Raw genomic sequence first — 57,671 nt, 5'->3', positions numbered from 1 at the left:
ACTCCAGCCCCGACAAGTCCGCGCCCGCCAGGCACTCCCCCTCCACCGTCACGTCCTCCACGTCCCGCTCTTCCCGCCGCGCCCGGCGCACTTCCTCCTCCAGCATGGGTCAGCACTCCTTTCTCCCCCTACTCTACTACAACATGCCGGCTTTGTATACATACGATTGCAAAAACGCCCCCGCCGTCGGCGGGGACGCCAGTATGTCGAAAAAGCCTCGCAGAGTTCGCGCCCGCAGGCGCGAAGCAAATAAAAGCCGTTTTCTCCGGCGGCATGTACGCCGGAGAAAACACTTCTCAGCCCGCAAGTGTGGGCTTTGTCCGCAGAAAACGGACAAAGCCTGCGCGCGGTGGGCTGCATCCGGATCGAAAAAGCGGCGAAACCGCTTTTTCGACGGTCAAAGAGAGCGGAAGCCGTCCGGCTTCCGCTCTCTTTGGTTGGATTCACTTACTTGTGGTCCACGGAATACATATGGGTGATGAGGTCCAGCACCTTGTTGGAGTAGCCGATCTCGTTGTCGTACCAGGACACGACCTTCACGAAGGTGTCGGTCAGGGCGATGCCGGCGGTGGCGTCGAAGATGGAGGTGCGGGTGTCGCCCAGGAAGTCGGAGGACACCACGGCGTCCTCGGTGTAGCCCAGGATGCCCTTCAGCTCACCCTCGCTGGCCTTCTTCATGGCGGCGCAGATCTCGTCGTACTTGGCGGGCTTGGCCAGGTTGACGGTCAGGTCCACCACGGACACATCCAGGGTGGGCACACGCATAGACATGCCGGTCAGCTTCCCGTTCAGGGAGGGGATGACCTTGCCCACGGCCTTGGCCGCGCCGGTGGAGGAGGGGATGATGTTGTAGGTGGCCGCGCGGCCGCCGCGCCAATCCTTCTTGGAGGGGCCGTCCACGGTCTTCTGGGTGGCGGTGACGGAGTGGACGGTGGTCATCAGGCCGTCGGTGATGCCGAACTTGTCGTGCAGGACCTTGGCGATGGGGGCCAGGCAGTTGGTGGTGCAGGAGGCATTGGACACAAAGTTCATGCTGGAATCATAGGTTGTATTGTTGACGCCCATGACAAACATGGGGGTGTCGTCCTTGGAGGGGGCGCTCATGATGACCTTTTTGGCGCCGGCATCCAGGTGACCCTGGGCCTTCTCCTTGGTCAGGAACAGGCCGGTGGACTCCACCACATACTCGGCCCCGATCTCGCCCCAGGGAATCTCGGCGGGGCTCATCTTGGCGTAGACCATGACCTTGTGGCCGTTGACGGTGATGCTGCTGTCGTCATAGCTGATCTCGCCGTTGAATCTGCCGTGGATGGTATCATACCGCAGCATATAGGCCATGTAGTCAGGGGTCATGCCGGGGTCGTTGATGCCCACAAATTCTACGTCGGGCCGCTCCAGGCCGGCGCGGAATACCAGACGACCGATTCTGCCGAAGCCGTTGATGCCGATTTTAATGCTCATAGCTGCAATCTCTCCTTTTCGAAGTCAAAAATAGTTTCATCTCTGACGGGAGCCATTATACATCATATTTTCGATTTTGCCAAGAGGGTTTTTCAATGAAATTTAGTTTACTTTCGATTGTAAGGTGCGCCCGGTGCAGATATTTCGACCAAATTCGACTTTTTCTCTTGTAGCGCCCCCCAAGATTTGGTACACTGAAGATAATTGGTTTTTTCCGTTTCCTGCGCATGCTACTTCCATGACCCTTTAAGGAGGTCTTGTCTTGTCGCCCGTTGCCTTCGAAGTGGCGCAGTTGTTTGACGGCTTTCCCGAGCCGGTGCTGATCCTTCGGGATCGTGAGGTCCGCTACCGGAACCCGGCGGCGGAGCGGCTGTTTCCTGCTCTCCGGGACCGCGCCACGCTCCCGGAGGACCTCTCCGCCCTCCTCCCCGAGTGTGAAGCTCCCGCTGTGGTGACGGCCCGCATCGGCGGCGGCAACTACCGGCTGAGTGTCCAGAACACGTCTCTGGGCGCACTGGTCATCCTGCGCTCCGCCCCGGCGGCGGCCGCCGCCTCGTCCGAGCGGCTGTCCCGCTACCTGCGGCAGCAGACCGCCGGCCTGGCCGCCGCCCTCCAGCGGCTGGGCGCCGACCCGGAGGGGCTGGACCCCGCCCGGCAGGTCCGCTATCTCTCCATCGCCAACCAGGGGCTCTATCGCCTTCTGCGGCTGGCCGACCACCTGGACTTTCTGGAGCGGGACGACGCCTCCCTTTACCGCCCCGCCCCCATGGACCTGGCCGGGCTGTGCCGGGAACTGGGGCGCGAGATCTCCAGCGTGGCGGCGGCCGCCGGGTACGGCTTTGCGTATGAATCCGAGCTGGCCAGTCTGCTGACGCTGGGGGACCCCTCGCTGCTGCGCCAGATGCTGCTGGCCCTACTCTCCAACGCCATGAAGGCCGCGGGCCCCGGCGGGAAGCTGGGCCTCCGGCTGGCCAGGTCCGGTCAGCGGGCCGTCCTCACCGTGTGGGACGGAGGAAACGGCCTTGCCGAGGGAGACCTGTCCCTGCTGTTCGGCGGGGAGCCCGACGGCGGCCGGGCCGGGACCGGGCTGGGCACGGGTCTGGAATCGGTACGGCGTATCGCCGCGCTCCACGGCGGCAGCGTCATGGTAGCGAGCCGGGAGGGCGACGGCCTGCGGGTCGTGGTCTCCCTGCCCATTCGTGACACCGCCGGGATGTTCCTGCGCGCGCCGGCGGCCTCTTACGACCCCTCCGGAGGCTTTTCACCCCTGTTGCTGGAGCTCTCGGATGTGCTTCCCGCCGAGCTCTACCGTCCGGAGGACGTGGAGTAGCCCCCCTACAACCGCCAAAGAGGCGGGCAGCAAATGCTGCCCGCCTCTTTTTCATCGAATCAGGTTGAGATATACCCGCTTCTCCCGGGGCTCCACGGGGATCTGCGCCCGGCCAAGAGCCACCGCCTGGAGCAGCCAGGCCATGTTCTTGCCCAGGGCCCGGAGGTAAACCTGTCCCTCGGTATCTCGCTCCACATCGCCGGGCTTGAGGCCGTAGACCAGCGGCCAGTTGGTGGTGGAGGGAAGAAACATCTCGGCGCAGTTGAGGTACCGCTGGAGGCAGTCCAGCGTGGTGCGCCCGCCGGGCCGCCGGGCCACGGCCACCGCCGCGCCCACCTTGTACCGGAAGGCGCCGCCGCAGTTGTAGTCTCCAGCGAAGAACACCCGGTCCAAAAAGGACTTCATGGGGCCGGGCACGTCGCCGTAGTAGGTGGGGGCCCCCAGCAGGACTCCGTCCGCCGCCCGAATCTTCTCAATGGCGGTGTTGACGCCGTCTTCCGGCAGCACGCACCGGCTATCCTTGTTTCTGGCGCACTGGTTGCAGGCCGCGCAGCCGCGGATGGGCAGATGGCCCACCTGAACGATCTCAGCCGTGATCCCGGCGGCTTCCAGTTGCTCGGTGACGGCCCGCAGGGCGGCATAGGTGTTTCCCTTTTCGTGGGGGCTTCCGTTGAATGCGATGACATGCATGGCGGAGGTCTCCTTTCTGTCCGGGGCGCCGTTCATTCGATGACGCCGAAATCCTGGAAGGGCAGCAGCACGAACCGCGCCCGGCCCAGCACATACCGCACATCCACCGTACCTAAGCGGGGGTCCCGGCTGTCGGAGGACTTGTTGCGGTTGTCGCCCATGACAAAGATGGACCCCTCCGGCACCTCCACATGGGTGGCGTAATCCGGGGGCAGCTCGTACATGGCCTCGTTGATATAGTCCTCCTCCAGCGCCACCCCATCCACGGCGACGGTGCCGGCGGCATAGTCGATGTCCACGGTCTGCCCCCCCACGGCGATGACCCGCTTGACAATGGGCTGGGCCATAAAGGATTCTTTGGTCAGCACCACGATGTCCCCTGGCTTGGGCTCGTAACCGATGGATTGGAGCAGCAGCATATCCTTGTCGTGGAGGGTGGGCACCATGGAGGAGCCCTGCACCCCGATGACCCGGCCCACAAAGGTAAAGAGGAGGATGAGGCTGACCAAGGCCATGACCAGGGCCTGGAGCCAGAAGTACAGGTCCACCTTGAAGGCGTCGCCGCCGCTCAGGTTCTCCTCCCGGCCCTCAGGTGGCCGTTTTTGTTCTTCAGACATGGGTATCAACTCCCCGCGGAACACATTCATAATTGGAATACATTATACGGCATCCCGCGCCGGAATGCAAGGGAAGGCGCCCGTGGTCCGCGTGGTCCGCGGTATTTCCACCTCAGCCCCGCCCCTCCCGCCACGCCGCCTCCCGGCCGTGGCAGGTAAACAGCAGCACCTGCCGCCCCCGGGCGTATTCCTCCAGGGTCTCCAGGGCCAGGGCCATGCGGCCGTCGTCAAAGTCGGCCAGGGCGTCGTCCAGCACCAGAGGAGCCGGATCGGCGGCCGGCAGGGCCAGGTCGCACACCGCCAGGCGCACCGCCAGGTAGAGCTGGTCCACGGTGCCCCGGGACAGGCTGAGGGCCCGGCGGGGCAGCACGTCCCCGGCGGGGCGGACGCTGGCCTCAAACTCCCGGTTGAGGGCGATGGAGGCATAGCGGCCCCCAGTGAGGGCGGCGAAGAGCTCCCCCGCCCGGCGGTTGAGCTCCGGGGAAAACCGGGCCTGGAGCTGGGCGTTGGCCTCGTCCAGGACCTCCAGGGCCAGGCTCAGGGCCCGGTATTCCCCCTGGCGGCGTTCCAGCTCCCGCTCCAGCCCGTCCCGGCCGGCCTCCAGCTCGTCCGGGTCCCCCAGGGCGGTCCGGCGGCCCTGGAGGGCGGCCAGCTCCCGCTCCAGGCGGGAGAGCTCTCCGCTCACCGCCGCCAGGGCGGCGGCGGTTTCGGCGGGGCTGTGGGCGGCGGGCGGAGGAGGAGGCGTCCCCTCCGCCGGGGCGGGGCCCTCGGGCATGGGAATGGAGGCCACCAGCTTCCGGGCCCCCTCCGCCTTCACCCGTGCGGTGGCGACGCGCTCGTCCAGGGACAGGGCACGGGACAGGGCGGCGGAGACGCCGAAAGGGTCGGTCACGGCGGGGGCAAAGCCGTGGACAAAAGCCAGCAGGCCCAGCCACAACCGTTCCCTCTGGGTGTCCAGATCCCGGATGGACTGTTCCACCGCCTCGGAACGCCGGCGGGCCTCCTCCACGTCCACCCACCTTTCCCGGTAGGCATTGGCCCGAGCAAGGATGTCGTCGGGGAATTGGCTCTCAGAGCGGGCGAGGATGGCCCTCCGTTCCCGGTCCCACTCCCGCCGACTCTTCCGGGCGGCCAGCAGGAATCCCACGCCTGCCGCCAGTTCCAGCCCGGCGGCCGCAAAAAACAGGTAATTCCCCTGGGAGAGCGCGCCGGCGCCCCCGAAGGCCGCGGCGGCCAGCAAAAACAGCACGCCTACCGCCATTTGAGGCGTCGCCCTCTTTTGTTCCAGCTCCCGGACCCGCGCGGCGTCCTCATTGGCCCGCTTCCACGCCTGGTCCGGGTCCATACCGTCAAATACCGGGTCCGCCGCCGCCTGCTCGGCACGGTCCACCGCCCGCCGGGCGGGCTCCCGCTGGTTCTGAGCCTCCTTTTGACTGGCCTCCAGGGTCTTGAGGTAGGCCAGCTCCCCCTGGGCCTGCCGCAGCTTCTCTTTGTCGGGCAGGGGCCCGGCCTCGGCCTCCAGGTCCGCCAGCTCCCTTCGGGCGGCCTCCAGCTCGGCCACGGCAGCCTTGTACTGCTCCCGCCGGGCCCATTCCTGCCGGGCCTTCTGGGCGGCGGCTTCCGCCTCCAGCGCCCCTTTTCGTGCCGTCAGCTCGTCCCGCTGGCTCTCCGCCTCGCCGGCCTGCCGGGTGAGCTGCCGCATCTGGGCCAGCTCCCCCTCTATCCCGGTCCGCTCCTCCTCCAGCCGGGGGATGAGCCCGGTCTTGTTGTGCCTGCGGCGGTTGAGCCACCCCCGCAGGGTCTTTTCCGTCTGGGAGTAGGACACGTCCTCCTCCCCGGAGGACACCAGGGCGGCGATGCGCTTTTCCAGGTCCGGGTCGGCGTCGATGGGCACCCCGGACTGACCCACAAAGGCGGTGCGCTGGAACGTCTCCCGGCCCACCCCCAGCAGGACCTCCCCGCAGTTTTCCGCCGTCAGGCCGGATACGGCCTCCCCCGTTCCGGTATAGACCGCCTCGAAACCGCCTAAGGGGCTGGCCCCCTTGGCAAACCGGCGCAGGGTGATGTCCTGCCCCCTCCAGGTCAGCTCGATCTCCCCGGCCATGGGGGCGCCGGACCAGGGGGCGTAGCGGTTCTTCTCCGCCAGGGCGGTCCTGGTGTCCCGCTCCCGGGTGGGAATGCCGTAGAGCATGGCCCGCAGGAAGGCGCACCAGGTGGACTTGCCCGCCTCGTTGGGGGCGGTGAGAATGTTCAGGCCCTCCCTCAGCTCCAGGACGGCCCCGTCCAGCTTGCCGAAGGTTGCGGTCATTTTTTTGATCTTCATGCCATGGGCTCCTCCCTATGCTCCAGCGCCGCCAGCCCAAAGCGGACGGCCCGCTCCAGGTCGGCGCGCGCCCCGTCGTCAGCCGCGGCGGCCAGGCGCTCCTGCATCCGGCGCAGGAACAGCCCCGTGAGGGTGTCCTCCCCGGCCCGGTCCCACAGGTCCCGGGGGACCGCCGTCTCGTCCCGGAGCTCGGCGCGGTAGAACCGGGCGGCGGCCACCGCCTCCAAGGGCGCCAGGTCCAGCCCCTCCACTCCGCTCTCCCCGGTGAGCCGGATGCGCACGATGTCCTCCGCCCCGTCGTCGGGCAGGGCGGCGGCCAGGGCGGAGGCGGGGTCGGGGCCGGACACGTCGGCCTCCAGGACGCGGTAGCGGCGGCGGGCCAGAGGCACGAATTCCTCCTCCACTCCGCCGTCGTCCCGGACCGTGATCCACAGGCAGCCCTTGTCCCCCAGCTCGTCGAAGCCCCGCCCCTCGGGGCAGCCGGGGTAGGCCCAGAAGGTCTCTCCCGCCCGCCGGAGGCCCGACCGGGCGTGGATGTGCCCGAGGGCCAGATAGGTCAGGCCCGAGGCGGCGATCTCCTCCGGCCCGATGGGGCCGTAGCGCCCCCGGCCCTCCACGTCCCCGTGGAGGACCCCCAGGTGGAGCCGTCCGTCCGCCGGGGCGGCAAAGCCCGCCAGGGGTGAATCCTCCCGGGCGGGGGCGGTGAAGGCCGCCCCCCAGACGGTGCAGGCCTTTCCCTCCAGCTCCACCGGCGTCAGCCCGGCCCGGCGAAAGAGATGCATGTTGTCCGGCCAGGCCAGCCGGGCGTAAGGGGACCGGGCGCTGTAAAAGTCATGGTTGCCCGGGGCGATGAACACCGGGCAGCCGGTCTGCCCCAGGGTCCGGACCAGGGCCTGTCCGGTCTCGGCATAGAGCTCGCCGCCGTCGAACAGGTCGCCGGAGAGCAGCACCAGGTCGGCTCCGCGGCTCCGGGCCAGCTCGGCCAGGCGGGCGAGCAGCTCCCGCTGCTCCCCCCGGCGCTCGGCGGCCTGCTCGGCGTTCAACGAGGCGAAGGGCGCATCCAAATGGAAGTCTGCCGCGTGTAAGATCTGTATGGGCATACTTGCTCCTTTCCAGGCGTCATTCTGCGATGTCCACCCGCTCCACATGCACGCACCTTCTCGTCTCCGTGTCAAGGGAGAAGAGGACGGCCTCCAGCTTGCAGGGGCCGGGGGCGGGCTCAAAGCGCATGGGCAGCCCCCCCAGGAAGCGGTTGACGGCCTGCTCGTGCTTCATGCCCAGCACCGACCGGGCCGGGCCGGTCATGCCCAGGTCGGTGACGAAGCCCAGTCCCCGGTCCAGCACCTGGCAGTCGGCGGTGGGCACATGGGTGTGGGTCCCCCAAAGGGCCTGCACCCTGCCGTCCAAATAGTAGGCCATGGCCCCCTTTTCGCTGGTGGCCTCTGCGTGGAAGTCCACCAGGCACAGGTCGGCGTCCAGGTGGCGCAGAAGCCGGTCCGCCACGGTGAAGGGGTTGTCGAAGTTGGAGTCCATCTCGCACCGGCCGATGAGGTTCATCACAGCCACGCGCAGGCCACGCGGCCCTTCGTAGATTCCCAGTCCCCGGCCGGGGACCCGGCTGGTGTAGTTGGCGGGCCGCAGGAGCCAGGACACATCGTCCAGCAGGTCCTTGATCTGGATGCGGTTCCAGGTGTGGTTGCCCAGGGTGACCACGTCGGCCCCGGCCGCATAGATGGCCCTGGCCTGCCGGGGCAGGATCCCCACGCCGGAGGCGTTCTCCCCGTTGACCACCGTGAAGTGGACGCCGTGGAGCTTCTGCACGGAGCGCAGGTGCTGCTCCAAAAAGGCCAGGCCCTGCTCGCCCACCACGTCGCCCACCGCCAAAACGTTCATGATCATGCTCGTTCCTCCAAAGATAAAATCGCCAGCTCGTCGTAGCCGGTCTCCCCGTCCCGCTCCGCCCCGAAGCGGACTCCGTCCAGCTCCAGAAGCACCACCTCGGCGGTGGTGTTGACGATGCAGCCCTCCATCAGGTGGCCGCCCAGGACGGTCAGGTCCTCCCGGGCCAGGGAGATGTGCAGATGGGTCCGCGCCGCCGAGAGGGTCCCCATGAGGGAGACGATCTCCAGCGGCTCGTTCAGCTCCCGCACCGTGACGCCGGAGGCGTCCCGCACCCGGGCCCGGGTGACGCAGCCCACCCCCGAGACCACCGTCCCGGCGGCGATGCGGCGAGTCCGGGCATACTCCTGCAGGGCCTTCAGCAAATCACTCCCCCGGCGCAGCCGGAACACATGGGTCTTCATACGCTCCCCCCGTTCTCAGGGTTTTTATTATATGTCATTTTCGTGCAAAGGGCAAACAGAAAACGCCCCGCCGCGAAAGCGGCGGAGCGTTCCAGGGCTCGTTCTTCCCATTCCCCGCTCCGGCGGACCGGCGTTTACCGCACCGCCCCCAGCCGGGTGAGCGGGAAAACCACCCACTCCGCCCGGCCCAGCACATACCGGGCGTCCACCGCCCCCAGCGCCGGGTTCCGGCTGTCGTTGGAGACGTTTCGGTTGTCTCCCAGGACAAAGATGCAGCCCTCCGGCACGGTGAGGGAGGTGACGGTCTGCCAGTGCCTCTGGGTCATTGGCTCCAGGATATAGTCCTCCTCCAGGGCCCGGCCGTCCACGGACACGGCACCGGCGGCGTAGTCGATGTCCACCCTCTGGCCGCTCACGGCGACGATGCGCTTGACAATGGGCCCCTCCACGTCATCGAACTCCTTGGAGAGCACCACCACGTCTCCCTGCCGGGGCGTGTAGCCGATGCTCCGCACCACCATCCAGTCCCAGTCCCGGAGGGTGGGCTCCATGGAGGTCCCATCCACCGGCGTCAGGCGGCCCAGGAACAGGAATACCAGAACCAGGGCCACCGCTACGGACGCCAGAGCCTGGAGCCAGAAATAGAGGCTGACCGCCAGAGGCTCCCGGTCTGTCATGCCTCCTCCCGCTCTGCGTAGCGGTCCTGATGGACCCGCTCCTCCAGATAGCGGTCGTGGGGCTCTTTTACCTTTTCGGTCTTTCCGGCGGCCAGGATGCCCACGGGCCGGATATAGTCCGGCAGGGCGCACAGCTCGGTGATCTTGTCGATGCGCACCGGGTCGGGGTGGACCCCCACCCACAGGCTGCCATAGCCCAGCTCGGTGGCCTCGATGAGCATATTCTCCAAAGCGGCGGAGCCGTCCATGATCCACCAGTCCCCCTGAATCTTGCACTTGCGCAGGTCGGCGCACACCAGGATGTTCAGGGGGGCGGTGCGCATGGCGAAGGCGTTGGGGTGGACGGAGATAAACTGCTCGATGGCGGCCTTGTCCGTCATACGGATAAAGACCCACTCCCGGTTGTCCTTGGCGGACGGGGCGGCCATGCCGGCCATGAGGATCTTCTTCACGTCCTCGGCGGGGACAGGCGTATCCAGGAATTTACGGATGCTGCGGCGGCGGAAAATGGCGTTCATGTGATCGTTCCTTTCTTAAAAAAAGCGGGACCCCTTCGGGCCCCGCTTCCTTATTTGGCGTACTCGATGACCTTGGTCTCCCGCAGGACATGCACCTTGATCTGGCCGGGATACTCCAGCTCTTCCTCGATCTTCTTGGCGATGTCCCGGGCCAGCAGGACCATCTGGTCCTCGGAGACCTGCTCGGGCTTGACCATGATGCGGACCTCGCGGCCGGCCTGGATGGCGTAGGATTTTTCCACTCCGGGGAAGGAAGAGGTGACCTCCTCCAGCTTTTCCAGGCGCTTGATATAGTTCTCCAAATTCTCCCGCCGGGCGCCGGGGCGAGCGGCGGAGATGGCGTCGGCCGCCTGCACCAGGCAGGCCACCACCGTCTTGGGCTCCACGTCGTTGTGGTGGGCCTCGATGGCGTGGACGATGGCCTCAGACTCCTTGTACTTCCGGGCCAGCTCCACACCGATGGCCACGTGTGAGCCCTCCACCTCGTGGTCGATGGCCTTGCCCAGATCGTGGAGCAGACCCGCCCGCTTGGCCTCGGCCACGTTGGCGCCGATCTCGGCGGCCAGCAGGCCCGCCACGTGGGAGACCTCGATGGAGTGGTTGAGCACGTTTTGGCCGTAGCTGGTGCGGTACTTCATGCGGCCCAGCAGCTTGACCAGCTCGGGGTGCAGGCCGTGGACATTGGTCTCGAACACGGCCCGCTCGCCCTCGGCCTTGATGGTGGCGTCCACCTCCCGCTTGGCCTTCTCCACCATCTCCTCGATGCGGGCGGGGTGGATGCGGCCGTCCAGAATGAGCTTTTCCAGGGCGATCCGGGCGATCTCCCGGCGGACGGGGTCGAAGCAGGAGACTGTGATGGCCTCCGGCGTGTCGTCGATGATCAGATCCACCCCGGTGAGGGTCTCCAGAGTGCGGATGTTGCGGCCTTCGCGGCCGATGATGCGGCCCTTCATCTCGTCGTTGGGCAGGGGTACCACCGAAACGGTGGCCTCGGCCACGTGGTCGGCGGCGCAGCGCTGGATGGCCAGAGAGATCATCTCCCGGGCCATGGTGTCGGCCTCTTCCTTAAAGCGGGCCTCGATCTCCTTGATCTTCATGGCCGACTCATGGGTGACCTCGGTCTCCAACTGGGAGATGAGATAGTTCTTGGCCTCCTCGGCGGTGAAGCCGGAGATGCGCTCCAGCACTTCCATCTGGGTCTTTTTGACGGTGGCGACCTCCTCCCGGGCCTCTTCCAGCTCGCTGAGCCTCCGGGCGAGGGTCTCCTCTTTCTTCTCGATGTTGTCGGTCTTGCGGTCCAGGGTCTCTTCCTTCTGCTGGAGCCGCCGCTCCTGCTTTTGCAGGTCGCTGCGGCGCTCCTTGACTTCCTTCTCATACTCGTTACGGGCCTTCAGGATCTCTTCCTTCGCCTCCACCAACGCTTCCCGCTTTTTGCTCTCGGCGCTCTTGATGGACTCGTTGATGATGCGCTTGGCCTCTTCCTCCGCGCTGGAGATCTCCTTCTCGGAAATATTCTTGCGGATTTGGATGCCGGCGAAGATGCCTATGACCAGCCCGACTATGATGCCAATCAGGGCGTATAACCACGGCATAAGTTAGGGACACACCTCCTGTTTCATTTTTGTTGGCTCGGAATGGAATTGCATAAAATGAGTCGTGTAGGATAATCCCACACGATTTGTGAAAAACCTCCCCCGGAGTTCTTCAGTTTTAGCCATTTATATTGTAAAACGATGATGCTTTTCTGTCAAGAACTTTCGCACCCTAAAGAAGGACCTCATAGCCAGGAGCGCTGCTTCCCAGCCATGCCGGCATTCCTGGGTTTCCCGGCATTTTGCTTGACAGGAAGAACATGCCAAGCTAGAATGTATGTAATTTAATAGCAAGAAAGGAAGTGTACCGTGGCAAAGGAAGTAAGTCAAACCGTTGTCAATGCCCTGCGGTTGCTGGAATGCTTTGGACAGGAGGAGGAACTGGGCATTACCGAGCTGGCGGCTGACATCGGTGTGGGGAAGGCTGTGGCGGCCCGGTTGGTGAGTAGCCTGGTGGAATTCGGCTATCTGCGCCAGAACCCCCAGACCCGGAAGTACCGTCTGGGCCTAAAACTGGTATACTGGGGCAGTTTGGCTCAGGAGCGCAACGAGATTGTGCAGTTGGTAGAGCCCTACCTCTGGACCCTTAGCCAAGAATTCCAGGTTAGTGCCCATATGGCGGTCCTAGATCATTTCGCCGCTCTCATCACCTGCAAGGTAACGAGGGGCCCCATAGTCTATATGAATTCCCGTGTGGGAACCTCCCTGCCCATCCACGCCTGTGCCACAGGTAAATGCCTGTTGGCCTATAGCAGCGAGCAGTTTCTCCAGGAGTTTTTGGGCACACAGCCTCTGGTCCGTTTTACGGAACAGACCATCACTGATCCCGATGTCTTTCTGGAGGAGGCACAGCGCATCCGCCAACAGGGCTATGCGCTGGACAATGAGGAGTCCAACTTGGGGTTGTCCTGTATGGCCGTTCCGCTTCTGAATGCAGGCGGGCAAATCACTGCTGCCATCTCCCTCAGCGGACAGACCAAGTTCATGAAGAAGAACCATGTTGCCATTCTCCGACGACTCCGGGAAGTGCAGCATGAGCTTTCTTCCTACCTGTAAAGCCGCAAGCCCATTGCCTCCCAATGGTTTTGCGGTTTTACTGTTTCGTCTCGTCCCTCTTTTTTCGTCAAAATATATATTTTGCAGAAATAAAACAGGAATTTTTCCGTATGCATTGACATCCCAGAAAAGTTTTGCTATACTGGCGACGATTAAAAGAAAACCATTTTGAATTGGACCGCTTTGCGGCCTAAAAAAATAACAATTATCCGGAATATTGTACCGTTATTCGGAAAAATTGGGGGCAATGGCACGTTTTAGAAGGAAGACCGCCTATGCGGTCTAAAAAAAGTTAACTATATCGGAATATTATACCGATAATAGGAACAATTAATGAAAGGGGAGTTATCCATGTATCGCATCAAGTTCTACGGGATCGGTGGACAGGGCGCGGTCACGGCAGCGAAGGTACTTTCCCAAGCGGTCTCCATCTATCAGGACGAGTACGCCATCACGGTACCGGCTTACGGCCACGAGCGCCGGGGTGCACCAGTATACGCCCACATCATTGTGGACAAAGAGCCGGTGATGCTCAACTGCTATGTTTACGAGCCCGACATTGTAGTTGTATTTGACGAGACCATCATGGAGAAAAATGTAAACGTCGGCGAGGGCTGCCACGACGGCACTATTCTGGTACTGAATACCAACAGCGCGGACGTCGTGGAAAAGTACCGCAAGACGTACGGCTTCAAAGAAATCTACTGGAGCGATGGCACGGGCGCAGCCCTTCGGAACATTGGGCTATCCATTCCCAACAGCGCCATGCTAGGCGCTCTGGCCCGGACGGGCGTAGTGGACATCGCTGCGGTGGAGCACGCGATCAACGATAGTTTTGGAAAGGTAGGGGAGAAAAATGTCAAAGCCGCAAGAGACGCCTATGAGCACACCGAAAAATCGTAGAATCCTGGGCCCCTGTTCTCTGGTGTTTGCCGCTGCCAATACCGGGAGCTGGCGGCTGGAGCGTCCGGTTGTGGACGCAGAAGGTTGCATTCGCTGCGGCACCTGTGCCCGGTCCTGTCCTGCGGATATTATCACAATACACAAGACCGGGGACGTGCCGGTGGAGATCGACTGGCGCTATTGCAAAGGCTGCGGCATTTGTGTCAACGAGTGCCCTAAGCATTGCATGAAACTGGTGGATGAAAGGAGCGGAGAATAATGCCCATCAAAATGCTTGACGGCAACGGCGCAGCTGTAGAAGCCATTCGCCTGGTTAAGCCCGGCGTGATCGCCGCCTACCCCATCACCCCCCAGAGCTCCATCGCCGAGCACCTGTCCGACGAGGTGGCCGAGGGCCGTATCGACGCCGAGTATGTCCGCGTGGAGTCCGAGCACTCCGCCATGAGCGTCTGCGTAGGCGCCCAGCTCACCGGCGTGCGGGCCGCCACCGCCACCTCCTCCGTGGGCCTCGCCCTGATGCACGAGGTCTGCGGTGTCACCAGCGGCTGCCGCATCCCCATGGTCATGCCCGTGGTCAACCGCTCCCTGGTGGCACCCTGGTCCCTGTGGTGCGACCACCAGGATACCATGGCCGAGCGGGACACCGGCTGGCTCCAGTTCTACGCCGGAACCGTGCAGGACGTGTTGGACCTCTACCTGACCGCCATGCGCATCAGTGAACATCCCGATGTGCTTACCCCCTCCATGGTCTGTCTGGATGGCTTCTTCCTCTCCCACTCTATGCAGAAGGTACATGTCCCTGAGGATGCCGATGCTTTTGACTTCGTGGGCGAGTATCAGCGCATCAACATGTACCTGGACCCCATGGACCCCATGTTTGTCAACGACCTGACCCCCACCGACGAGTACACGGAGATGCGCTACCAGCAGATGGTGGGCTTCCAGGAGGCGGCCAGGCTGGCCCCCCAGGTCTTTGCCGAGTACAACCAGCGCTTCGGCAGCAGCCTGGACATCGTGAAGCCCTACATGCTGGACGACGCCGAGGTGGCCGTGGTCACCATCGGTTCCATGTCCGGCACCGCCCGCTACGTGGTGGACCAGCTCCGGGCCAAGGGCGTCAAGGCCGGGGCGCTCCAGATCGTCATGTTCCGCCCCTTCCCCACGGAGGCCGTTCGGAAGTATCTCTCCCACGTGCCCGTCATCGGCGTGATGGACCGGTCCGCCGGTCTGGGCGGCATCCAGCCCCCGGTGTGTACTGAGGTCACCGCCGCCCTCTACGGCGCACCGTGCGACATCCGCAGCTACATCGGCGGCTTGGCCGGGCGCGACATCTCCAATCACTCCTTTGAAAAGATCTTTGGGGAGCTGCTGGACATCAAGTCAGGCAAAACCAAGGAGCACGGCCAGTGGTTCGACGTCAAGGAGGACCCCATGGACATCCGGATGGAGATTTGGGAGGAGGAAGACTGATGTATAAGATGATGGCAGAATCCAAAGGCCTGGTCACCCACGGCGTCAGCACCTGTCAGGGCTGCGGCCTGGAGCTCATCATGCGTAATGTAATGGAGGCACTGGGTGAGGACATTGTCCTTATCATCCCTCCCGGATGCTCGGCCATGTTCTCTGGCAGCGGCATCGAGGGCAGCGTAAAAGTCCCCGGCATCCAGGGCAACCTGGAAAATTCGGCCGCCATCGCCAGCGGCATTGCCAACGGCTTCCGGCACCAGGGCAATACTCACACCAAAGTCGTGGCCTTCGCTGGTGACGGCGCTACTGTGGACATTGGCCTACAGGCGCTCAGCGGCGCCATGGAGCGCAACGAGAACATCCTCTACATCTGCTACGACAACGAGGCGTATATGAACACCGGCATCCAGGGCAGCAGCTCCACCCCCGCTGGCGGGTGGACCACCACTACCCCTGCGGGCAAGCTGGGACAGAGCAAGGATCTGATGCGAATCGTAATGGCCCATGACGTACCCTACGCCGCCTCCGCCTCCATCGCTAATCTGCCTGACCTGAAGCGGAAGGTGAAGAAGGCCCGGGAGACCGTGGGGACCAGCGTGCTCCACATCCAGTGCCCCTGTCCCACCGGCTGGGGCTATCCCTTTGCTAAAAGCATCGAACTGGCCCGCGAAGCGGTGCAGAGCGGCGCATGGCTGCTCATGGAGTTTGAGAGCGGTAAAGTGAAGATCAGCCAGGTCCCCAAAAAGCTGGGCGAGGTGGAGGATTATATCAAGCCGCAGCGCCGTTTCCGCGGCATGAGCGACGCGCAGCTCCAGGCCCTGAAGGAGCAGGTGGCCGCCCGCTACGAGATCATCAAGAGCAGGGCAGAAGCCTAGCGCCGGAACAGGAGGCAGAGATGAAATTTGCCGTATTGGGCGCGGGCGCCATGGGCTGCCTCTACGGGGCCCAGCTCAAGCAGTCCGGCCAGGGAGTCACCTTGATCGACGTGAACGTTCCCCACATGGAGGCCATCAATGAACGGGGCCTGCTGGTCAGGCGGGAGAGCGGGGAGGAGTCCGTGCCCATCTCCGCCTGCCGGGCAGAGGAGTACCGGGGCGTGGCCGATGCAGTCATCGTCTTCACCAAGAGCATCTACTCCGCCGGCGCGCTGAGCTCCCTGGCGGGGGCCATCGGGCCCGAGACCCAGCTGATCTCCTTCCAGAACGGGCTGGGGCATGAGAAGGTCATGGGCGCGTACGCCGATCCCGACCACATCATCATCGGGACCACCAACTTTCCCTCCGACCTGGTGGGAAACGGCGAGATCTCCACCGGCGGTGCGGGAGTCACCCGCATGATGACGGTCTCCGGCAAGACCACCCCCGCGGTCCAGGCCCTCTACGAGATCTTCCGGACGGCGGGGCTCAACCCGGAGCTCACCGCTGACGTGTTCCAGGCGATCTGGGAGAAGGTGGCCTTCAACGCCGCTCTCAACACCCTGACCTCCGCCACCCTTCTGCCCCAGGGCTACCTGGGCCAGACGAAGGAGGGCATGGAGTTGGCCCACACCATCGTGAGCGAGGTCATCTCCGTGGCCCACGCCAAGGGCATCCGGGCCGACGGGAACCACGTCCACAAAAACGTGGATGAACTTCTCACCACCCACTTCGAGCACTGTCCGTCCATGTTTCAGGACGTACTGAAAGGCCGGCAGACCGAGGTGGAGTTTATCAACGGCGCCGTGGTCCACGAGGCCGAGGCCCTCGGGATGGAGGTCCCCGTGACCAAGACCCTCTACTACTTGGTCAGCATTTATCAGCAGACCTACCCCCACCGCAAATACGAACTATAGTCTTCGACGAAGAATCAACAAATAGTATACACGGAGGGACGAAATGAAAAAGTTTAATCAGGTCCTTGCACTGATCCTGGTGGCCGCGATGATGGCCTCCCTGGCCGCCTGCGGCGGCGACGGCGGCAAGCAGCCCGCCGCCAACGACCCGAAGTCCAGCGCCAACGCCGGGGTCCAGAGCGGCGACCAGAGCGGCCCCACCCCCGAAAACCCCCTGATCCTGAAGCTGGGTCACATGGGCAACGAGACCAACCCCCTGAACACCTACACCATGCGCTTTAAGGAGCGGGTGGATGAGCGCACCAACGGCGCCATCCAGATCGAGGTCTACGGAGACCGCGTGCTGGGCGCGGACCGGGAGCTGCTGGAGGCCATCCAGATGGGGACCCTGGACATGGCAGTCACCACCACCTCCCCGCTGACCAACTTTGTCCCCGCCTACCTGACGCTGGACCTCCCCTATCTGATCTCCGACTGGGATCACTGCTACAAGTTCTTTGACAGCGACATCTATACCCAGATGCTGAGCGAGGGCGACAGCGTGGGTCTCACCGTCCTCTCCCTGGCGGGCCGCGGCTTCCGCCACGTCACCACCAACGACCGGCCCATCCGCAACCTGGACGACATCAAGGGCCTGAAGCTCCGTGTCATCGAGTCCTCCGTCTACGTGGATACCTTTACCGCCTTCGGGGCCAACCCCCAGGCCATGAGCTTCGGTGAGGTCTTTACCGCCCTGCAGCAGGGCACCATCGACGGCCACGAGAACTCCTACCTGGTCATCCAGGAGGAGAAGGTCTACGAGGTCCAGAACACCGTCTCAGAGACGGCCCACATGTTCGCTTTCTTCGACATGGTCATCGGCACCAAGGTGCTGGAGGGCCTGCCCGAGGATATGCAGGAGATCATCCGCACCGCCGCCCTAGAGGCGGGCCTTGAGGAGACCGAGTCCGAGCAGGCCACCGAGAGCGGCGTGAAGGACTTCCTGCGCGAGAAGGGTGTCACCATCGTGGAGGACGTGGACGTGGACTCCTTCAAGGCCGTCGTCCAGCCCGTGTACGACAAGTTCGGCAAGGAGTACGACACCACTTACCTCACGGAGATCCAGGCCCTCAACAGCTAGTCGTCCCTCCCAAACCGTGCCTCATCCCCCCTCATCCCCCCTATGGAGGAGGGATGAGGCCCCATTTCAGGATGAATGGTGGAATTGAATATGAAAACAGTCGATAAAGTCCTGGACTTCATTGAGAAGATATGCTTTGCGCTGGCGGCTGTGCTCCTCATTGGAATGCTATTCTCCCTCTCGGTGCAGGTCATCTCCCGCTATGTCTTTAACACCGGCTTTTCCTGGACGGAGGAATCCGCCCGGTACATGATGGTCGTCATGGTTTTTGTGGGAGCCGTGGTGTGTACGAAGCAGGGCATCCACGTGGCCGTAGACGCCCTGGAGGAGATGATGCCCAAGGTGGCCCCCGTACTCAAGGTCGTCCAGCTCCTCATTATGCTGGTCTACTGCGGCGTGGTCTTCAAATTCGGCATTGACATCCTGGAAACCGCCGCCATGCAGACCTCCCCCAACATGAAGATCCCCATGAACTTCATCTATATCATCTTCCCCATCACAATGGTCTTCATCGCAATCTACGCTCTGCGCCACCTCGTCGCCGTCTTCCGCAGGGAGAAGTACGGGGCGGTCAAGGATGAAGTCACGGAGGCCCTTGAGGCGGTAGAGGAGGAGATCCCATGATCGTTGTCTTCTTTGTCACGGCCATCGTCCTGCTGCTGCTGGGCGTCCCGGTGGCCGTCACCGTGGGCAGTGCGGCCATCGTGTTTATCCTGGGCAGCGGCATCAGCCCCCTGATTATCATCCAGCGGCTCTTCGTGGGCCTGGACTCCGTCTCCTTCATCGCCATCCCCATGTTCATCCTGGCTGGTGACATCATGAACCGGGGCGGTCTGGCCAAGCGCATCGTCCGGCTGTGCAGCAAGCTGGTGGGCAACATCCACGGCGGTCTGGCCATCGTGACCATCATCGCCTGCATGTTTTTCGCCGCCATCTCCGGCTCCGGCGTGGCCACCGCCGCCGCCATGGGCGCCATCATGGTGCCCTCCATGGTGGCCAGCGGCTACAGCAAGGAGTATGCCGGCGCGGTGGTGGGCGCCGCCTCCCCCATCGGCGTCATCATCCCCCCCAGCATCTCCTTCATCGTCTACGGTGTACTGGCCAACTGCTCCATCACGGGGCTTTATAAGGCCGGCATCCCCGCCGGCATCATCATGGGCGCGGCCCTGATGGCCGTCTCCTATATCATCGCCCGCCGCCGGGGTTATCGCGGCACCATCGCCGGGAACTCCGGAGAGGAGGAGCGCAGACACGTCTCCGCCTCTACCGGCGCGGCCGCGGAGGCCAAGGGCGGCGTGGCCGTCCGAGTGCAGGAGGAACAGAAGCCCATGGGCCTGTGGGCCAAGGTCTGCGACTCCTCCGTGTGGGCCATCCTGACCCCCGTCATCATCATCGGCGGCGTATTCGGCGGCATCTTCACCGCGACCGAGTCCGCCGTGGTAGCCGTACTCTACTCCATCCTGGTGGGCACCTTTATTTATAAAGGGATGCGCTGGCGCGACCTCCCCAAGGTGTTCCTAAACGCCGCCGTAGGCGCGGCCAAGATCATGTTCATCATCGCCAACGCCCAGCTCTTCGCCTGGGTCATCTCCTACGCCAAGATCCCCCAGATGATCCTCTCTGGCTTCGAAAGCCTCCAGATGCCCGGCTTTGTCATCCTGCTGCTCATCAACCTGATCCTGCTCATCGCCGGCACCTTTATGGAGACCAGCGCCATCATCCTGATCTGCACCCCAATCTTCCTGCCCGTCGTCACCGCCATGGGGATGGACCCGGTCCACTTCGGCATCATCATCACCGCCAACACGGCCATCGGCCTGTTGACCCCGCCCTTCGGCGTATGCCTCTTCACCGCCGCCGCCGTGGCCAAGGTGAAGATCCAAGCCATGTTCAAGGAGATCATACCGTTTATCGTGACCATGATCATCGCCATCCTGATCATTACCTACTGCGCGCCGCTGGTCATGTTCATGGTGTAGCGGCAGCTTGCAATCGGACGGAACATCAACAGGCGCGGAGAGGTCTTCTCTCCGCGCCCTAAGAAAAGGTGGGAATCATATGGCAAAGATCGTCTCCGCCCGGGAGGCCGTCTCCACGATCCGGGACGGCATGACCCTGGGCATCGGCGGTTTTGGCTCCTACGGCCCCTCTGACGAATTGCTGGAGGCGCTGGCGTGCCAATACGCCGAAACCGGCCATCCCAGTCGGCTGACGGTAGTGGCCGGCATCAGCGGCGGCAACAACAAGCCCGAGGACATCGGCTTTAACCGGCTGAAGGCCCCCGGCCTTCTGGACACCATCATCGCCGGGCATCTGGGCAACGCCCCCTGCATCGCCAACATGGTGGGCGGCAATGAGATCGCCGGCTTCACCATCCCCCTGGGCGTGGTGATGCACCTCTACCGGGCCATCGCCGGGAAGAAGCCCGGCGTCCTCACCCACATTGGCCTGGGCACCTTCGCCGATCCCAGGGTGGAGGGCTGCAAGGCCAACGACAAGGCCCGGGAGCAAGCGCGCGAGGTAGTATCTCTGGTCGAGATGGAAGGGCGGGAATACCTGTTCTACCCCTCCTTCCACATCGACGCCTGCCTGATCCGCGGCACCTATGCCGACGAAGACGGAAACATTACCATGTGGCACGAGGCGCTCACCGACGCCCAGTTAGAACTGGCCTCTGCCGTCCACAACGGCGGCGGTACCGTTATTGTTCAGGTGGAAGGAATCGTCAAGCGCGGCACGATTCCCCCAAAGGAAGTGCGCATTCACAACTCCCTGGTGGATTATATCGTCAAGGCCCGGCCAGGAAATCATCTGCAGGGCTACGCCTGCTCCCACTATCGCCCGGAACTCACCGGCGAAGTCCAAGTGCCCACTGACGCGCTGCCTCCCATGCCCTTGGATATCCGGAAAGTGATTGCCCGCCGGGCCGCCATAGAGCTGCGTCCGGGCTGCCTCATCAACCTGGGCATTGGGATTCCTTCCGGCATAGCCAACGTGGCCAATGAGGAGGGCATCGCCAACCAGATGACCCTTTCCCTAGAATCCGGCCCCGTAGGAGGCATTCCGGTGGACGGCGTGGGCTTTGCCGCCGCCGTCAACGCCGAGGCCATCTACAGCATCTGTGACACCTTTGACCTCTACGACGGCGGTGTGCTGGACATGACCTTCCTGGGCGCAGCGGAGATTGACCGCCGGGGCAATGTCAACGTCTCCCGGTTCGGTACTCGCTGCACGGGGCCCGGGGGCTTTATTAACATTTCCCAGAATGCCCGCCGGGTGTTCTATGTGGGGGCCTTCACCTCCGGTAAACTGGAGGCCGAGATCGCCAATGGAAAGCTGAAGATCGTCCAAGAGGGCACCGGCGTCAAGTTCGTGGACCAGGTGCAGCAGATTACCTTCTCCGCCGACTACGCCAACGAGAGCGGCCAGGAGGTCATGTACATCACCGAGCGGGCGGTATTCCGCCTGACCCCGGAAGGTCCCATGCTGGTGGAAATCGCTCCGGGCATCGATCTGGAAAGGGATATCCTCCTCCACATGGCTTTTCACCCCATCCTCTCCCCGGAGCTTAAGCAGATGGACGCGCGCATCTTCCGGGCCGAACCCATGGGGCTGCATCTATGAGCCCGGCCCGCCGTAAGAGGAGGTAGCCGTGTGACCGTTAAAAAACCTCTCTCCCTCCTGCTGACCCTGTTGCCACCCCTGCTGATTCTACTTCTGCGTCCCTTCGGCATGGACTGGCTTCAAGGCGGTATCTTGGCCGCCCTGATTTTAACCATCTTCTGGTGGGTCTCCGGCGTGGTGGAGCGCACTTTAGCCTCCAGCTTCCTGTTGCTGGTGTTCCTCCTGTTCAGCGGGGCGCCTGTCCGGTCGATCTTTACCTTTCCACTGTCGGAGAACTTCCTCATGATCGTGTTTTCGTTCCTATTCTCTCAGGGCATCTCCAACAGCGGTCTAACAGGCAAGCTGCTCCAGCCGCTTCTGGGGCGGTTCGCACGGACGCCCCTTCGACTCCTGCTGTCCATGGTGCTGTCCGCCTTCGTAATGATTTTTATCATTCCACAGCCCTTCTCCCGTATCATCATCCTCTCCTCCATCTATGCCAGCTATTTTGACACACTGGAGTGTGTACAGCGGGAAAAGGCGCTCAAGCCCATCCTGATGGCCGCACTGTTCATACTTTCCGTGCTGACCAACATGCTCCTGCTCCGGGGAGACATCATCCTCAACAATGCTCTTCTGACCATGGGAGGCATCTCAATGAGCGAGGGTGCCTGGATGCGCTATATGACCGTTCCTACGGCGGCCTTCCTGTCGCTGGCCACGGCACTGTTCTATCTGCTGTTCCGGAAGGAGCTGACCCAGTACAGCGGGGGTGTGGCCGGGCAGCAGGAAACGCTGCGCCTCACGTCTTGGGAGAAGAAGTATCTGATTCTGATTCTCGCCGTAGTGGTATTTTGGGCCGTGGAGGACCTGCACGGCGTCAGCGGCACTGTCACCGTTGCCATGGGTACTGCTCTGATGTTTGCGGTTGGGCTCTTAAGGCTTCCCGACTGCAAGTCGGTCAATGTCAAGCTGTTGGTGTTTCTGACCGCCGCCTTTGCCATCGGCGGTGTTCTGAAGGCCTGCGGCGTGGCCGATATCCTCTTCTCCCGTTTTATGGTCCTGTTTCCCTCCTCCTTTTCCTGGCGGTATGCAGTGGTGGTCCTCCTGACCGCGATGCTGCTCCACATGGTTCTGGGCAGCAATGTGACGACTATGTCTGTGGTGGTGCCCGGCCTGATGACCATCGGAGCAGGGGTTGCCCCTCCCGTGCCTCTGCTCCTGCTCATCTACATCGCCGTGTGCGGTCACTTCCTTCTGCCCTTCCACCATGTGGTCCTGCTGCTGGGCGAGGGCAAGGGCTATTATGGTTCGAAGCATCTGGCCCGCTTCGGCATCCCGCTGACAGCCCTGATGTTTTTGAGTGCTCTGTTGCTCTATATGGGTTGGTGGTCAGCCTTGTCCCTGCTCTAAGGCACAAAAGGCACAGTGCCCCGGCATCCGGATGCCGGGGCACTGTGCTTGGGGTCGGCCGCGCTAGAGCCCCTCCGGCAGAGAGTCGTCCTCCCGGATCCAGTCCTCCACGTGGACGACGGCATACTCGGCGGGGGTGCGCCGGATGACCACCCGGCAGATACCGGCGTTGATGATCAGCCTGCGGCACATGGAGCAGGAGGTGGCGTCTCCCAGCAGCTCGCCGGTCTTGGCGTCCCGTCCGGCCAGATAGAGCGTCCCCCCCAAAATCTCGCTGCGGGCGGCAGAGATGATGGCATTGGCCTCCGCGTGAACAGAGCGGCACAGCTCATAGCGCTGGCCCGAGGGCACCTGGAGCGCCTCCCGGGTGCAGTAGCCCAGATCGGTACAGTTCCGCCGGCCCCTGGGCGCGCCGTTGTACCCGGTGGCCACGATCTCGTCGTTTTTGACGATGATGGCGCCGTAGCACCGGCGCAGGCAGGTGGCCCGCTTGAGTACGGTCTCAGCAATGTCCAAATAATAGTTTTCCTTGTCAATACGGGCCATATGGCGCCTCCTCAAGTCGTTTTTATCAGTATAACGGCTTTCCCCTGTCAATGCAAGGGGCACAATTCACACATTGTTTACGTTTGATTTCTTGACGGTTTCCCCGTCAGGCGCTATCATTACTGGTGGTGGATGCGGTGCATCCAAATAGGGCGGAAGGGAGATTACGGGCGCCTATGAACTTCATACAACGTCTCATGTACGGCCGGTATGGCGTGGACCAGCTCTCCGTTTTCCTCTTCGCCCTCTACCTGGTCTTCTATTTATTGTCTGTGGTCTTCCACAACTCCTTCTTCTCCCTGCTGTCGATGGCGCCCATCCTGTGGGCTGTCTTCCGGATGCTCTCCCGGAACATCGTCCGGCGACGGGGGGAAAACGCCCGCTTTATGACGGTGGCCGGACCGGCCATCCGCTGGGTGAAGCTCCGGCGCACCATTCACCGGGATAAGGATCACCTCTACTTCAAATGCCCCAACTGCGGGCAGCAGCTTCGGGCCCCCAGGGGGAAGGGCAAGATCACGGTGAACTGCCGCAACTGCGGCGTCAGCTTCGAGGAAAAAACCTGATGGATTTCAGACAGGCGCGCGGCCAGGCCGCGCGCCTGTCTTTTCTGCCCCGAAACAGGAAAAACGCGGGTCTGTTATAACAGACCCGCGTTTTTGTCGTGCAGGGAATGGGAAAGAGAGAAATGAGAGGAGATTGTGTGTGATCGCTGTTCTTCATCCAGCCTGTCATTATCCTACTACAGCAGCCCGGGGAAAGGATGAATGCGCTGTGAACGAAACATAAATAAAATCTGAACAACTCCGCCGATTCCCTGCAAGCAATGGAGGGAGGACCCTATTTCCCCACGCAGAACCGGGCAAAGATACGCTCCACCACGTCCTCCCGGACGCTGCGGCCGGTGAGCTCCCCCAGCGCCGCCATGGCTCCCTCCACATCAGTGAGGACGGCATCGGGGGTGATGCCCTGGGCCAGGCCCTCCGATGCGGCGCGCACGCTCTCCAGGGCCCTGCGGGCGGCCTCTGCCTGCCGGGCGTTGGTGAGCACGGCTCCCGCCTCCCCGGCTGCGGGCTGGGAGAACATGCCGGCCACCAACTCCCCCAGGTCCTCCAGGCCGGCCCCGGCCTTGGCACTCACCGGGATCGCGGGGGCCAGATGCAGGTCCTCGGTGAAATCCAGGCCCTGCGGCAGGTCGGCCTTGTTGAGGACCAGAATGGTGGGGGCCAGGTCCACAGCCTGCCGGACCAGCTCCTTGTCCTCCTCCGTGGCGGGCCGGGACTGGTCCAGGACCACCAGGATGAGGCCCGCCTCCTCCATGGCCCTGCGGCTGCGTTCCACCCCCAATCGCTCCACCGGGTCTTCGGTCTTCCGCAGCCCGGCGGTATCAATGAGACGCAGCAGCACGCCTCCCAGCCGGACGGTTTCCTCCACGGTATCCCGGGTGGTGCCGGGGATGGGCGTGACGATGGCCCGCTCATACCCCAGCAGGGCGTTGAGCAGAGAGGACTTGCCCGCGTTGGGAGCCCCCACGATGGCGCAGGGCACCCCCTGCACCAAATACTTGCCCCGGTCGTAGGTCTCCAGCAGAGCCGACAGCCCGTCCGTCGCCGCCGCCAGCGCGGCGGCGAGCTCCGAGGCCCGGAAGGGGTCGATGTCCTCGTCGGGGTAGTCCAGCACGGCGTGAAAGTGGGCCATCAGGTCCACCAGGCCGTTATAGACCGCCTCCACCCGGCGTGAGAGGGCGCCCCCCAACTGCCCCGCCGCCGTCCGGACGGCGGCGTCGGTCCGGGCCTCCAGCAAATCTCCCACCGCCTCGGCCTGAGGCAGGTCCAGCCTGCCGTTGAGGAAGGCCCGGCGGGTAAACTCCCCCGGCCCGGCCGGGCGGGCCCCGGCAGCGCAAAGGGCCTCCAGCCCCAGCGTGAGCACCATGGGGGAGCCGTGGCACTGGAGCTCGGCCGTGTCCTCCCCCGTGTAGCTGTTGGGCCCCCGGGAGACGGTGGCCAGCACCTGGTCGATGGGGCTGCCCTGCCCGTCCAGCAGCGTGCCGTAGACCAGCTTGCGGTCGGGCGCGGCGGCCATAGGTCCGCCCCGGGCGGCGCGGAATACCCGGTCCACCGCCTCCAGGGCCCCCGGCCCGGACAGGCGCAGGATGCCGATGGCGGCGGGCACCGGGGCAGTGGAGATGGCGGCGATGAGATCAGACATAAAGCTCCCTCCGGACCCTTTAGGGGTTCATAGAAAAATTTGTGTAAGTTGCGCGTCAATTTCCTCTTGACATCCTCTTATGTCAACTATTTCTGTATATGAGCCGCGTTGAAGTTGACATAACCGTCTGTGGAAAACCCTGTGGACAATGTGGAAAACCCTTGTGGAACCTGCATTCTTTACAAATTCGTTACATTATGCCGGTGCATATGGTGATGAATAACGGCTGTAAAAAGGAAACCGCGCCGCCCAGGGCCGGGCGGCGCGTGACCGTTTGCATCTCAGCGCTGCGCTCCCAGCCGGTCCGCGATCACCCGCGCCACCTTTACTCCGGACGCTCCTGCCTGAGCCAGGCCGCGGGTGATGCCGGCGCCGTCGCCCACGGCGAACATGCCCGGCAGCTCGGTCTCCAGCTCGGAGCTCAGGGACAGCCGGGAGGAGTAGAACTTGACCTCTGCGCCATAGAGCAGAGTATCGTAGTTGGCGGTGCCGGGGGCCAGCTTGTCCAACTGGTAGATCATCTCGATTATGTCGTCCAACTGCCGCTTGGGCAGAGCCAGGGACAGATCGCCGGGCACGGCGGCGGTCAGGGTCGGCCGGGTAAAGGACTTACTCATGCGGTGGTCGTTGGTCCGCACCCCCTTCACCAGGTCCCCAAAGCGCTGGACCAGCACGCCGCCGGCCAGCATGTTGGACAGGGAGGCGATGTGCTTGCCGTAGCGGTAGGGCTCGTTAAAGGGCTCGGTGAAGCGGTTGGACACCAGCAGTGCGAAGTTGGTGTTCTCGCTCTGGAGGGCCGGGTCGGCATAGGAGTGGCCGTTGACGGTGTTGATGCCCTCCACGTTCTCCGCCACCACATGGCCGTAGGGATTCATGCAGAAGGTGCGCACCTGGTCCCCGTACTGCTTGGTGCGGTAGACCAGTTTGGACTCGTACACCACGTCGGTGATGTGCTCGAAGACCCGGGCGGGCAGCTCCACCCGCACGCCGATGTCCACCTGGTTGTTGATGAGGGCGATACCCAGATCCTTGCACTGGTTGGCGAACCACTCGGCGCCGGAGCGGCCGGGCGCGGCGATGAGCCAGCCGCAGGACACCTCCGCCCCGCCCTCCAGCTCCAGGCGGTAGCCCTTCTCCGCCCGCCGGATGCCCCGCACGGCGGTGTTGAACCGGAACTCCACCCGCTGCCGCAGGTCCTCATAGATGTTCTGGAGGATGACCAGATTCTTTTCCGTCCCCAGATGCTTGACCTTGGCCTGGAGCAGGTGCAGGTCGAACTCCAGGGCCCTTTTCTCCAGCGCCCGGGCCTCGGGAGTGTCGGTGGAGTACATCTCCTCCGTGGCCCCGTGCCCCACGTTGATGGAATCCACATACCCGATGAGGTCCATGACCTCCTTGGCGGGCATGAAATCGGTAAGCCAGCCGCCGAAGGCGGTGGTGAAATTGAACTTCCCGTCGGAGAAGGCCCCGGCGCCGCCAAAGCCGCACATGGTGTCGCACACCTTGCACTGGATGCAGTCCTTCACCCTGCCCGCTACGATGGGACAGCTCCGGCGGTAGATGTCGCGGCCCTGCTCCAGCACCACCACCTTCAGCTCGGGGCGCAGCCGCGCCAGCTCGTAGCCCGCATAGATCCCGGCCTCGCCGCAGCCAATGATGGCCACGTCATAACGTTCGCTCATTTTTTCCATACTCCTTTGCAGCAGGTGTGGGGGCATACTTCATCTATTTTAGTATAACATATTCTGTCAACACAATCGCACGCATCCTCGCAGAGCGGCGCGGCGGCCCCCATGGACCGCCGCGCCGTTTTCCCTACTCCTTGGCCTCGTCGATATAACTATATAAGGTATACTTGGAGATACCGAAGAACCTGCACACCTTGTCGCCTGACTTGGTGATGAGAAAGGCCCCCGTCTCGTTGAGGAACTGGATGGCCTTGACCTTGTCCTCCTTGGTCATCAGGGCCACCGGCTTGCCCACGATCTTGACGCTCTGCTCGATGAGCTCATCCAGCAGGTCCCCCACGTTGCGGGAAATGCGCTCCGGTTCCCGCTGGTCCTGGTCGGTGGCGGTGAACTGCTTCAGATTCTCCTCCATGGCCAGCATGAGGGTGATGTCGTAGTTGATGGCGAAAATACCGATGGCCTCGCCGTCGTCGTCCCGGACATAGATGGTGCTGGACTTGAGGATCTTGCCGTCCTTGGTGCGGGTCAGGTAGCTCAGATGGTCGGTCAGGTTCTCCCTGCCGCTGCGCAGGGCCTCCAGCACCACATGAGAGGGGCCGTCCCCCACCTTCCGTCCCGTGACATGGCCGTTTTCAATGGCGACGATGGAGCTGTTGGGGTCGTTGGAGTCCAGGTCGTGGACCACCACCTCGCAGTTGGGCCCGAACTGCCTGGAGATCCCCTTGGCCAACTGGAACAGAAACTGCAGCGTTGATGCACTCAGCATGGGGCCTTTCCTCCATTTCTTTCTTCCTCCTTTTAGCATATCACAAATCGGCAGAATTTCAACAAAAATTGTATGGCCTAAAAATTTTTTAGTTTAACTAAAAAGCGGGTTGCGTTTCTCTGAGCCCTGTGGTAAAATGAAGGCGACAGGTGGAAGATTCCTGTGGATATCCGCCAAAACTGCATCGGAATCATGGCTGCAACGGAGTGCTTTGCGCACGGGCTGAAGGAAGAGCTTCAGTCCGCGCGCGTTTTTTATATCCGGCTGTTCCAGAAACCCATCGGTAAGACTGATGCAAAAGGAGGACGACGCTATGCTGCTGATCGGCAACGGCAAACTGTTCACCCGGGACGAGGAGCGTCCCTACCTGCCCGACGGAGCGGTGGTCATCGACGGCGACACCGTCCAAGAGGTAGGGTCCCTGGCCGACATGAAGGCCAAGTACCCGGCTGCGGAATTTGTGGACGCCCGGGGGCAGATCATTCTGCCGGGCCTCATCAATGCCCACACCCACATCTACAGCGGCCTGGCCCGGGGCCTGGCCATCACGGGCAATCACCCCACCAACTTCCTGGAGGTGCTGGAGGGCACCTGGTGGAACATCGACCGCCATCTGACCCTGGACGGCACCCGGGCCTGCGCCTACGCCACGGTGCTGGACTGCATCCGGGACGGCGTCACCACCATCTTTGACCACCACGCCTCCTTCCGGGAGATTCCCGGTTCCCTGTTCGCCATCCAGGATGTGTGTCGGGAGGTGGGCATCCGGGTCAGCCTGTGCTACGAGGTCAGCGAGCGGGACGGCATGGAGAAGTGCAGCGAGGCCATCCGGGAGAACGCCGACTTTGCCAGATGGTGCAGGGAGCAGGACGACGACATGATCCGCGCCATGTTCGGCGGCCACGCCCTGTTCACCCTCTCGGACCGGACCTTTGAGAAGATGGTGGCGGCCAACGACGGCATGACCGGCTTCCACATCCACGTGGCCGAGGGCATGAACGACGTGTACGACTCCCTGCGCAAGTACGGCTGCCGTCCGGTGAACCGGCTGCTCTACAACGGCATTTTGGGGGAAAAGACCCTGCTGGGCCACTGCATCCACCTCTCCCCCGCCGAGCTGGACATCCTACGGGAGACGGGCACCATGGTGGTCAACAATCCGGAGTCCAACATGGGCAACGCCGTGGGCTGCTCCCCGGTGCTCCAGATGATGCAGAAGGGCATTCTGGTGGGCATGGGCACCGACGCCTACACCCACGACATGCTGGAGAGCCTGAAGGTCTTCCTCCTCATCCAGCGGCACAACGCCTGCCTGCCCAATGTGGGCTGGTGCGAGGCCATGGAGATGCTCTTCCAAAACAACGCCAAAATCGCCGCCCGTTTCTTCCAAAAACCCCTGGGCGTGCTGAAGCCCGGGGCCGCCGCCGACGTGATCGTCATGGATTACAAGCCCTTCACCCCCTTCTCGGAGGAGAACCTGGACGGTCACATGCTCTTCGGCATGATGGGCAAGAACTGCCGCACCACCGTCATCAACGGCAAGGTGGTCTACCGGGACCGGGAATTTGTGAACCTGGACGAGGAGGCTGTCAACGCTTGGACCATGGAGCAGAGTAAAAAGCTCTGGGGTGAGCTGAACCACCGCGCCTACTGAGTTTTATCGTCTTTTTCATCAAAAGGAGGAACATCCTATGAGCGACATCATGCGTCCCATCCCCTTCGGTCGGCTCATGGACTGGATTCTGACCGAATACCGCGCCCACGGCAGCGTGTTCGGCGTCACCAAGCTGGTCCGCCACACCAACGGTCAGGCCCTGCCCATCTTTACCGAGAAGATCGAGTCCCCCTACGGCCCCGCCGCCGGCCCCCACACCCAGCTTGCCCAGAACCTGGTAGCGGCCTACGCCGCCGGAAGTCGCTTTTTTGAGCTCAAGACCGTCCAGATCATGGACGGCGAGGAGCTGAGCAAGTGCGTGGCCAAGCCCTGCATCACGGCGGAGGACGAGTGCTACAACTGCGAGTGGTCCACCGAGCTCACCGTGCCCCAGGCCTACGACGAGTACGTCAAGGCGTGGTTCGCCTGCAAGCTGCTGGCCAGAGAGCTGGGCCTGGGCGACCCGGACGGCTTTGTGTTTAACATGTCGGTGGGCTACGACCTGGCCGGCATCCGCAGCGAGAAGATCGACGCCTACATCGAGGGCATGAAGGACGCCTCCGCCTCTCCTGTGTGGAACGCCTGTATGGACTGGACCCTGGCCCATCTGGACCGGTTCCAGAAGGTGGACGCGGCCTACGTGAAGGCCATCTCCCCCAAGGTGTCCGCCTCCATTACCGAGTCCACCCTCCACGGCTGTCCCCCCGACGAGATCGAGCGCATCGCCACCCATCTCATCACCGAGAAGGGGCTCAACACCTATGTCAAGTGCAACCCCACCCTGCTGGGTTACGAATTTGCCCGCAGGACCCTGGACGACCTGGGTTTCGACTACGTGGCCTTTGACGACCACCATTTTGTGGAGGACCTCCAGTGGGCCGACGCGGTGCCCATGTTCCGCCGCCTCACCGCCCTGACCCGGGCGCGAGGTCTGGAGTTCGGCGTCAAGCTGACCAACACCTTCCCGGTGGACGTGGCGGCAGGAGAACTGCCCAGCCAGGAGATGTATATGTCCGGCCGGCCCCTGTACCCCCTCACCCTCTCCCTGGCCCAGCGCATCGCCGCGGAGTTTGACGGCGGGCTGCGCATCTCCTACTCCGGCGGGGCCGACGCTGCCAACATCCGGGGCCTGTTCGACGCGGGCATCTGGCCCATCACCATGGCCACCACCATCCTCAAGCCCGGCGGCTACCAGCGCCTGAGCCAGATCGGCGGAGAGCTGATGGACTGCGGCACTTCTCCCTTCTCCGGCGTGGACGCCGCCAAGGTGGCCGCCCTGGCAGAGGCGGCCCGCACCGGGTCCTCCTGCCGCAAGCCCATCAAGCCCCTGCCCGACCGGAAGAACGGCCGGAAGGTGCCCCTCATCGACTGCTTCGAAGCCCCCTGCCGGGGCGGCTGCCCCATTGAGCAGGATATCCCCGCCTATCTGATGGCCGCCGGGGCGGGCGACCACGAACGAGCCCTGGAAATCATCCTCCAGCGCAACGCCCTGCCCTTCATCACCGGCACCATCTGCCCCCACCACTGCGCGGACAAGTGCATGCGCAATTACTACGAGGAGTCGGTCCACATCCGGGACGTGAAGCTGCAGGCCGCCCGGGGCGGCTATGACGCCCTGCTGCCCAGGCTGCACCCCAAAGCCCCGGTCCCCGGCAAGCGGGTGGCCGTGGTGGGCGGTGGACCGGCCGGCCTGGCCGCCGCCTTTTTCCTGGCCCGGGAGGGAATCGACGTCACCGTCTTTGAGCGCAGACAGGCCCTGGGCGGCATCGTCCGCCACGTCATCCCCGGGTTCCGCATCTCGGACGAGGCCATTGACAGGGATGTGGCCCTGTGCCGGGCCATGGGGGCCAAATTTGCCCTGGGTGTGGACGTACAGTCCGCCGACGCGCTGAAGGCCCAGGGCTTCACCCACGTCATCTTCGCCACCGGGGCCTGGAAGCCGGGCTCCGCCGGGCTGGAGTACGGCGAGGAGCGCGGTGTCCTCGCGTTCCTGGAGCAGGCCAAGTCCGACCCGGCCTCCCTGGACCTGGGAGCCGACGTGGTGGTCATCGGGGGCGGAAACACCGCTATGGACGCCGCCCGGGCTGCCAGGCGCATCCCTGGCGTGGAGCATGTCCGGCTGGTCTACCGCCGTACCCGGCGCTACATGCCCGCCGACGAGGAGGAGCTGGCCCTGGCCCTGGCCGACGGGGTGGAGTTCCTGGAGCTGCTCTCCCCTGTGGGGGTGAAGGACGGAGTCCTGACCTGCCGGGTGATGGAGCTGGGCGCCCCCGATGCGTCGGGCCGCCGCTCGCCGGTGGCCACCGGCAAGACCCGGACCGTCCCCGCCTCCGCCGTCATCGCCGCCGTGGGCGAGCAGGTGGACGGCGCGTTCCTGGCCGCCAACGGCCTTGCCCTGGATCAGAAGGGCCGCCCGGTGGTGGATGAGACCATGCAGACCAGCGTCCCCGGTGTTTTTGCCGTGGGCGATACCAGACGGGGCCCCGCCACAGTGGTGGAGGCCATCGCCGACGCCGCCCGGGCCGCCGGCGCCATCGTCTCCCTGGACCTTGGTAAATACGCCGGGGCCAACATCGGCCCCGACCATCAGGCTCCCCTGGCCGGGCGGGGGGATCTGTGCGCCGACTGCAGCACCTGCGGCGACAGCCGCTGTCTGGGCTGCGCCACGGTGTGTGAAACCTGCGCCGAGGTCTGTCCCAACCGGGCCAACGTGGCGGTGGCGGTGCCGGGCAAGCGGCAGCGGCAGATCGTCCACGTGGACGGCATGTGCAACGAATGCGGCAACTGCGCCACCTTCTGCCCCTACGACTCCCGGCCCTACCGGGATAAATTCACCCTGTTCTGGAGCCGGGAGGACTTTGACCACAGTGAAAATGAGGGCTTCCTTCCCTATGGGGACGGCAGCGGGACCTGTCTGGTGCGCCTGGACGGCCGGGTGGCCGAGTACGACGCCGCCGACCCGGCCTGCGGCCTGCCCGCGGACGTGCGGGCCCTGATCCAGGCGGTGCGGGCCGACTACGGCTACCTGGTGCGGTAAAGCCCCACAAGGAGGGCGGCAGCGATGTCGGCAAGGGAAGGGCTCCGGCGTGATCGGATGCTTCCGGCGGAGGTTCTGACCTGCCCTGTGGGCAATGTCTTCCTCACCCCGCCGGGACCTTCCCCTCTCCAGCGTCCCCCTTGTCCTCAGCCTGCCCGCGCCGTCCGGCGATCCCCTTGTCTATGTCAATCCCAACTTCTTCCCATAGGAAACGGGGAGGTATCTCTTCGCTTGGTGTAAAGTTATAGTTGGCAAGCTGAACCTTAAACAAAGAGGTCTGCGTCTTAGATATGGCAACAGCGAAAAAGGCCCAAGGCAAGCGCATTTTCCAATGGGGAGAAAAGTATGTGGATGTATGCATATCCGACACGCTGGTGTACCATTCTGTCCTGTGCTTTGGGCGTGAGCCCATGCGCCGGTGCACGGAGGCGACGGAACAATGGGACAAAGGCACATATCTTTTTCAAACAAGGCCTAATTTAGAGGTTGATGAGGGCAAGTAAGAAAGCTTTGCCTTTTCACAGAGATCACACATAGAGCTTCCAAAACAGTAAGACCCTCGGCCGTTATCCGGCCGGGGGCCTTACCTGAGAAAAGGTAATAAAGGTTTTACACTCTAGAACGCTTACTTCAAAAGCTCCGCAAGATCGGTGGAATCGGGCACATCACCTACAGACTTGCCATAGTGGGCGTAGGTCAAAGTCAGGTCGGGTTCCACCACGAAGGCGGCGGGGAGTTGGAGCTCTTCCCCCTCGTAGTCGCCATGTTTGAAGCCCTTCGCCTTGGCCTTGGCAATCTTCCCCACGGCCTTTGCGTCGATCATGGCCTCCTTGGATGGGGCGGCGGCAATTTCGAACCTCTTGTAGAGCTTCTGGTCAGGATCGCAGACGATGTTGAAAGGCAGGTCGCCGGGTTTGAGCTGGGCCGACAGCTTAGCCGGGTCGGACTGGAGCACCACCAGCATCTGACCGCCAGTGTCGGCAATCTTATCGTGCTGGATGGCAAATTCGTGGATGTCGTACTGGCACAGGGTACAACCATAGTAGCGCAGGAAAACCAGGGCCGTCTTGCCACCTACCTTCCTGGCGGTATCGGCAATGGACACGCCGGAAGCAAAGGGGGTATCATAGGTAAAGTCGGGCAGTTTCCCGCCTACAGTGAGCTTAGACATGGTGAAAACTCCTTTCTAAAAATCACAGGGGATCACAGGCGTTGAACACATACTTGTCCAGCCGGTCAAATGCCTCCTGGACGCGGCTGAGGGGCAGGGCCAGATTCATCCGAATGGAGTTGGGGCCATGGAAGGGGCGGCCATCCTGCCAGATGACACCCACAGCTACGCCGGCCTTCTGAAGCTCGTCGATGGTCTTGCCGTGGGCCTCACACCATTTGGTGCAGTCTAAGTATAGCATATAGGTGCCCTGAGGCTTGGACACTGCCACACCCTCAAAGTGTCTGGTGATGTAATCGTAGGCATAATCCACGTTTTCGGTCAGAACCTGACACAGCTCGTCCACCCACTTGTAACCTTCAGGCTTATAGGCCCCGATAAGGGCATGCATCGACAGCACATTCATGGAGTTGTAATGGGACAGAGAGGTCTCTTTTTCTATGCGCTCTCGGATCCACTTGTTGTAGACGATGCGGTAGGAGCCCACCAGACCAGCCAGGTTGAACGTCTTGGAGGGAGCGTAGATAGCTACGGTACGCTGCCGGGCGTCTTCAGACACGCTCTGGGTAGGCACATGCCTATAGCCATCCAGGATCAAATCAGACCAGATTTCATCGGATATGACATATACGTCATGCTTCTTGTAGATCTCCATGGCCTTCTCCACTTCCCACTTCTCCCAGACACGACCGCAGGGATTGTGGGGGGAACAAAAGATGGTAGCGTGGATCTTGTTCTCCACAATCTTCTTCTCCATGTCCTCAAAATCCATGCGCCAAATGCCCTGCTCGTCCCGCTTCAGGAGAGAGTGGACGATGTGGTAGCCGTTGTTCGTAATGCAGCCTGTAAAACCGATGTAGGTCGGGGAGTGGAGCAACACGTTGTCACCCTTAGAGCAGAATACGTTCAGGGCGCTGATGACACCACCCAGCACGCCGTTCTCATAGCCAACGCACTCCTTAGTCAGGCCTGTGACCCCATTGCGGGTCTCATGCCACTTAATGATGGAGTCATAGTACTCGTCGGTTGGACGAAAATAGCCGAAAGCGGGGTGCTTGGTACGTTCGATAATGGTCTCTGGGATGGTAGGGACAGTTGGGAAGTTCATGTCGGCCACCCACATGGGGATCTTATCAAAGCCCTCTTTGACCTCAACGCCGGGGATAGGGATGTTGTCCACAGCGATGGAGTCTTTTCCATGGCGGTCCATGATGGAAGTGAAATCGTATTTCATGATGCTCGTTCCTTTCTATTTCTTGTATTACACTATTTAGTGCCTTTACTATTAAGTGGGTTATGTTACCTTAACGGCAACTATACAAGATTTCTTTATGTCATAAACCGAAGGCGGACAGAAGGAAATAATAGGCGAAGGCAAGGATGGTAAAGACGGCGACCATGGGCATGGTCTTCATAGCCATGGAGCCCAGCGGCACGTTGTAGTCCTCGGCACAGAGGGTTAGGCAGATGTGAACCGGAGAGATCTGCATGGCCACGTAGTTCATGCACATGAGTAGGATGAATAATGCCAGGGCCGGTCCGCCGTTGAGGGAAGCCATCGCCATGGGCATGGCCAACACGATGATGGCCTGACTGCCCGCCACGATGGAACCGAAGAAAAAGATAAGGGCAAAGACCAGGAAGGTAGGGATAGGCAAGGTAGCAAAGAACTCCGGCAGCTTGGCGATGACACCAGTCGCCGCCAGAACCTCCTTGAAGATCATCACCAGCCAGGTACTGAGGATGAGCTTTCCCTCAAAGGCAGTGCGGAAGAAGGGTCTAAGTTCGGCAAAGCTAAATTTGTTGGCAAAAATATTGATGATGATGCAGATGAGCACCGCCACCTCTACCGGCAGCTTAAAAATCAGGATGATAACAATGGCTAGCACGATGGCCCAGATGCTCTTGGCCAGCAGCTTCCAGTAATAGCTCTTGGGCTTGTCGGGGATTAGATCAGTATCCTTGGGTATCCGCCGCAGATAAACCACATATCCAGTGATAAATAGGGCCGCCACCATAGGCAGCATGGCCAGTACAAAACTGCTGACCGTCACCGCGCCGTTGGTGAGTCCCACAGCAATGAAGATCGTGGTATATGTAGGAAGGAAGCTCTCGGAAATGTGCCGGAAGTAAGAGGTAACAGCAGCCTTCTCCGGGGTGGACAGGTAATCTCCCACGCTGTCCCGGACGATAGGACCACAGATGAGCACGGTGCTGGCCGCAGGGAGACAGCCCAGCAAGAAGGGGGCCACCGAAGTGTTGATGCGCCGATTGTTGAATATCCCGTTGAGGGCCACCTGACAGTTACTTAGGTTCTTGCGCTTCTCCATCATTCTTTGGAGGAAGGTGATGGCGTAGAACACCAACAGCGCCTCAATGGTACTCCAGCCGGTGGCTCCCTTTCCAATGGCTGCCCAGGCCGCGTTTAGGGGCAATTGATAAATGAGGATGGTACCGACAGTGGCCACCGCTACCGCCACCAGCAGCGGCTTTTTCAGCCACATCACCACGATGATGATGGCAAAGACGATCAACAGTTTTACGATATCCAAGGGAAACGCCCTCCTTGTGTGTTGCCGGTTTTGCCTCGTTTGTCCTTCTCCAAGCATCAAACCGAGTCCGGCCTGAGATTTCCAGACAGGGGAAGTGGAGGGCCGGTTGGACGGCCGACCCTCCACTGTTTTAGGGGGATTCCCCAAGTCCTTTCAAACAGTTTTACGGTTTTCTTCGGAAAATCAAGCTTTTTCGTAGCTAATCTCCATGTGGGCGTGCTTACTGCGGACCGCACCGAAGACTAGGGCGACGAAAATGACCACCAAGTTAATGATCTGAAGGGTACGGCTTAGGCGGGTGAAGTTGAGCCAGATGTTGAAGGCGCAACCGAGAGTGCCGATGACTGAGACCAGCTTCAGCATACCGTCGCTGCACTTGAACTTGGAATCAGCCCAATACTCGGGGCAGACCTTGGGCAGCTTCCAGGTGAAGGCGCAAATCATCAGGATGGTGGCGTTGCCGGCGACCAAGCACATGTTGCCCAGCACGGAGACGCTCAGTCCGGTACTGATGCAGATGAAGGCGATGACATAGAGGACGCCCAAGATAATGACGGGGGAATTGTGCTTGTTCAGCTTGGCCAGACCGGCGGGGAGCCAGCCGTCGTCGCAGGCCTGCATGGTGGGCTTGGGGGCCCAGGCCATCTGAGAGTTCAGGGTGGAGACCAGAGCGAAGCCAGCGCCGCACACCATGAAGAACACGTACAGGGGCTTGGCCAGGATGGTCTTGGCCACTAGGGACAGGTTCTGACCGGCCACCTGCTGCAGTGGCAGGACGCCGCCAGCTACCACGCCAATCACGGCATACAGGGCGGCAACCGCCAGGGTGGAGGTTATGATGACCAGGGGGATGTCACGGGTGGGGTTCTTCGCCTCGGCAGACAGGTCGATGATGCAGGTGGCACCGCCGGTGGCGAAGGAGAGCAGGCCGCCAGCCTGGAGCAGACCCAGCATGCCGTCGGTCATAAAGGTCTCGGGCGCGAAATAGCCCGGAGCAATCTTGGTTACACCCACTGCAGCGAACAGACCCAGGGCGATAATCAGGCAGGCCACAATAATGTTCTGCACCTTGGCGAACTTGTCGATACCTAGGCAGTTTAGAACCATGAACAGGGTCAGCAGGACCAGGGCGATGATTTTCTCGTTGCCTATACCGAATAGTGACACAAAATAGCTGGCGAACGACAGAGCGTACATGGAAAGAGACAGGTTTGAGAAGATATAGATGATACTGTAGGCACCCGCCAGCTTCTCGCCGGCCAGCATGGCCACCATAGTATAACGACCGCCTCGGAGACGGACCGTGCCAGAAATGAACAGCATGGGCAGGAACTGAGCAATGGTGATAAGGGCTGCGACACCCAAAGCCAGGGGAACAGAACGGCCCGTCATCGCGAGGGCGGAGCCCAGCAAAGTCATAATACCGGCTCCAATGATCTGACCAATCGACGCACCCATCAGGTCCCAGAAGCCCAGCACCTGCTTGAGTTGTTTGGTGGATCCTCCACTACTTGCCATATTGGGTTTCCTCCTTTGGTTCCTCGTTCAATATCAATAAAAGCGGGCCCACTTTTATTTCACGTTTTGACAGGTATTGTTATGGGACGCTACAGCGTCCCATAACGAAGGGCTAGCCCTCCGTTATGCTTCAGCTCATTTATAGTTAAGATGCTAAATTTTAAAGTATGATCATAATACCACAAAACACTAAAACATCAAGTCAGTTTTTGTGACATTTTGACAGTTTCTGTACTTTCGCCAAAAAGCTTTTTTTGATTTTGTAGAATTTGTATAGCAAATTGGGAATAAATATCTCGAAAAAACAAAAGGCCAGACAGCAAAAGCTGTCCGGCCTTTTTGCCGTCCTTCGTTTGGATGGCTTTGTTAGATTCCAAATATGTCCATTTTATGGTTCAACTGCTTAATATTGCAGTATACCCTATTTCTGCCTTTCATCAAACTCTATTTTTCCTCCACCGTGAGAAATTTCTCCCGACTCCGTCGCACGTCTCCCTGATATGCCTGGTTGGGCCGCCGCTGCACCTTTACGTGATGCTCCAGCTCCTCGTCGGTCAAATCAATCAGCAGCTCATAAGTCTCCTTCTGACAAAAATGGCTAAACTTCTGGTGGTCCTCATAGACCTTCATGCCGCTCTCAGTCAGCTTCAGGTTGAACTGCCGGTTGTTGTCCCGATTTCGGGTCTGCTCCGCCCAGCCTTTTTCCTTCAACCTCCGTACGATCTGTGAGCAGGCGCTGGCCGTCTTCTTCAAGATATTTCCTAAATCGGTAATGGTGATACCGGGATAGACGGCAATGAGGTCGATGATATGGCCCTCGGCCTGGTAAAGGATGTTCTCGCCGTAGTGGTAAGGCAGCGAATCATACTCACACATCAGGTCGTAGGCCTCATCCTGAGCCTCCCAGAGCTGTGTGAACAGCTCTTCCCGTTTTTCTTCCATGTCTGGTTTTGCCCTCCCTGACATATTTTTTATTTCAATTACTTTTACTATATACCTTTTAACCGCTTCTTCACAAGTGAAACTTCCCCCGCAGCCAAGCTTGCAGCCAAGCTTGCAGCCAAGCTTTCCCTCACCGTTTTACCGTTTCTTTTTGAATGATATAGCCTGAATGCATTAATCTTACTGAGGATTTAGACTATTTCATTCTGGCTAGTGTAAAGTTATAGTTGACAAAGGGAACATAAAAAGGAAAGCTGGAAGCTATCTTCCACCGGTCCATCGAAAGGTTTCCGCAAAAGCGTGGCTTTTTTGACAGGCTGCCGGGCCTCTCCCAAGCTTGGGAGAGGCCCGTTTCTCACGCCTTCTTTTTGCGGTAGGGGGTGTCCTCCAGGGGGAGGGCGGTGCGGAAGTTCCCGTCGTAATGGTAATAGGCAAGCTGTACCGCCGGCGGGGTGGGGATGGAGCAGATCTCCCCGATGCCCTTGGCGCCGCAGGCCAGCGGGTCGTGGTTCTTCTCCACGATGACCGCCTGCACCGGTGGAGTCTGGTTGGCCCGGAAAAGGCCCAGGGAGGCGTACACCGCCTTGGGGCGGCCGTTCTCCAGCGGAAAATCCTCGGTGAGGGAGTAGCCCAGGCTCATGACCACGCCCCCTTCGATCTGGCCCTCCACGCTGACCGGGTTGACTGCCCGGCCCACGTCGTGGGCGGCGATCACCCGCGCCACCTTCCCCTCGGCGTCCAGCTCCACCAGATGGGTGGCGTAGCCATAGGCGATGTGGCTGACGGGGTGCTCCTTGGGGGAGCCCAGCTTGTCGGTGATGCCGGTGTATTCGGCGTGGAAGTCCACTCCCTCCACGTCGGCCAGAGTGCGCCCTCCGGCCAGAGCGGCGCTGAGCTCCACGGCGGCGCGGCGGGTGGCCTCACCGGTAAACAGGGTCTGCCGGGAGGCGGTGGTGTTGCCCGAGTTGGGGGCGATGGAGGTGTCGGGGGCATCCCACACCACCTGCTCCGGGGGCAGGCCGGTGGTCTCGCAGACGATCTGGCAGGTGACGGTGCCCATGCCCTGGCCGATGCAGGCGGCGGAGGTGCGGATATGGACCGCGCCCTTCTCCACGTGGAGGGTACAGCGGCCGGTGTCGGGGATGCCCACGCCCAGGCCGGAATTCTTCATGGCGCAGGCGATGCCCGCCTTGGGGTTGGCCTCGTAGTAGGGCCGCACGGCGTCTAGCGTCTCCACCAGGGCGGTGCCCGCGTCGGCGATCTGTCCGTTGGGGAGGGTCTGACCGGGTCGGATGGCGTTGCGGTAGCGGATCTCAAAGGGGGAGATGCCCACCTGCTCGGCCAGCAGGTTCAGGTTGCACTCGGCGGCAAAGACGCTCTGGGTGACGCCGAAGCCCCGGAAGGCTCCGCAGGGGGGATTGTTGGTGTAGTAGGCCTTGCCGTCGATGTCGATGTCCTGGTAGTTATAGGGCCCGGCGGCGTGGGTGCAGGCCCGCTGGAGCACCGGTCCGCCCAGGGAGGCGAAGGCTCCCGTATCGGTGAGCAGGACGGCCTTCATGGCGGTCAGAATGCCGTTTTCGTCGCAGCCGGTGGTGATCTCCATCTCAAAGCCGTGGCGCTTGGGGTGGCAGAGCATGGACTCCTTGCGGCTCCAGCAGACCTTGACCGGCCGCTGGGTCAGCAGGGCCAGGATGGCGGCGTGGTGCTGGACGGACATGTCCTCCTTGCCGCCGAAGCCCCCGCCCACGGACTTGGCCGCCACCCGCACCAGGTCGGGGTTGAGGCCGGTGGCGTCGGCGCACTCCCGCTTGGTCTGGTAGATGCCCTGGTCGGCGGACCAGATCACCACCCCGCCCTTCTCCGGCGCGGCCACGGCGCACTCCGGCTCCAGAAAGGCGTGCTCGGTGGGAGGGGTGTGGTATTTCCGGGTCACCACATATTTGGACTGCCTCAGCTTCTCCTCGGCGTTGCCGCGAACCAGATGCTCGTGGGTGAGCAGATTGCCGTCGGGCTGGATCTGCGGAGCGCCGGGGGCCATGGCCTCCTGGATGGAGAGCACCGGCTGGAGCACCTCGTATTCGATCCTCACCAGGGCCCGGGCCTGGTTGAGGAGCTCGGGCGTGTCGGCGGCGATGAGGACGATGGGGTCCCCGCAGAAGTGGACCTCCTCCCCCACCGGCACCAGCACCCACTGGTCCCGCTTGAGGTGGCCCACCTTGACCTGGCCGGGCAGCTCGGCGGCGGTGAGCACCGCCCGTACCCCCGGCAGGGCCCTGGCCTCGGCCGTGTCAATGGACTTGACGATGGCTCTGGGGTACTCCGAGCGTACCGCTCCGCCGTGGAGCATGCCCGGCAGGTGGATGTCGTCGGTGTACTCGGCCACGCCCAGAGCCTTGGCCGGAGCGTCCACCCGGGGCAGGTTCTCCCCCACCCGGCCGGAGAAGTCCTCGTGGGGGACGGCCTCCCCCTCCCGGAAGATCCGGGCGGCCAGGAGCACGGCGTCCTCGATCTTCTTGTAGCCGGTGCAGCGGCAGATATTGTTGCGCAGGGCGAAGCGGACCTCCTCCCGGCTGGGGTCCGGGCTGGCGTCGATCAGGCCCTTGGCGCTCATGACCATACCGGGGGTGCAGAAGCCGCACTGGACCGCGCCGCAGTGGGTGAAGGCATAGGCGTACACGTCCTTCTCCCGCTCGGTGAGGCCCTCGCAGGTGACGACGCTCCTGCCCTCCATTTTGGAGGTCTTCTGGACACAGGCCTTTGTGGCTTTGCCGTCGATGAGGATGGTGCAGGTGCCGCACGCGCCCTCGGAACAGCCGTTCTTCACCGAGGTGAGCAGCAGCTCCTCCCGCAAAAAGGTGATGAGCTTTTCCTCTTTGTCTGTGGATACCGATTTGCCGTTTACCGTAAAGGTGAACATGTCGGGCCCTCCTTTTGTCCGGACGTATGCTTCCGTTGCTTCTAGCTTAACACCGAAAATACACAAAGGCAAGGAAAGAACATCCGTCAAAATTGCCAAAAATCTAAAAAACTTTTTGGTGTAACAAAAATTTTTTAGTTCACCCCTTGACTTGCGGCGCAGGCGTGTTATGATAGGGCCAGAACGAACCAGAAAATTTTTTAGGTCTCATGATGATTGGGAGGAGACGACGGCATGAGAGAGCAGATCCGGTGGACCGACAACCATATGCCACCCAGCGGGGACCGGCAGTTGGAGATCATGTCCCTGGCCAATGTGGCCAAGGCGCGGTTTTTCCACAGCAGCTTTCCCCAGTACAGCGTGACCCCCCTGGCCCGGCTGGACGGCATGGCCCGCTACCTGGGGCTGGCCGGGCTGTTTGTAAAGGACGAATCCTTCCGGTTTGGTCTGAACGCCTTCAAGGTGCTGGGCGGCTCCTTCGCCATGGCCCGCTACATCGCCCAGCAGATGGGCCGGGACGTGTCCGAGATGACCTATGACTACCTGACCAGCGACCGGCTGAAGCAGGCGTTCGGCCAGGCCACCTTCTTCACCGCCACCGACGGCAACCACGGCCGGGGCGTGGCCTGGGCGGCCAACAAGCTGGGGCAGAAGGCCGTGGTACATATGCCCAAGGGCAGCTCCCGGGCCCGGTTCGACAACATCGCCCGCGAGGGCGCCGCCGTCACCATCGAGGCGGTCAACTACGACGCGTGCGTGCGCATGGCCGCCGCAGAGGCCGCGGGGACCGAGCACGGCGTCATCGTGCAGGATACCGCCTGGGACGGCTACGAGGAGATCCCCTCCTGGATCATGCAGGGTTACGGCACCATGGCCAGCGAGAGTGCCGACCAGCTCCGGCAGATGGGAATCAACCGGCCCACCCACGTGTTCGTCCAGGCGGGAGTCGGGTCCCTGGCCGGCGCGGTCATCGGATACTACACCAACCTTTTTCCCAACGATCCTCCCAAGTTCGTGGTGATGGAGGCCCGGGCGGCCGACTGCCTCTACCGGGGGGCCCTGGCCGGGGACGGAGCACCCCGGATCGTGGAGGGCGATCTCCAGACCATCATGGCCGGGTTGGCCTGCGGCGAGCCCAACACCCTGTCCTGGGACATCCTGCGCAACCACACCACCGCCTTTGTCTCCTGCCCCGACTGGGTCAGCGCACGGGGGATGCGGATGCTGGGCGTACCGGTGAAGGGGGACCCGGTGGTCATCTCCGGCGAGTCCGGTGCGGTGGGCATGGGTCTCATCGCCGCTCTGATGGAGACCGACGAGTACCGGGACCTGCGGGACGTCATCGGGCTGGACCGCTTCAGCCAGGTGCTGCTGTTCTCCACCGAGGGCAACACCGACCCCATGAAATTCCGCAAAGTGCTCTGGGATGGGGAGTACCCCACCGTATAAATCTGTGGTACAATTAAAATTGATACGATCAATGGAGGGCTTTCAAATGGACTTTGAGAAAATCAAGGCGGCTGCCGCAGGCTACAGCGCCGACATGAACCGTTTCCTCCGCGCCATGATCTCCCATCCCAGCGAGAGCTGCGAGGAGAAGGAGGTCGTGGCCTGCATCCGATCCGAGATGGAGAAGCTGGGCTACGACAAGGTGGAAGTGGACGGCCTGGGCAACGTCATCGGCTGGATGGGCGAAGGCGACAAGATCATCGCCATCGACTCCCACATCGACACCGTGGGCGTCGGCAACCGCGGCAACTGGACCCACGACCCCTACGAGGGCTACGAGGACGACGCGGTGATCTACGGCCGCGGCGGCTCCGACCAGGAGGGCGGCATGGCCTCCGCCGTTTACGGCGCCAAGATCATGAAGGATCTGGGCCTCATCCCCGCCGGCTACCGGATCATGGTGGTGGGCTCCGTGCAGGAGGAGGACTGCGACGGCATGTGCTGGCAGTACATCGTCAACCAGTTCTTCCCCGCCAACCGCATCCAGAAGGAGCAGGTGGAATTCGTCATCTCCACCGAGCCCACCGACGGCGGCATCTACCGCGGCCACCGGGGCCGCATGGAGATCCGGGTGGACGTGAAGGGCGTGTCCTGCCACGGCTCCGCCCCCGAGCGGGGCGACAACGCCATCTACAAGATGGCCGACATTCTCCAGGATGTCCGCGCCCTCAACGAAAACCCCGCCGACGACACCGTGGAGATCAAGGGCCTGGTAAAAATGCTGGACCCCAAGTACAACCCCGAGCACTACGAGGACGCCCGCTTCCTGGGCCGGGGCACCTGCACCACCTCTCAGATTTTTTACACCTCTCCCAGCCGCTGCGCCGTGGCCGACTCCTGCGCCATCTCCATCGACCGCCGCATGACCGCCGGCGAGACCTGGGACTCCTGTCTCCAGGAGATCCGGGACCTGCCCAGCGTGAAGAAGTATGGCCAGGACGTATCCGTGTCCATGTATATGTACGACCGGCCCTCCTGGACTGGCGAGGTATATGAGACCGAGTGCTACTTCCCCACCTGGATCAACAAGGCCAGCGCCGCCCATGTCCAGGCCCTGGCCGACGCCCACCACGCCCTGTTCGGCGCGGAGCGCATCGGCCATGCCGACGCCGATCCCGCCCGGGACGCCATGCACCTGCGCGCCGGCCGCCCCCTCACCGACAAGTGGACCTTCTCCACCAACGGCGTGGCCATCCAGGGCCGGTACGGCATTCCCTGCGTGGGCTTCGGCCCCGGCGCCGAAAGCCAGGCTCACGCCCCCAACGAGATCACCTGGAAGCAGGACCTGGTGACCTGCGCCGCCCTGTACGCCGCTGTGCCCGGCCTCTACAAAGAGGAGAACAAGACCGGCGACGCAACCCAGTTCCGCGCCACCCTCACCGACAACGACATCCGCTAAACAAAGAATAAAGGAGAATGCCATTATGGATCAGACCCTTCAGATGTATATTGACAAGCTCAACAAGCTCAACTTCCAGGAGATGTACGAGGGCGACTTCTTCCTGACCTGGGAGAAGTCCGACGACGAGCTGGAAGCCGTGTTTACCGTGGCCGACGCCCTGCGCTATATGCGCGAGCACAACATCTCCACCAAGGTGTTCGACTCCGGTCTGGGCATCTCCCTGTTCCGGGACAACTCCACCCGCACCCGTTTCTCCTTTGCCAGCGCCTGCAACCTGCTGGGTCTGGAGGTCCAGGACCTGGACGAGGGCAAGAGCCAGATCGCCCACGGCGAGACCGTCCGCGAGACGGCCAACATGATCTCCTTCATGGCCGACGTCATCGGCATCCGGGACGACATGTATATCGGCAAGGGCAACCAATACATGCACGACGTGGTGGACGCCGTCACCGAGGGCCACCGGGACGGGGTTCTGGAGCAGAAGCCCACCCTGGTGAACCTCCAGTGCGACATCGACCACCCCACCCAATGCATGGCCGACATGCTGCACATCATCCATACGTTCGGCGGCGTGGAGAATCTGAAGGGCAAAAAGGTAGCCATGACCTGGGCCTACTCCCCCAGCTATGGCAAGCCCCTCAGCGTGCCCCAGGGCGTCATCGGCCTGATGACCCGCTTCGGCATGGACGTGGTGCTGGCCCACCCCGAGGGGTATGAGGTCATGCCCGAGGTGGAGGCGGTGGCCCGGGCCAACGCCGCCAAGACCGGCGGCACCTTCACCAAGACCAACTCCATGGCCGAGGCCTTTGCCGGCGCCGACATCGTCTACCCCAAGAGCTGGGCCCCCTTCGCCGCCATGGAGAAGCGCACCGACCTGTACGCCCAGGGCGACAGCGCGGGCATCCAGGCCCTGGAGCAGGAGCTTCTGGCCCAAAATGCCCAGCACAAGGACTGGTGCTGCACCGAGGAGCTGATGAAGACCACCAAGGATGGCAAGGCCCTGTACCTGCACTGCCTGCCCGCCGACATCAACGGCGTGTCCTGCGTGGACGGCGAGGTGGAGGCCAGCGTCTTTGACCGCTACCGCACCCCCCTGTATCAGGAGGCCAGCTTCAAGCCCTACGTCATCGCGGCCATGATCTTCCTAGCCAAGGTAAAGGACCCCCAGGCCACCCTGAAGGCCCTGGAAGAGCGCGCCGCCGCCCGCTGGTTCCAGAAGTAATTTTCTCTTGCTCCATCCATGACCCGCCCCTCCCTCCACCGCGCCGGGGCGGGTCATGTCTGTTTTTACTGCAATACAGGAGGTATTATCGAAATATGGGTAAACGAATCGTTATCGCCTTGGGCGGCAACGCGCTGGGCAGCAACCTGCCGGAGCAGATGGTCGCCGTAAAGCAGACCGCCCGGGCCATCGTGGACCTCATCCAGGAGGGGCACCAGGTGGTCATCGCCCACGGAAACGGACCTCAGGTGGGGATGATCCAGAAGGCCATGACCGAGCTGACCCGCTCTGACCCTGACAAGTATATTCCCTGTCCTCTGTCTGTCTGCGTAGCCATGAGCCAGGGCTACATCGGCTATGATCTGCAAAACGGCCTGCGGGAGGAAATGCTGGACCGGGGCATCTCCAAGGGGGTGGCCACGGTGCTGACCCAGGTGGAGGTGGACCCGGACGACCCCGCCTTCCGGCACCCCACCAAGCCCATCGGGGCCTTTATGACCCGGGAGGAGGCCGAGCGCATGGTGGCCGAGCGGGGCTATGACGTCATCGAGGACGCCGGCCGGGGCTACCGCCGGGTGGTGGCCTCCCCCCGGCCCCAGTCCATCGTGGAAATCGAGTCCATCCGGGACATGGTGGAGGCCGGCCTGGTGGTGGTGGCCTGCGGCGGCGGCGGCATCCCCGTTTTTAAGACCGGGGGACACCATTTGAAGGGCGCGGCCGCCGTCATCGACAAGGATTTCGCCTCCTGCACTCTGGCCCAGCAGTTGGACGCCGACTGCCTCATCATCCTCACCGCCGTGGAAAAGGTGGCGGTGCATTTTGGCAAACCGGAACAGAAGTGGCTGGACCGCCTGACTCCCGACCAGGCCCGGATCTATATGGGCGAGGGGCACTTCGCCCCCGGCTCCATGCTTCCCAAGGTGCAGGCCGCCGTCCAGTTTGCCGAGTCCAAACCTGGGCGCACCGCGCTCATCACACTGCTGGAAAAAGCCAAGGACGGCATTGCCGGCCGAACCGGCACTGTCATTTCCCTTTGACCCCGCCTCCTCCTTCCCTTCCCCATGCCACGCTTTCCCACATGCCGGAGGGCGGCCCCGCAGTGCGGGGCCGCCCTCCGGCACTCCATTTTTTCCCTCTTGACAAAACGCCTGTTCGAGTTATAATAATGGTACAAATGTTCTATTTGGAGGGGGCGCAGCCCGTGGAGCTGCTGGACAAGCTGACCATTCTCACCGATGCGGCCAAATATGACGCCGCCTGCACCTCCAGCGGCCTGGACCGGGCCGGGCGGCCGGGGCGGTTGGGCTCCACGGTGCTGGCAGGGTGCTGCCACTCCTTTTCCGCCGACGGCCGCTGTGTCACCCTTTTCAAGGTCCTGCTGACCAACGTGTGCGTCTACGACTGCCAGTACTGCGTCAACCGCCGATCCAGCGACGTGCCCCGGGCCGCCTTCACCCCCCGGGAGCTGGCCGAGCTCACCATTCAGTTCTACCGCCGCAACTACATCGAGGGGCTGTTCCTCTCCTCCGCCGTGCTGAAAAACCCGGACTACACCACCGAGCGCATGATCGAGACTCTGCGTATCGTCCGGCAGGACTACGGCTTCGCCGGGTACATCCACGCCAAGGCCATCCCCGGGGCGGACCCGCTGCTGACCTGGCGGCTGGGCCTGCTGGCCGACCGGCTCTCCGTCAACATCGAGCTGCCCTCGGAGCAGAGCCTGGCCCTGCTGGCCCCGGACAAGAAGAGGGACGCCATCCTGTCCCCCATGCGGCAGATCCGGGACGGGGTGGCCCGCTCCAGCCAGGAGCTCAAACAGTACCGGGGCGCCCCCCGATTCGCCCCGGCGGGCCAGTCCACCCAGATGATCATCGGCGCCACCCCGGAGACCGACCTGCACATCCTCCGCCTCACCGAGGCCCTCTACCAGAAATACCGGCTCAAGCGGGTCTTTTACTCGGCCTATCTGCCGGTGTCGGACAGCGCCCTTCTCCCCGCCCGGCGGGATTTTCAGCCGCCCCTGCTGCGGGAGCACCGGCTCTACCAGGCGGACTGGCTCCTGCGCTACTACCACTTCACCGCCGCCGAGCTGCTGGACGAGGCTCACCCCGACTTCGACCCCCGGGTGGACCCCAAATGCTCCTGGGCCCTCAACCACCTGGAGCAGTTTCCGGTGGAGGTCAACCGGGCCGATTATGAGATTCTGCTCCGGGTCCCGGGCATCGGCGTCCGCTCAGCCCGGCGCATCCTCACCGCCCGGCGGGTGGGGCCCCTCACCTTCGAGGGACTCAAGCGGCTGGGCGTGGTCCTCAAGCGGGCTCAGTATTTCCTCACCTGCTCCGGACGGATGCTCCCCGGCCTCAGCCGGGTGCGCCCGGACGGCGTCCTGCGCCGTCTGGTGGCGCTGGAGCAGCCCGCCCTGGCAGGCCCCGCCCCGGAGCAGCTCTCCCTGTTTGACCCCACCGGTTAGGAGGTGCCCCATGTCCCAATGGCCCCAGTTTCAGTATACCTACGACGGCAGCTTTGCCGGATTCCTCTGCTGCGTCTACGAGAGCTACGTCCGCAGGGAGCTGCCCGTCTGCTTCGCCATGGCGGAGGACCCCCGCCTCACCCTGTGGCCCGACCGAGCGGTGGAGACCTGCCGGGAGCACGCCGAGCGGGTCTACCGCTCCCTGGCCCGGCGCATCTGCCTGGAGGCCCAGCGCTGGGTGGTCCGCGGCTTTCTCACCTGCATGCCGGAGAAGGAACGGCGGCTTTACGACTTTATCCGGCTGGGCTACAGCGTGGGCCCGGCGGCGGTACGGGACCTGACCGATCCCCGGGTGGCCGCCCTGCGCACCGCCCTGCTCCACCTGAATGGGGAGGTCCACCTGCTGCGCGGCTTTGTCCGCTTCTCCCAGCAGGAGGGGGCCCTGGTGGCCGAAATCGAGCCCAAAAACCGGGTCCTCCCCCTGCTGCGGCCCCACTTCTGCGCCCGGTACTCCGGGGAGCGCTTCGTCATCTACGACCGCACCCACCGGGAGGCTCTCTTCTACCAGCCCGGGCGGTGGGCCATCGTCCCCCTGGACCGGTTCGAGGTGGCCGCCCCCGACCAGGCCGAGCTGGACTACCGGCGGCTGTGGCGGCGGTTCTACGATACCATCGCCATCGAGGAGCGCCGCAATCCCAAATGCCGCATGACCCACATGCCCAAGCGCTACTGGAACACCATGACGGAATTTCAAACGGACCCGGCCCCCGCCGGGAGAAAGGAACGGATGGAATGAAGAATGTGAAAATCACCGTGCTCCGCAAACAGCTCTATGAGGATTTCGCGGAGGAGCACCTCACCGACGGGATTCAGCCCTGCGATTTCTATGAGGAGGGCGACACCTTCCTCTACACCGGCGGAGCGGAGATGCCGGAGGGCTTCTGCCCCTGGGCCTGGATCGACGTCTACCGGAGCGTCTCGGCCCTCTCCGCCGGGGCCACCTTTACCCCCTGGCAGAAGCGGGACGGGGTGAGCGTGGTATGCTGTACCGACGGCATCCGGCCCGTTACCTTCCTGCTGGAGGCTCTGGAAGCGCTTCCCGGATAGAAAAACATGCGCCCGCCCGGCTTTCAACCGGGCGGGCGCATGTTCATGCTTTTTTCAGGATGGCCTCCAGACGCTCCGCCGGGACCGAACCGATGGGGCGGGGGGGGGCATAAGGGGCGATGTTCTTCTCAAACCAGGCCACATCGCGCCGCCAGTCGCACGGGAAGTCTGTGCTGCGGTAGGTCCCCAGCCGCCGGAATCCCATGGCCTGGTGGAGCCCCCCGCTCTTCTCGTTGGGCACCGTGACCCCGCCTTAGACCGTCTTAACCCCCTGGAGCGCCAGAATCTCCAGCAGGGCCGCGCTGTCGGCGGCCGCTGCAAACCGGGATGTCATCCGCTTCTCTCCTCCCCTCACCTTACCAAGCGGGGGCCGACTGGGGCGCCGCTTCCGTCTTCCGGTAGGCCATGCCGCCGAAGTCCCGGTCCAGCCAGGGGTCCAGGGGGGCGCCCTCCTCCACTGCGGCAAAGAAACGGCCGATCTGTTCTGCCGCCACCGGGACCGCCCGCTCCAGCAGCGTCCCCAGAACTCGGCTGCTCTCGGCGCTGGCCGGAGCGGGGACGGCCTCCAGGATCATTCCTCTGGCCCCCGCCAGGACTGGGAGGCGCCCACACAGCCGGCCGGCCGCCCGACCGGCCCGGGTACCGCTCACTCGGGCCAGCAGCGCCGTGTCCCGCCGCATGGCCAGATAGCCCTTTCGGAACTCCGCCGGTCCCGCCGTACCATAGGCCAGCGCCGCGGCCTTGCAGACCGCCTCCCCGGCGGGGGGCGGCAAATGCGCCCGCCGGGCGTCCAGTCCGGCCCGCTCCATCAGCAGCCGGTCAAACTCCGCCTCCATGGCCAGGTGGGCCAGCTCCCCCCGGGCGGCCCGGGCCTCCACATAGGGGTGGCAGGCGCTGTCCAGCGCCAAATGGCACAAAAATCCGGCGGCGTAGCCCCGGCTCATGGGCACGCACTCCTCCACCGCCGCCCGCAGCCGCCGGAAGGCGGGCAGGGCGGAGCGTTTGTGCATCTTCAGCCCCTCCCGCCGAGCCGGGTTGCCGGTGGCAGGATGGTAGAAAAACAGAGGGTCGGGGCCCAGGCAGCCCAGATCAAAGGCCGCCCGCTCCCCCTCCAGCGAGGTCCGGAGGTCCTCCGGGAGGTGGGCCAGGACCCTGGCGCCAAAGGTCAGATGTGCAAAGTAATTGGGCATGGGATTTTCTTCCTCTCCAAAGACAAACAGTCCGGCGGCCTGCGGCCCGCCGGACTGTCGAACGGGCGTCAGCCGCCCAGGTATGCTTTTTTGACCGCCTCGTCGGCCAGGAGCTCGGCGCCGGTGCCGGAGGTGACGATGCGTCCCGTCTCCAGCACGTAGCCCCGGTCGGCCACCGACAGGGCCATCTGTGCGTTCTGTTCTACCAGCAGGATGGTGGTGCCGCCCGCGTGGAGGGTCTTGACGATGTCGAAGATCTCGTCCACCAGGATGGGGGCCAGACCCATGGAGGGCTCGTCCAGCATCAGCAGCTTGGGCTTGGACATGATGGCCCGGCCCATGGCCAGCATCTGCTGCTCGCCGCCGGACAGCGTGCCGGCCACCTGTCTGCGCCGCTCCTTCAGGCGGGGGAAGCGCTGGTACACCACTTCCATGCTCTCGTCCAGCTCACTCTTGGGCCGGGTGTAGCCGCCCATCTCCAGGTTCTCCTCCACCGACATCTGGGTGAACACCCGGCGCCCCTCGGGCACATGGGCCAGGCCCATCTCCACGATCTTGTGGGGCTTGATCCCCGCCAGGGGCCTGCCCAGAAATTCCATCCCGCCGGTCTTGGTGTGGAGCAGGCCGGAGATGGTCTTGAGGATGGTGGACTTGCCCGCGCCGTTGGCGCCGATGAGGGTGACGATCTCCCCCTCCTCCACGTGGAAGGACACGTCCTTAATGGCGTGGATGGCGCCGTAGTACACGTTGATGGTTTCCACATTGAGCATCATGGCGTCATCCCTCCTTGTTGCTGCCCAGGTAGGCCTTGATGACCTCTGGGTTGTTCTGGATGTCCTCGGCGGTACCCTTGGCAATGACCTGACCGAAGTTAAGCACGCAGATGCCCTCGCAGATGCCCATGACCAGGCTCATGTCGTGCTCGATGAGCATGATGGCGATCTGGAAGGTATCCCGGATCTTGACGATGTTGTCCATCAGCTCACTGGTCTCGGAGGGATTCATGCCCGCCGCCGGCTCGTCTAGCAGCAGCAGGGACGGGTTGGTGCCCAGGGCCCGGACGATCTCCAGCCGCCGCTGGGCGCCGTAAGGCAGGCTGCCCGCCTCGTGGCCGGCCAGGTCCTGCATGTCAAAGATGCTCAGCAGCTCCATGGCCCGCTCCCGGGCAATCTTCTCCCCCCGCCAGTAGCCCGGCAGACGGAGGATGGCCGCCGGCAGGCGGTAGTCCATCTCATTGTGCAGGCCGATGAGCACGTTGTCCAGCACGCTCAGGCTCTTGAACAGGCGGATGTTCTGGAAGGTGCGGGCGATGCCCAGCTTATTGACCTGGATGGTGTTCAGACCGGCGGTGTCGTGGCCGTCCAGCAGGATGGTGCCCCGGGTGGGGTGGTAGACCTTGGTCAGCAGATTGAATACCGTGGTCTTGCCCGCGCCGTTGGGGCCGATCAGGCCGGCGATCTCGGTGCGGCCGATGGCCATGTTGAAGTCGTTGACGGCGGTCAGGCCGCCGAAGTCGATGCCCAGGTGGCGGCACTCGAGGATGGGGCTCTTGTCCACGTCCCGCTCTGGGATGATGTTGGGGTTGGGCACCGGCACCAGCTTGGCCTCGGGTATGCGTCGATTGGCGGCTGCACTCATTTCTGAGCCCCCTCCTTTCCCGTTCTGGTCCCGCCGTTCATCAGCTTCTCCAAGATGCGGGACAGGGAGAAGTCATAGGTGCCCATGAGGCCCTTGGGGCGGAAGATCATCATCAGCACCAGCAGCAGGGAGTAGGCCACCATCCGGTAGTCCGCCACCGAGCGCAGCAGCTCAGGCAGAATGGTAAGCACCGTGGCCGACAGGACGGAGCCCAGCATGGAGCCCATGCCGCCCAGCACCACCATGACCAGGATCTCGATGGACTTCATAAATTTAAAGGTAGAGGGGTACAGGGAGCCCAGATACCCGGCGTACAGGCAGCCGGCGATGCCCGCGAAGAAGGCGGACAGAACGAAGGCCATGACCTTGTAATAGGTGGTGTTGACGCCGCAGGACTCGGCGGCGATCTCATTCTCCCGGATGGACAGGATGGCCCGGCCGTGGCGGGATTTCATCACCATGTGGATGATCAGGCAGGTAAGAGCCACGCAGAGGAACACCAGCGTGAAGCTGGAGATCTTGGGGATGCGCTTGAGGCCGGCGGCGCCGTAGGTAAACTTGAAGCCCAGCACCGAGTCGATGTTGGTCAGGACCACCCGGATGATCTCGCCGAAGCCCAGGGTGATGATGGCCAGATAGTCGCCCTTCAGCCGCAGGGCGGGGATGCCGATGATGAGGCCGAAGATACCCGCCATGATACCGGACAGCAGCAGAGCGGCGACGATATAGGGCAGGCAGCCGGCGGTATTGCCCGTCTTGAGCAGCTCGTCCACGGGGGTGGACTTGAGAAAGATGCCGCCGGTGTAGGCGCCCACCGCCATAAAGCCGGCGTGGCCCAGGGGAAGCTGGCCCAGATAGCCGGTGGCCATGTTCAGGGAGACGGCCAAAATGATGTTGATGCCCACGGTGACGAGGATGCCGGACCAGTAATTGGTGATGGACCCGCTCCGGATCAGACCGAAGAGCACCGCCCACAGGGCGATAGTCAGCACCAGGTTGATCCCATAGCGGACGGGCATGGAAATGCGTTTTTGTTTCATGTCGCCCACCTCCTCAAACCTTTTCCGTGATGGGCCGGCCCAGGATGCCCGTGGGCTTGACCAGCAGGACCACGATCAGGATGGCAAAAACCACGCCGTCCTTCCACACGGACAGTCCCGCGGCGGAGACCAGCGCCTCGGCCATGCCGATGGCGAAGCCGCCGATGACCGCCCCGGGAATGGAGCCGATGCCGCCCAGCACGGCGGCCACGAAGGCCTTCAGGCCCAGCATGGAGCCCATGGTGGGGCTGGCCTGGGGATAGGCGCACATGTACAGCACCGAGCCGATGCCCGCCAGCGCGGACCCCACGGCAAAGGTGAAGGAGATGGTCTTATTGATGTTGATGCCCATGAGCTGGGCGGCGCCCATATCCTCGGACACGGCCCGCATGGCCTTGCCCAGCTTGGTCCCCTGCACCAGGAAGGTGAGCAGAAGCATGGCCGCCACCGAGACCAGGATGGTGATCAGGGCCGCATAGCTGATACTAATGCCGCCCACGCTCAGGTTGCCGGTGACCATGGGGTCCATGCTCTTGGAGTCGGCTCCAAAAATGAGCTGGGCCCCGTTTTCCAGCAGGAAGGAGATGCCAATGGCGGTAATGAGGAGGCTGAGACGGGGAGCGGAGCGCAGGGGGGTGTAGGCTACCTTCTCGATGACCACGCCCAGCAGGGTGCTTACCACCACTGCCAACACCACCGACAGCAGCGGGTGGAGGTGGAAGGTGGTAATGGCGTAGAAGGTCATGTAGGCGCCTACCATAATGATGTCGCCGTGGGCAAAGTTGAGCAGCAGGATGATGCCGTACACCATGCTGTAGCCCAGGGCCACCAGCGCAAAGATGGAGCCGGTCTGGAGCCCGTTGATGATTTGGGCGATCACGAGGGACATCCGTGCGTCACGTCCTTTCTTTCTCTTCAGACGGCGGGGCCTGGTCCGGCCCCGGCTGAGACCTTTGATACGGACGGCCAGTGGCCGCCCCCACGGTCCGGACACCGTGGAGACGCCCATTGGACGTCCGTGTTGCCTGTCCCGTATGCAAGGACAATGCGGGGGGAAGGAGCACTTCCCCCCGCACTGCAGTGGCTTGCGTCGGGCTTAGTACAGCTCGGTGAATTTCTCCTCGCCGCCCTGGAGCTGGATCATGGCGGCGGACTTGATGGGATTGTTGTACGGATCGAAGGTGTAGGAGCCGGTGATGCCCTCCGTGCCGTCGTTGGCGGCCAGAGCGTCAATGACGGCCTGTTTATACTCGTCGGTACCGGCGGTGAGGCCGGCGTCCTCAGCGGACTTCAGGGCATTGCACATCAGCATGGCGGCGTCATAGGCCAGAGGGGCAAACATGTTGGGCACAGGCTCGCCATAGGTGGCCTGGTAGTCGGCCTCGAACTGAGCCACGGACTCGGTACCGGGGGCGTAGCCGGAGCAGTAGACGGTGCCCTCCAGATCCTCGGGAGAAGCGTAGTCCCTGATGCCGCCGAAGCCGTCGCCGCCCAGGAAGGTGGCGGTGATCCCAGCCTGACGGCCCTGGGTGATGGCCAGGCCGGCCTCACCGTAGTAAATGGGGCAGAACACCACGTCGGGGTTCTTGGAGGCGATGTTGGTCATCTGGGCCTTGTAATCCTTGTCACCGGTGGCAAAGGCCTCGGTGGCCACCACCTCCAGGCCCAGCTCGGCGGCCTTCTCCACAAAGGCGTCCTTCAGGCCCTCAGAGTAGTCGTTGCCGGTCTCGAAGAGGATGCCCGCGGTCCTGGCGCCCAGCTTGTTGTAGGCGTAGTCAGCCATCTTCTCGCCCTGGAAGGGGTCGATGAAGCAGGAGCGGAACACGTTGGTGCGGATCTCGCTGTTTTCGTCCTCGGGGTCGATCATGGTCACGCCGGCCGCGGTGGCGGAGGCGGTGATCTGGGGCATGTTGACCTCGTAGGTGGCATCGGCCAGGGCGATGGTGGCGCCGGTGAGCACGGAGCCGATGACGGCGGTGATGCCGTTGTCCATGGCCAGGTTGAAGGCGTTGACGGTCTCGATGCCGTCGGCCTTGTCATCATACTCCAGGACCTTGATGGTCTTGCCGTTGATGCCGCCGTTGGCGTTGAGCTGATCAATGTACAGCTTGGCGCCGTTATGGACCGGAATGCCATACTGGGCATAGTCGCCGGTGGTGTTGGTGATCAGGGCGATGGTGATCTCACCGCTCTCGCCGGTGGAGCCGGTCTCGGCAGGCTGAGACGCCGCGGGAGCCGAGGCGGACGGCGAGGGGCTGGCGGAGCTACCGCCGCCGCAGCCGGCCAGCAGGGAGAAGCACATGGCAGCCACGAGAGCAAGAGACAAAACACGGAACTTCTTCATTTCATACTACCTCCTTTGGGATTGTTGACAATTATAAGCTCCCCTTCTAAAATTGTCAACCGTCGTTTCCGCCAAAAGGCCTTTTCCGCACAGAATATTTCAAGCAGAAATGACAAAGTTGCCCTTCCGTCCTTCATTTCCGGTCAGATCAGAAAGCCGCCGTCCACGCCCAGCACCTGTCCGGTAATAAAATCCGCCCCCTCGGAGGCCAAGAACAGCACTGCCCGTGCCACCTCCTCCGGGGCGCCGAGGCGGCCCAAAGGGGTCTCCTCCGCCAAAACGGCCAGGTCCCCGGGAGGCAGATGGGCATTCATGTCGGTGTCAATGACCCCCGGCGCCACGCAGTTCACCGTGATGCCGGAGGGCCCCAACTCCCGGGCCAGGGCCTTGGTTAGCCCTATGACGCCCGCTTTGGCGGCGGAATAGGCCGCCTCACAGGAGGCCCCGGAGCGCCCCCACATGGAAGAGACGGTGACAATGCGCCCCGTCTTGCGCGCCACCATATGGCGGTAGACTGCCCGGCAGCAATAGAATACTCCGTCCAGGTCCACTCCCATCAGCCTGCGCCAATCTGCATCACTTGTTTCACACAAAAGTCCCTGGGAGGCCACCCCTGCGTTGCATACCAAAATGTCAAGTTGACAAAATTTATCCAACACATTGTCAACCATACGCCGGACCTGCTCCGGGTCGGAGACGTCGGCCTGCACCGCCAGAGCTGGGCGGCCCTCCGCCGCCAGCTCCGCCGCCAGGTCCTCTGCCTCCCGTCGGGAGTGGTGATAGTTGATGGCTACCGCGTAGCCCGCCCGGGCAAGCGTCCGGGCCGTGGCGGCGCCTATGCCCCGGCTGCCGCCGGTAATCAATGCCGTTTTCATTTCCTTCACAGTCCTTTCAGCCACTCCAGGCACAGGGGGAACCAGGTGGCCACATGGGGGTCCTGCTGCTCCGGCCGCCCCTGCGTCCGCCGGTCGGCCAGGGCCATGGCGTGAGGGCCGTCGGGGTAGAGGTGCAGTTCAAAGGGGACCCCCGCCCGACGCAGCGCCGCCACATAGAGCAGGGTGTTTTCCGCCGGAACCCGGTCATCGGTCCCGGTACACCAAAGAAACGCGGGGGGATTTCCGGCGGTCACGCTGTTCTCCAGCGAGAGCTCCGGCGGTATCTCCGCCATGTCGTCCGCTCCTGTCAACGTGCGGAAGCAGTCTGCAGCCCCGAACGCCCCGGCGGTGACGACCGGGTAGCCGAGGATGACCGCGTCCGGTCGGGCCTCCGCCGGGCGCAGGCCCAGGCGCTCCTCCAGCACAGGACTGCCCCAGAGGTTGGCCAGACAGCCTGCCAGATGGCCTCCGGCGGAAAAGCCGCACACCGCCACCCGGCCGCCCCGTCCTCTCCGGATGCGCGCCAAAGCCGCCCCAGCCTCCAGAAAGGGCTGGGGCCAGCAGTTGGGCGCCACACTGTAGTCCAGCACCCAGGCGTGGATTCCGGCCGCCGCAAAGGCGGCAGCCACCGGTGCCCCCTCCCGGGGAGCCGTCATCCGATAGGCCCCGCCGGGCAGCAGGAGCACACTCCACTCGCTTTCTTCCCCCGCCGCCGGAAATTCGGTCATGCGGAGCTCCGTGGCCGCCTCCGGCAGGCGTGGGTCCAGCTCCCAACGGCTCCAGACGCGCGTCCTCACAGTCATCCCTCACTTTTACGTCATTTTTCCCAGTATACCAGCTTTCACGCCGGTTGACCACCCTCTTGTGAAAAAAGCCTTGACAAGCCCTTACCAATCCGCTATAATGATTTTTGCACTTCGGACGATTAGCTCAGCTGGTATGAGCATCCGCTTGACGTGCGGGAGGTCACA

At 62.8% G+C, this 57,671-nt stretch carries 52 protein-coding genes (1 of these 52 running past the window's edge); 22 read left to right on the top strand and 30 right to left on the bottom strand.

Going from position 1 to position 57,671, the window contains the following annotated elements; genetic code table 11:
- On the bottom strand, positions 1-106 hold the 5' end (the start) of the coding sequence (locus tag B3H64_RS01370) for a pentapeptide repeat-containing protein (protein WP_055179589.1). Its footprint begins 497 nt before the window's first position; the window shows 106 of its 603 coding nt (coding positions 1-106); the start codon lies at positions 104-106; the stop codon falls past the left edge of the window.
- Positions 107-447: 341 nt separating this feature from the next.
- Positions 448-1,461 (bottom strand): type I glyceraldehyde-3-phosphate dehydrogenase, encoded by a 1,014-nt coding sequence (gap, locus tag B3H64_RS01365; protein ID WP_286732272.1) that lies wholly within the window; start codon positions 1,459-1,461, stop codon positions 448-450.
- Between the two features lie 262 nt (positions 1,462-1,723).
- Here gap and B3H64_RS01360 point away from each other — a divergent pair, with 262 nt between their 5' ends.
- Positions 1,724-2,791, top strand: coding sequence for a sensor histidine kinase (locus B3H64_RS01360; protein ID WP_286732263.1), 1,068 nt, complete (start codon positions 1,724-1,726; stop codon positions 2,789-2,791).
- Positions 2,792-2,842: 51 nt separating this feature from the next.
- Here B3H64_RS01360 and B3H64_RS01355 read toward each other — a convergent pair whose 3' ends face one another.
- From B3H64_RS01355 to rny, 9 genes are all read right to left on the bottom strand, one after another.
- The gene (locus B3H64_RS01355; RefSeq protein WP_238074709.1) at positions 2,843-3,481 is read right to left on the bottom strand and encodes a flavodoxin family protein; all 639 of its coding nucleotides are present in this window, start codon (positions 3,479-3,481) and stop codon (positions 2,843-2,845) included.
- Positions 3,482-3,513: 32 nt separating this feature from the next.
- Entirely contained in the window at positions 3,514-4,098 is a 585-nt protein-coding gene (lepB, locus tag B3H64_RS01350; protein ID WP_050619380.1) for a signal peptidase I, read from the bottom strand.
- A 112-nt stretch (positions 4,099-4,210) separates the two neighbouring features.
- The gene (locus tag B3H64_RS01345; RefSeq protein ID WP_286732250.1) at positions 4,211-6,421 is read right to left on the bottom strand and encodes an ATP-binding protein; all 2,211 of its coding nucleotides are present in this window, start codon (positions 6,419-6,421) and stop codon (positions 4,211-4,213) included.
- The gene (locus B3H64_RS01340) at positions 6,418-7,521 is read right to left on the bottom strand and encodes a metallophosphoesterase family protein (protein WP_286732247.1); all 1,104 of its coding nucleotides are present in this window, start codon (positions 7,519-7,521) and stop codon (positions 6,418-6,420) included. Before B3H64_RS01340 ends, B3H64_RS01345 begins: the two co-directional genes overlap by 4 nt.
- 19 nt (positions 7,522-7,540) lie before the next feature.
- Positions 7,541-8,320 (bottom strand): TIGR00282 family metallophosphoesterase, encoded by a 780-nt coding sequence (locus B3H64_RS01335; RefSeq protein ID WP_286732245.1) that lies wholly within the window; start codon positions 8,318-8,320, stop codon positions 7,541-7,543.
- Positions 8,317-8,724: a PPC domain-containing DNA-binding protein gene (locus tag B3H64_RS01330; protein ID WP_286732243.1), complete on the bottom strand. Its 408-nt coding sequence runs from the start codon at positions 8,722-8,724 to the stop codon at positions 8,317-8,319. Before B3H64_RS01330 ends, B3H64_RS01335 begins: the two co-directional genes overlap by 4 nt.
- Positions 8,725-8,858: 134 nt before the next feature.
- Complete coding sequence (gene lepB, locus B3H64_RS01325; RefSeq protein ID WP_286732242.1) at positions 8,859-9,401, bottom strand: signal peptidase I; 543 nt, start codon at positions 9,399-9,401, stop codon at positions 8,859-8,861.
- On the bottom strand, positions 9,398-9,919 hold the full coding sequence (locus B3H64_RS01320; protein ID WP_278894789.1) for a nitroreductase family protein: 522 nt from the start codon (positions 9,917-9,919) through the stop codon (positions 9,398-9,400). The genes lepB (B3H64_RS01325) and B3H64_RS01320 overlap by 4 nt, the downstream gene beginning before the upstream one ends.
- 50 nt (positions 9,920-9,969) lie before the next feature.
- On the bottom strand, positions 9,970-11,511 hold the full coding sequence (gene rny / locus B3H64_RS01315; protein WP_050619386.1) for a ribonuclease Y: 1,542 nt from the start codon (positions 11,509-11,511) through the stop codon (positions 9,970-9,972).
- 309 nt (positions 11,512-11,820) lie between these two features.
- Between rny and B3H64_RS01310 the strand changes: the two genes are divergently transcribed.
- From B3H64_RS01310 to B3H64_RS01260, 11 genes are all read left to right on the top strand, one after another.
- On the top strand, positions 11,821-12,567 hold the full coding sequence (locus B3H64_RS01310; RefSeq protein WP_050619387.1) for an IclR family transcriptional regulator: 747 nt from the start codon (positions 11,821-11,823) through the stop codon (positions 12,565-12,567).
- Positions 12,568-12,918: 351 nt separating this feature from the next.
- The gene (locus B3H64_RS01305) at positions 12,919-13,470 is read left to right on the top strand and encodes a 2-oxoacid:acceptor oxidoreductase family protein (RefSeq protein ID WP_050619388.1); all 552 of its coding nucleotides are present in this window, start codon (positions 12,919-12,921) and stop codon (positions 13,468-13,470) included.
- Entirely contained in the window at positions 13,424-13,729 is a 306-nt protein-coding gene (locus tag B3H64_RS01300; RefSeq protein ID WP_349676154.1) for a 4Fe-4S binding protein, read from the top strand. Before B3H64_RS01305 ends, B3H64_RS01300 begins: the two co-directional genes overlap by 47 nt.
- Positions 13,729-14,940, top strand: a complete 1,212-nt coding sequence (gene porA / locus B3H64_RS01295) for a pyruvate ferredoxin oxidoreductase (protein ID WP_050619389.1) — start codon at positions 13,729-13,731, stop codon at positions 14,938-14,940. Before B3H64_RS01300 ends, porA begins: the two co-directional genes overlap by 1 nt.
- Positions 14,940-15,812, top strand: coding sequence for a thiamine pyrophosphate-dependent enzyme (locus B3H64_RS01290; protein ID WP_050619390.1), 873 nt, complete (start codon positions 14,940-14,942; stop codon positions 15,810-15,812). The genes porA and B3H64_RS01290 overlap by 1 nt, the downstream gene beginning before the upstream one ends.
- Before the next feature lie 20 nt (positions 15,813-15,832).
- A complete protein-coding gene (locus B3H64_RS01285) occupies positions 15,833-16,768 on the top strand; it encodes a ketopantoate reductase family protein (RefSeq protein WP_050619391.1) in 936 nt (311 codons plus the stop codon).
- Between the two features lie 43 nt (positions 16,769-16,811).
- The gene (locus B3H64_RS01280) at positions 16,812-17,888 is read left to right on the top strand and encodes a TRAP transporter substrate-binding protein (protein ID WP_050619392.1); all 1,077 of its coding nucleotides are present in this window, start codon (positions 16,812-16,814) and stop codon (positions 17,886-17,888) included.
- 90 nt (positions 17,889-17,978) lie between these two features.
- Positions 17,979-18,512, top strand: coding sequence for a TRAP transporter small permease (locus B3H64_RS01275; RefSeq protein ID WP_195892362.1), 534 nt, complete (start codon positions 17,979-17,981; stop codon positions 18,510-18,512).
- Complete coding sequence (locus tag B3H64_RS01270) at positions 18,509-19,867, top strand: TRAP transporter large permease (RefSeq protein WP_050619394.1); 1,359 nt, start codon at positions 18,509-18,511, stop codon at positions 19,865-19,867. The genes B3H64_RS01275 and B3H64_RS01270 overlap by 4 nt, the downstream gene beginning before the upstream one ends.
- Positions 19,868-19,946: 79 nt before the next feature.
- Positions 19,947-21,512, top strand: coding sequence for an acyl CoA:acetate/3-ketoacid CoA transferase (locus B3H64_RS01265; protein ID WP_050619395.1), 1,566 nt, complete (start codon positions 19,947-19,949; stop codon positions 21,510-21,512).
- Between the two features lie 30 nt (positions 21,513-21,542).
- Positions 21,543-22,904: an SLC13 family permease gene (locus tag B3H64_RS01260; RefSeq protein WP_050619396.1), complete on the top strand. Its 1,362-nt coding sequence runs from the start codon at positions 21,543-21,545 to the stop codon at positions 22,902-22,904.
- A gap of 63 nt (positions 22,905-22,967) precedes the next feature.
- On the opposite strand, the gene B3H64_RS01255 is transcribed toward B3H64_RS01260, so the two are convergent.
- Complete coding sequence (locus B3H64_RS01255) at positions 22,968-23,450, bottom strand: deoxycytidylate deaminase (protein WP_050619397.1); 483 nt, start codon at positions 23,448-23,450, stop codon at positions 22,968-22,970.
- 176 nt (positions 23,451-23,626) lie between these two features.
- Between B3H64_RS01255 and B3H64_RS01250 the strand changes: the two genes are divergently transcribed.
- Positions 23,627-24,016 carry a hypothetical protein gene (locus B3H64_RS01250; protein ID WP_286732216.1) on the top strand — a complete coding sequence of 130 codons (390 nt, stop codon included), beginning with the start codon at positions 23,627-23,629 and terminating at the stop codon, positions 24,014-24,016.
- 274 nt (positions 24,017-24,290) lie between these two features.
- Here B3H64_RS01250 and mnmE read toward each other — a convergent pair whose 3' ends face one another.
- The 3 genes from mnmE to B3H64_RS01235 form a co-directional block, all read right to left on the bottom strand.
- Positions 24,291-25,658: a tRNA uridine-5-carboxymethylaminomethyl(34) synthesis GTPase MnmE gene (mnmE, locus tag B3H64_RS01245; protein WP_286732214.1), complete on the bottom strand. Its 1,368-nt coding sequence runs from the start codon at positions 25,656-25,658 to the stop codon at positions 24,291-24,293.
- Between the two features lie 281 nt (positions 25,659-25,939).
- Positions 25,940-27,340 (bottom strand): NAD(P)/FAD-dependent oxidoreductase, encoded by a 1,401-nt coding sequence (locus B3H64_RS01240; protein ID WP_286732206.1) that lies wholly within the window; start codon positions 27,338-27,340, stop codon positions 25,940-25,942.
- Positions 27,341-27,473: 133 nt separating this feature from the next.
- A complete protein-coding gene (locus B3H64_RS01235; protein WP_050619401.1) occupies positions 27,474-28,112 on the bottom strand; it encodes a helix-turn-helix transcriptional regulator in 639 nt (212 codons plus the stop codon).
- Between the two features lie 313 nt (positions 28,113-28,425).
- Here B3H64_RS01235 and ssnA point away from each other — a divergent pair, with 313 nt between their 5' ends.
- On the top strand, positions 28,426-29,766 hold the full coding sequence (gene ssnA, locus B3H64_RS01230; protein ID WP_286732196.1) for a putative aminohydrolase SsnA: 1,341 nt from the start codon (positions 28,426-28,428) through the stop codon (positions 29,764-29,766).
- Positions 29,767-29,803: 37 nt separating this feature from the next.
- Positions 29,804-32,803: a putative selenate reductase subunit YgfK gene (gene ygfK / locus B3H64_RS01225; protein WP_286732193.1), complete on the top strand. Its 3,000-nt coding sequence runs from the start codon at positions 29,804-29,806 to the stop codon at positions 32,801-32,803.
- 625 nt (positions 32,804-33,428) lie between these two features.
- Here ygfK and B3H64_RS01220 read toward each other — a convergent pair.
- The 6 genes from B3H64_RS01220 to xdh all read right to left on the bottom strand — a co-directional run bounded on the left by B3H64_RS01220 (position 33,429) and on the right by xdh (position 41,903).
- The gene (locus B3H64_RS01220; protein WP_286732190.1) at positions 33,429-33,974 is read right to left on the bottom strand and encodes a peroxiredoxin-like family protein; all 546 of its coding nucleotides are present in this window, start codon (positions 33,972-33,974) and stop codon (positions 33,429-33,431) included.
- Between the two features lie 22 nt (positions 33,975-33,996).
- Entirely contained in the window at positions 33,997-35,208 is a 1,212-nt protein-coding gene (locus tag B3H64_RS01215; protein ID WP_286732188.1) for a MalY/PatB family protein, read from the bottom strand.
- Positions 35,209-35,308: 100 nt separating this feature from the next.
- Entirely contained in the window at positions 35,309-36,526 is a 1,218-nt protein-coding gene (locus B3H64_RS01210) for a DUF401 family protein (protein WP_286732186.1), read from the bottom strand.
- A gap of 183 nt (positions 36,527-36,709) precedes the next feature.
- Positions 36,710-38,044 (bottom strand): APC family permease, encoded by a 1,335-nt coding sequence (locus B3H64_RS01205; RefSeq protein WP_286732183.1) that lies wholly within the window; start codon positions 38,042-38,044, stop codon positions 36,710-36,712.
- Between the two features lie 444 nt (positions 38,045-38,488).
- A complete protein-coding gene (locus B3H64_RS01200; RefSeq protein WP_286732180.1) occupies positions 38,489-38,986 on the bottom strand; it encodes a MarR family transcriptional regulator in 498 nt (165 codons plus the stop codon).
- Between the two features lie 355 nt (positions 38,987-39,341).
- A complete protein-coding gene (xdh, locus tag B3H64_RS01195) occupies positions 39,342-41,903 on the bottom strand; it encodes a selenium-dependent xanthine dehydrogenase (RefSeq protein WP_286732177.1) in 2,562 nt (853 codons plus the stop codon).
- Between the two features lie 234 nt (positions 41,904-42,137).
- Here xdh and dpaL point away from each other — a divergent pair, with 234 nt between their 5' ends.
- The 7 genes from dpaL to B3H64_RS01160 all read left to right on the top strand — a co-directional run bounded on the left by dpaL (position 42,138) and on the right by B3H64_RS01160 (position 49,613).
- The gene (gene dpaL / locus B3H64_RS01190; protein WP_050619405.1) at positions 42,138-43,352 is read left to right on the top strand and encodes a diaminopropionate ammonia-lyase; all 1,215 of its coding nucleotides are present in this window, start codon (positions 42,138-42,140) and stop codon (positions 43,350-43,352) included.
- A gap of 46 nt (positions 43,353-43,398) precedes the next feature.
- Positions 43,399-44,811: a YgeY family selenium metabolism-linked hydrolase gene (locus B3H64_RS01185; protein WP_050619406.1), complete on the top strand. Its 1,413-nt coding sequence runs from the start codon at positions 43,399-43,401 to the stop codon at positions 44,809-44,811.
- A 25-nt stretch (positions 44,812-44,836) separates the two neighbouring features.
- Positions 44,837-46,036 carry a knotted carbamoyltransferase YgeW gene (ygeW, locus tag B3H64_RS01180; RefSeq protein ID WP_286732171.1) on the top strand — a complete coding sequence of 400 codons (1,200 nt, stop codon included), beginning with the start codon at positions 44,837-44,839 and terminating at the stop codon, positions 46,034-46,036.
- A gap of 95 nt (positions 46,037-46,131) precedes the next feature.
- Entirely contained in the window at positions 46,132-47,073 is a 942-nt protein-coding gene (gene arcC, locus B3H64_RS01175; RefSeq protein ID WP_286732168.1) for a carbamate kinase, read from the top strand.
- 164 nt (positions 47,074-47,237) lie between these two features.
- Entirely contained in the window at positions 47,238-48,506 is a 1,269-nt protein-coding gene (locus tag B3H64_RS01170) for a putative DNA modification/repair radical SAM protein (RefSeq protein WP_286732296.1), read from the top strand.
- Positions 48,507-48,516: 10 nt separating this feature from the next.
- Positions 48,517-49,302 carry a TIGR03915 family putative DNA repair protein gene (locus B3H64_RS01165; RefSeq protein ID WP_286732167.1) on the top strand — a complete coding sequence of 262 codons (786 nt, stop codon included), beginning with the start codon at positions 48,517-48,519 and terminating at the stop codon, positions 49,300-49,302.
- Complete coding sequence (locus B3H64_RS01160) at positions 49,299-49,613, top strand: TIGR04076 family protein (RefSeq protein WP_238075113.1); 315 nt, start codon at positions 49,299-49,301, stop codon at positions 49,611-49,613. Before B3H64_RS01165 ends, B3H64_RS01160 begins: the two co-directional genes overlap by 4 nt.
- Before the next feature lie 43 nt (positions 49,614-49,656).
- On the opposite strand, the gene B3H64_RS01155 is transcribed toward B3H64_RS01160, so the two are convergent.
- The 9 genes from B3H64_RS01155 to B3H64_RS01115 form a co-directional block, all read right to left on the bottom strand.
- Positions 49,657-49,854: a hypothetical protein gene (locus B3H64_RS01155; RefSeq protein ID WP_286732166.1), complete on the bottom strand. Its 198-nt coding sequence runs from the start codon at positions 49,852-49,854 to the stop codon at positions 49,657-49,659.
- A gap of 115 nt (positions 49,855-49,969) precedes the next feature.
- Entirely contained in the window at positions 49,970-50,803 is an 834-nt protein-coding gene (locus tag B3H64_RS01150; protein WP_286732165.1) for a zinc dependent phospholipase C family protein, read from the bottom strand.
- 68 nt (positions 50,804-50,871) lie between these two features.
- Complete coding sequence (locus B3H64_RS01145) at positions 50,872-51,573, bottom strand: ABC transporter ATP-binding protein (protein ID WP_238075127.1); 702 nt, start codon at positions 51,571-51,573, stop codon at positions 50,872-50,874.
- Positions 51,574-51,580: 7 nt separating this feature from the next.
- Positions 51,581-52,441, bottom strand: coding sequence for an ABC transporter ATP-binding protein (locus B3H64_RS01140; RefSeq protein ID WP_269190224.1), 861 nt, complete (start codon positions 52,439-52,441; stop codon positions 51,581-51,583).
- A complete protein-coding gene (locus tag B3H64_RS01135; RefSeq protein WP_286732161.1) occupies positions 52,438-53,481 on the bottom strand; it encodes a branched-chain amino acid ABC transporter permease in 1,044 nt (347 codons plus the stop codon). The genes B3H64_RS01140 and B3H64_RS01135 overlap by 4 nt, the downstream gene beginning before the upstream one ends.
- A 13-nt stretch (positions 53,482-53,494) precedes the next feature.
- Complete coding sequence (locus tag B3H64_RS01130; RefSeq protein ID WP_050619415.1) at positions 53,495-54,370, bottom strand: branched-chain amino acid ABC transporter permease; 876 nt, start codon at positions 54,368-54,370, stop codon at positions 53,495-53,497.
- A gap of 207 nt (positions 54,371-54,577) precedes the next feature.
- Positions 54,578-55,825, bottom strand: coding sequence for an ABC transporter substrate-binding protein (locus tag B3H64_RS01125; protein ID WP_050619416.1), 1,248 nt, complete (start codon positions 55,823-55,825; stop codon positions 54,578-54,580).
- Positions 55,826-55,968: 143 nt separating this feature from the next.
- Positions 55,969-56,709: an elongation factor P 5-aminopentanone reductase gene (gene ymfI, locus B3H64_RS01120; RefSeq protein WP_050619417.1), complete on the bottom strand. Its 741-nt coding sequence runs from the start codon at positions 56,707-56,709 to the stop codon at positions 55,969-55,971.
- Positions 56,706-57,497, bottom strand: a complete 792-nt coding sequence (locus B3H64_RS01115; RefSeq protein WP_286732150.1) for an alpha/beta hydrolase — start codon at positions 57,495-57,497, stop codon at positions 56,706-56,708. The genes ymfI and B3H64_RS01115 overlap by 4 nt, the downstream gene beginning before the upstream one ends.
- Between the last annotated feature and the right edge of the window lie 174 nt (positions 57,498-57,671).

Source organism: Intestinimonas sp. UBA1698 (assembly GCF_002320075.1).
Lineage (GTDB): Bacteria > Bacillota > Clostridia > Oscillospirales > Oscillospiraceae > Intestinimonas > Intestinimonas massiliensis.
Note: the sequence above shows the minus strand (reverse complement) of the source record. Positions and strands in the feature narration are given on the sequence as shown.

Excerpts from the sequence above, each read along its gene's own strand:
- gap (WP_286732272.1), bottom strand. The coding sequence starts at position 1,461 with ATGAGCATTAAAATCGGCATCAACGGCTTCGGCAGAATCGGTCGTCTG.
- B3H64_RS01355 (WP_238074709.1), bottom strand. The coding sequence starts at position 3,481 with ATGCATGTCATCGCATTCAACGGAAGCCCCCACGAAAAGGGAAACACC.
- lepB (WP_050619380.1), bottom strand. The coding sequence starts at position 4,098 with ATGTCTGAAGAACAAAAACGGCCACCTGAGGGCCGGGAGGAGAACCTG.
- B3H64_RS01345 (WP_286732250.1), bottom strand. The coding sequence starts at position 6,421 with ATGAAGATCAAAAAAATGACCGCAACCTTCGGCAAGCTGGACGGGGCC.
- B3H64_RS01340 (WP_286732247.1), bottom strand. The coding sequence starts at position 7,521 with ATGCCCATACAGATCTTACACGCGGCAGACTTCCATTTGGATGCGCCC.
- B3H64_RS01335 (WP_286732245.1), bottom strand. The coding sequence starts at position 8,320 with ATGATCATGAACGTTTTGGCGGTGGGCGACGTGGTGGGCGAGCAGGGC.
- B3H64_RS01330 (WP_286732243.1), bottom strand. The coding sequence starts at position 8,724 with ATGAAGACCCATGTGTTCCGGCTGCGCCGGGGGAGTGATTTGCTGAAG.
- lepB (WP_286732242.1), bottom strand. The coding sequence starts at position 9,401 with ATGACAGACCGGGAGCCTCTGGCGGTCAGCCTCTATTTCTGGCTCCAG.
- B3H64_RS01320 (WP_278894789.1), bottom strand. The coding sequence starts at position 9,919 with ATGAACGCCATTTTCCGCCGCCGCAGCATCCGTAAATTCCTGGATACG.
- rny (WP_050619386.1), bottom strand. The coding sequence starts at position 11,511 with ATGCCGTGGTTATACGCCCTGATTGGCATCATAGTCGGGCTGGTCATA.
- B3H64_RS01305 (WP_050619388.1), top strand. The coding sequence starts at position 12,919 with ATGTATCGCATCAAGTTCTACGGGATCGGTGGACAGGGCGCGGTCACG.
- B3H64_RS01300 (WP_349676154.1), top strand. The coding sequence starts at position 13,424 with ATGTCAAAGCCGCAAGAGACGCCTATGAGCACACCGAAAAATCGTAGA.
- porA (WP_050619389.1), top strand. The coding sequence starts at position 13,729 with ATGCCCATCAAAATGCTTGACGGCAACGGCGCAGCTGTAGAAGCCATT.
- B3H64_RS01290 (WP_050619390.1), top strand. The coding sequence starts at position 14,940 with ATGTATAAGATGATGGCAGAATCCAAAGGCCTGGTCACCCACGGCGTC.
- B3H64_RS01285 (WP_050619391.1), top strand. The coding sequence starts at position 15,833 with ATGAAATTTGCCGTATTGGGCGCGGGCGCCATGGGCTGCCTCTACGGG.
- B3H64_RS01280 (WP_050619392.1), top strand. The coding sequence starts at position 16,812 with ATGAAAAAGTTTAATCAGGTCCTTGCACTGATCCTGGTGGCCGCGATG.
- B3H64_RS01275 (WP_195892362.1), top strand. The coding sequence starts at position 17,979 with ATGAAAACAGTCGATAAAGTCCTGGACTTCATTGAGAAGATATGCTTT.
- B3H64_RS01270 (WP_050619394.1), top strand. The coding sequence starts at position 18,509 with ATGATCGTTGTCTTCTTTGTCACGGCCATCGTCCTGCTGCTGCTGGGC.
- B3H64_RS01265 (WP_050619395.1), top strand. The coding sequence starts at position 19,947 with ATGGCAAAGATCGTCTCCGCCCGGGAGGCCGTCTCCACGATCCGGGAC.
- B3H64_RS01255 (WP_050619397.1), bottom strand. The coding sequence starts at position 23,450 with ATGGCCCGTATTGACAAGGAAAACTATTATTTGGACATTGCTGAGACC.
- B3H64_RS01250 (WP_286732216.1), top strand. The coding sequence starts at position 23,627 with ATGAACTTCATACAACGTCTCATGTACGGCCGGTATGGCGTGGACCAG.
- mnmE (WP_286732214.1), bottom strand. The coding sequence starts at position 25,658 with ATGTCTGATCTCATCGCCGCCATCTCCACTGCCCCGGTGCCCGCCGCC.
- B3H64_RS01240 (WP_286732206.1), bottom strand. The coding sequence starts at position 27,340 with ATGAGCGAACGTTATGACGTGGCCATCATTGGCTGCGGCGAGGCCGGG.
- B3H64_RS01235 (WP_050619401.1), bottom strand. The coding sequence starts at position 28,112 with ATGCTGAGTGCATCAACGCTGCAGTTTCTGTTCCAGTTGGCCAAGGGG.
- ssnA (WP_286732196.1), top strand. The coding sequence starts at position 28,426 with ATGCTGCTGATCGGCAACGGCAAACTGTTCACCCGGGACGAGGAGCGT.
- ygfK (WP_286732193.1), top strand. The coding sequence starts at position 29,804 with ATGAGCGACATCATGCGTCCCATCCCCTTCGGTCGGCTCATGGACTGG.
- B3H64_RS01220 (WP_286732190.1), bottom strand. The coding sequence starts at position 33,974 with ATGTCTAAGCTCACTGTAGGCGGGAAACTGCCCGACTTTACCTATGAT.
- B3H64_RS01215 (WP_286732188.1), bottom strand. The coding sequence starts at position 35,208 with ATGAAATACGATTTCACTTCCATCATGGACCGCCATGGAAAAGACTCC.
- B3H64_RS01205 (WP_286732183.1), bottom strand. The coding sequence starts at position 38,044 with ATGGCAAGTAGTGGAGGATCCACCAAACAACTCAAGCAGGTGCTGGGC.
- B3H64_RS01200 (WP_286732180.1), bottom strand. The coding sequence starts at position 38,986 with ATGGAAGAAAAACGGGAAGAGCTGTTCACACAGCTCTGGGAGGCTCAG.
- xdh (WP_286732177.1), bottom strand. The coding sequence starts at position 41,903 with ATGTTCACCTTTACGGTAAACGGCAAATCGGTATCCACAGACAAAGAG.
- dpaL (WP_050619405.1), top strand. The coding sequence starts at position 42,138 with ATGAGAGAGCAGATCCGGTGGACCGACAACCATATGCCACCCAGCGGG.
- B3H64_RS01185 (WP_050619406.1), top strand. The coding sequence starts at position 43,399 with ATGGACTTTGAGAAAATCAAGGCGGCTGCCGCAGGCTACAGCGCCGAC.
- ygeW (WP_286732171.1), top strand. The coding sequence starts at position 44,837 with ATGGATCAGACCCTTCAGATGTATATTGACAAGCTCAACAAGCTCAAC.
- arcC (WP_286732168.1), top strand. The coding sequence starts at position 46,132 with ATGGGTAAACGAATCGTTATCGCCTTGGGCGGCAACGCGCTGGGCAGC.
- B3H64_RS01165 (WP_286732167.1), top strand. The coding sequence starts at position 48,517 with ATGTCCCAATGGCCCCAGTTTCAGTATACCTACGACGGCAGCTTTGCC.
- B3H64_RS01160 (WP_238075113.1), top strand. The coding sequence starts at position 49,299 with ATGAAGAATGTGAAAATCACCGTGCTCCGCAAACAGCTCTATGAGGAT.
- B3H64_RS01150 (WP_286732165.1), bottom strand. The coding sequence starts at position 50,803 with ATGCCCAATTACTTTGCACATCTGACCTTTGGCGCCAGGGTCCTGGCC.
- B3H64_RS01145 (WP_238075127.1), bottom strand. The coding sequence starts at position 51,573 with ATGCTCAATGTGGAAACCATCAACGTGTACTACGGCGCCATCCACGCC.
- B3H64_RS01140 (WP_269190224.1), bottom strand. The coding sequence starts at position 52,441 with ATGAGTGCAGCCGCCAATCGACGCATACCCGAGGCCAAGCTGGTGCCG.
- B3H64_RS01135 (WP_286732161.1), bottom strand. The coding sequence starts at position 53,481 with ATGAAACAAAAACGCATTTCCATGCCCGTCCGCTATGGGATCAACCTG.
- B3H64_RS01130 (WP_050619415.1), bottom strand. The coding sequence starts at position 54,370 with ATGTCCCTCGTGATCGCCCAAATCATCAACGGGCTCCAGACCGGCTCC.
- B3H64_RS01125 (WP_050619416.1), bottom strand. The coding sequence starts at position 55,825 with ATGAAGAAGTTCCGTGTTTTGTCTCTTGCTCTCGTGGCTGCCATGTGC.